This is a genomic window from Verrucomicrobiota bacterium (assembly GCA_016871535.1).
In the GTDB taxonomy this organism is placed as follows: domain Bacteria; phylum Verrucomicrobiota; class Verrucomicrobiia; order Limisphaerales; family SIBE01; genus VHCZ01.
In genome coordinates this window covers 1-57,671 of sequence record VHCZ01000007.1, presented here as the reverse complement: position 1 = coordinate 57,671, position 57,671 = coordinate 1, and the positions used below count along the sequence as shown (strand labels likewise).

Annotated in this window: 52 protein-coding genes (1 of these 52 running past the window's edge); 30 read left to right on the top strand and 22 right to left on the bottom strand. The window is 60.1% G+C overall.

The features are described from left to right. From FJ398_02190 to FJ398_02180, 3 genes are all read left to right on the top strand, one after another. Window positions 1-591: the final stretch of a hypothetical protein gene (locus tag FJ398_02190; protein MBM3836768.1), read on the top strand. The gene continues 603 nt to the left of window position 1, outside the view; the window shows 591 of its 1,194 coding nt (coding positions 604-1,194); the start codon falls outside the window, past its left edge; its stop codon occupies window positions 589-591. Between the two features lie 176 nt (window positions 592-767). Further along, complete coding sequence (locus tag FJ398_02185; protein MBM3836767.1) at window positions 768-1,079, top strand: hypothetical protein; 312 nt, start codon at window positions 768-770, stop codon at window positions 1,077-1,079. 30 nt (window positions 1,080-1,109) lie between these two features. Next, window positions 1,110-1,580 (top strand): dam-replacing family protein, encoded by a 471-nt coding sequence (locus FJ398_02180; GenBank protein MBM3836766.1) that lies wholly within the window; start codon window positions 1,110-1,112, stop codon window positions 1,578-1,580. Window positions 1,581-1,599: 19 nt separating this feature from the next. On the opposite strand, the gene FJ398_02175 is transcribed toward FJ398_02180, so the two are convergent. Next, a complete protein-coding gene (locus FJ398_02175; GenBank protein ID MBM3836765.1) occupies window positions 1,600-2,514 on the bottom strand; it encodes a hypothetical protein in 915 nt (304 codons plus the stop codon). A gap of 464 nt (window positions 2,515-2,978) precedes the next feature. On the opposite strand from FJ398_02175, the gene purD reads away from it, so the two are divergent. The 9 genes from purD (at window position 2,979) to FJ398_02130 (ending at window position 13,267) form a co-directional block, all read left to right on the top strand. Next, the gene (gene purD / locus FJ398_02170) at window positions 2,979-4,271 is read left to right on the top strand and encodes a phosphoribosylamine--glycine ligase (protein MBM3836764.1); all 1,293 of its coding nucleotides are present in this window, start codon (window positions 2,979-2,981) and stop codon (window positions 4,269-4,271) included. 6 nt (window positions 4,272-4,277) lie between these two features. Continuing rightward, window positions 4,278-5,507, top strand: coding sequence for a hypothetical protein (locus tag FJ398_02165; protein ID MBM3836763.1), 1,230 nt, complete (start codon window positions 4,278-4,280; stop codon window positions 5,505-5,507). A gap of 330 nt (window positions 5,508-5,837) precedes the next feature. After that, window positions 5,838-8,009, top strand: a complete 2,172-nt coding sequence (gene rpiB / locus FJ398_02160) for a ribose 5-phosphate isomerase B (GenBank protein ID MBM3836762.1) — start codon at window positions 5,838-5,840, stop codon at window positions 8,007-8,009. Between the two features lie 145 nt (window positions 8,010-8,154). Continuing rightward, window positions 8,155-9,681: a transcription termination factor Rho gene (rho, locus tag FJ398_02155; protein ID MBM3836761.1), complete on the top strand. Its 1,527-nt coding sequence runs from the start codon at window positions 8,155-8,157 to the stop codon at window positions 9,679-9,681. A gap of 135 nt (window positions 9,682-9,816) precedes the next feature. Continuing rightward, window positions 9,817-10,860 (top strand): anthranilate phosphoribosyltransferase, encoded by a 1,044-nt coding sequence (gene trpD, locus FJ398_02150; protein ID MBM3836760.1) that lies wholly within the window; start codon window positions 9,817-9,819, stop codon window positions 10,858-10,860. Window positions 10,861-11,085: 225 nt separating this feature from the next. Further along, window positions 11,086-11,616, top strand: a complete 531-nt coding sequence (locus FJ398_02145) for a DUF4190 domain-containing protein (protein ID MBM3836759.1) — start codon at window positions 11,086-11,088, stop codon at window positions 11,614-11,616. A gap of 24 nt (window positions 11,617-11,640) precedes the next feature. Continuing rightward, a complete protein-coding gene (locus FJ398_02140; protein MBM3836758.1) occupies window positions 11,641-12,507 on the top strand; it encodes a hypothetical protein in 867 nt (288 codons plus the stop codon). Continuing rightward, on the top strand, window positions 12,467-12,808 hold the full coding sequence (locus FJ398_02135) for a DUF4175 domain-containing protein (protein ID MBM3836757.1): 342 nt from the start codon (window positions 12,467-12,469) through the stop codon (window positions 12,806-12,808). Before FJ398_02140 ends, FJ398_02135 begins: the two co-directional genes overlap by 41 nt. A 3-nt stretch (window positions 12,809-12,811) precedes the next feature. Then, entirely contained in the window at window positions 12,812-13,267 is a 456-nt protein-coding gene (locus FJ398_02130; GenBank protein ID MBM3836756.1) for a DUF2752 domain-containing protein, read from the top strand. Between the two features lie 304 nt (window positions 13,268-13,571). Here FJ398_02130 and FJ398_02125 read toward each other — a convergent pair whose 3' ends face one another. Further along, on the bottom strand, window positions 13,572-13,907 hold the full coding sequence (locus FJ398_02125; protein MBM3836755.1) for a hypothetical protein: 336 nt from the start codon (window positions 13,905-13,907) through the stop codon (window positions 13,572-13,574). A gap of 188 nt (window positions 13,908-14,095) precedes the next feature. Here FJ398_02125 and FJ398_02120 point away from each other — a divergent pair, with 188 nt between their 5' ends. Beyond that, a complete protein-coding gene (locus FJ398_02120) occupies window positions 14,096-15,436 on the top strand; it encodes a Gfo/Idh/MocA family oxidoreductase (protein MBM3836754.1) in 1,341 nt (446 codons plus the stop codon). A gap of 207 nt (window positions 15,437-15,643) precedes the next feature. On the opposite strand, the gene FJ398_02115 is transcribed toward FJ398_02120, so the two are convergent. Together FJ398_02115 and FJ398_02110 are read right to left on the bottom strand one after the other, a co-directional pair. Beyond that, complete coding sequence (locus FJ398_02115) at window positions 15,644-17,980, bottom strand: hypothetical protein (GenBank protein MBM3836753.1); 2,337 nt, start codon at window positions 17,978-17,980, stop codon at window positions 15,644-15,646. 275 nt (window positions 17,981-18,255) lie between these two features. Next, on the bottom strand, window positions 18,256-18,735 hold the full coding sequence (locus FJ398_02110; GenBank protein MBM3836752.1) for a hypothetical protein: 480 nt from the start codon (window positions 18,733-18,735) through the stop codon (window positions 18,256-18,258). A gap of 128 nt (window positions 18,736-18,863) precedes the next feature. Between FJ398_02110 and FJ398_02105 the strand changes: the two genes are divergently transcribed. Continuing rightward, a complete protein-coding gene (locus FJ398_02105) occupies window positions 18,864-19,661 on the top strand; it encodes a TIGR00266 family protein (GenBank protein ID MBM3836751.1) in 798 nt (265 codons plus the stop codon). Window positions 19,662-19,812: 151 nt separating this feature from the next. Here the strand turns inward: FJ398_02105 and FJ398_02100 are convergent, their stop codons facing one another. Next, window positions 19,813-20,505: a type II secretion system protein gene (locus FJ398_02100; GenBank protein MBM3836750.1), complete on the bottom strand. Its 693-nt coding sequence runs from the start codon at window positions 20,503-20,505 to the stop codon at window positions 19,813-19,815. A gap of 305 nt (window positions 20,506-20,810) precedes the next feature. Here FJ398_02100 and FJ398_02095 point away from each other — a divergent pair, with 305 nt between their 5' ends. The 4 genes from FJ398_02095 to FJ398_02080 all read left to right on the top strand — a co-directional run bounded on the left by FJ398_02095 (window position 20,811) and on the right by FJ398_02080 (window position 24,764). Further along, complete coding sequence (locus FJ398_02095) at window positions 20,811-21,713, top strand: hypothetical protein (protein ID MBM3836749.1); 903 nt, start codon at window positions 20,811-20,813, stop codon at window positions 21,711-21,713. 90 nt (window positions 21,714-21,803) lie between these two features. After that, window positions 21,804-22,823, top strand: a complete 1,020-nt coding sequence (locus FJ398_02090) for an efflux RND transporter periplasmic adaptor subunit (protein MBM3836748.1) — start codon at window positions 21,804-21,806, stop codon at window positions 22,821-22,823. 3 nt (window positions 22,824-22,826) lie between these two features. Then, window positions 22,827-23,552 (top strand): ABC transporter ATP-binding protein, encoded by a 726-nt coding sequence (locus FJ398_02085; protein MBM3836747.1) that lies wholly within the window; start codon window positions 22,827-22,829, stop codon window positions 23,550-23,552. A 195-nt stretch (window positions 23,553-23,747) separates the two neighbouring features. After that, on the top strand, window positions 23,748-24,764 hold the full coding sequence (locus tag FJ398_02080) for an FtsX-like permease family protein (GenBank protein ID MBM3836746.1): 1,017 nt from the start codon (window positions 23,748-23,750) through the stop codon (window positions 24,762-24,764). Here FJ398_02080 and FJ398_02075 read toward each other — a convergent pair. The 3 genes from FJ398_02075 to FJ398_02065 form a co-directional block, all read right to left on the bottom strand. Next, on the bottom strand, window positions 24,705-25,175 hold the full coding sequence (locus FJ398_02075; protein MBM3836745.1) for a hypothetical protein: 471 nt from the start codon (window positions 25,173-25,175) through the stop codon (window positions 24,705-24,707). The genes FJ398_02080 and FJ398_02075 overlap by 60 nt on opposite strands. Window positions 25,176-25,269: 94 nt before the next feature. Beyond that, entirely contained in the window at window positions 25,270-26,889 is a 1,620-nt protein-coding gene (locus tag FJ398_02070) for a hypothetical protein (protein MBM3836744.1), read from the bottom strand. Between the two features lie 64 nt (window positions 26,890-26,953). Then, a complete protein-coding gene (locus tag FJ398_02065) occupies window positions 26,954-27,193 on the bottom strand; it encodes a ribbon-helix-helix protein, CopG family (GenBank protein ID MBM3836743.1) in 240 nt (79 codons plus the stop codon). Between the two features lie 354 nt (window positions 27,194-27,547). Between FJ398_02065 and FJ398_02060 the strand changes: the two genes are divergently transcribed. From FJ398_02060 to FJ398_02040, 5 genes are all read left to right on the top strand, one after another. Beyond that, window positions 27,548-28,822 carry a Pyrrolo-quinoline quinone gene (locus tag FJ398_02060; protein ID MBM3836742.1) on the top strand — a complete coding sequence of 425 codons (1,275 nt, stop codon included), beginning with the start codon at window positions 27,548-27,550 and terminating at the stop codon, window positions 28,820-28,822. Window positions 28,823-28,926: 104 nt separating this feature from the next. Continuing rightward, window positions 28,927-30,921: a hypothetical protein gene (locus FJ398_02055; protein MBM3836741.1), complete on the top strand. Its 1,995-nt coding sequence runs from the start codon at window positions 28,927-28,929 to the stop codon at window positions 30,919-30,921. Between the two features lie 10 nt (window positions 30,922-30,931). Then, complete coding sequence (locus FJ398_02050) at window positions 30,932-32,110, top strand: ABC transporter ATP-binding protein (GenBank protein MBM3836740.1); 1,179 nt, start codon at window positions 30,932-30,934, stop codon at window positions 32,108-32,110. Window positions 32,111-32,341: 231 nt separating this feature from the next. Beyond that, window positions 32,342-33,040 carry a hypothetical protein gene (locus FJ398_02045; GenBank protein ID MBM3836739.1) on the top strand — a complete coding sequence of 233 codons (699 nt, stop codon included), beginning with the start codon at window positions 32,342-32,344 and terminating at the stop codon, window positions 33,038-33,040. A gap of 73 nt (window positions 33,041-33,113) precedes the next feature. Continuing rightward, window positions 33,114-34,430, top strand: a complete 1,317-nt coding sequence (locus FJ398_02040; GenBank protein MBM3836738.1) for a glycosyltransferase family 2 protein — start codon at window positions 33,114-33,116, stop codon at window positions 34,428-34,430. 94 nt (window positions 34,431-34,524) lie between these two features. On the opposite strand, the gene FJ398_02035 is transcribed toward FJ398_02040, so the two are convergent. The 10 genes from FJ398_02035 to FJ398_01990 form a co-directional block, all read right to left on the bottom strand. Beyond that, entirely contained in the window at window positions 34,525-35,202 is a 678-nt protein-coding gene (locus FJ398_02035) for a c-type cytochrome (protein MBM3836737.1), read from the bottom strand. Next, window positions 35,199-35,912 carry a cytochrome-c oxidase gene (locus tag FJ398_02030; GenBank protein MBM3836736.1) on the bottom strand — a complete coding sequence of 238 codons (714 nt, stop codon included), beginning with the start codon at window positions 35,910-35,912 and terminating at the stop codon, window positions 35,199-35,201. Before FJ398_02030 ends, FJ398_02035 begins: the two co-directional genes overlap by 4 nt. Further along, on the bottom strand, window positions 35,909-37,450 hold the full coding sequence (locus FJ398_02025) for a hypothetical protein (GenBank protein MBM3836735.1): 1,542 nt from the start codon (window positions 37,448-37,450) through the stop codon (window positions 35,909-35,911). The genes FJ398_02030 and FJ398_02025 overlap by 4 nt, the downstream gene beginning before the upstream one ends. 10 nt (window positions 37,451-37,460) lie before the next feature. Beyond that, a complete protein-coding gene (locus FJ398_02020; GenBank protein ID MBM3836734.1) occupies window positions 37,461-37,856 on the bottom strand; it encodes a hypothetical protein in 396 nt (131 codons plus the stop codon). 41 nt (window positions 37,857-37,897) lie between these two features. After that, window positions 37,898-39,115 carry a hypothetical protein gene (locus tag FJ398_02015; protein ID MBM3836733.1) on the bottom strand — a complete coding sequence of 406 codons (1,218 nt, stop codon included), beginning with the start codon at window positions 39,113-39,115 and terminating at the stop codon, window positions 37,898-37,900. A 70-nt stretch (window positions 39,116-39,185) separates the two neighbouring features. After that, on the bottom strand, window positions 39,186-39,854 hold the full coding sequence (locus FJ398_02010; protein ID MBM3836732.1) for a cytochrome c: 669 nt from the start codon (window positions 39,852-39,854) through the stop codon (window positions 39,186-39,188). Continuing rightward, window positions 39,855-40,394 carry a DUF3341 domain-containing protein gene (locus FJ398_02005; protein ID MBM3836731.1) on the bottom strand — a complete coding sequence of 180 codons (540 nt, stop codon included), beginning with the start codon at window positions 40,392-40,394 and terminating at the stop codon, window positions 39,855-39,857. After that, window positions 40,394-41,824, bottom strand: coding sequence for a hydrogenase (locus tag FJ398_02000; GenBank protein MBM3836730.1), 1,431 nt, complete (start codon window positions 41,822-41,824; stop codon window positions 40,394-40,396). Before FJ398_02000 ends, FJ398_02005 begins: the two co-directional genes overlap by 1 nt. Beyond that, complete coding sequence (locus tag FJ398_01995; GenBank protein ID MBM3836729.1) at window positions 41,824-45,246, bottom strand: 4Fe-4S dicluster domain-containing protein; 3,423 nt, start codon at window positions 45,244-45,246, stop codon at window positions 41,824-41,826. The genes FJ398_02000 and FJ398_01995 overlap by 1 nt, the downstream gene beginning before the upstream one ends. Continuing rightward, complete coding sequence (locus FJ398_01990) at window positions 45,243-45,911, bottom strand: cytochrome c3 family protein (protein ID MBM3836728.1); 669 nt, start codon at window positions 45,909-45,911, stop codon at window positions 45,243-45,245. The genes FJ398_01995 and FJ398_01990 overlap by 4 nt, the downstream gene beginning before the upstream one ends. Window positions 45,912-46,463: 552 nt before the next feature. Here FJ398_01990 and FJ398_01985 point away from each other — a divergent pair. The 4 genes from FJ398_01985 to FJ398_01970 all read left to right on the top strand — a co-directional run bounded on the left by FJ398_01985 (window position 46,464) and on the right by FJ398_01970 (window position 49,893). Then, window positions 46,464-47,711 (top strand): sialidase, encoded by a 1,248-nt coding sequence (locus FJ398_01985; GenBank protein MBM3836727.1) that lies wholly within the window; start codon window positions 46,464-46,466, stop codon window positions 47,709-47,711. Window positions 47,712-47,757: 46 nt separating this feature from the next. Continuing rightward, window positions 47,758-47,943, top strand: a complete 186-nt coding sequence (locus FJ398_01980; GenBank protein MBM3836726.1) for a hypothetical protein — start codon at window positions 47,758-47,760, stop codon at window positions 47,941-47,943. Window positions 47,944-48,040: 97 nt separating this feature from the next. Then, entirely contained in the window at window positions 48,041-48,472 is a 432-nt protein-coding gene (locus FJ398_01975) for a hypothetical protein (protein MBM3836725.1), read from the top strand. A gap of 440 nt (window positions 48,473-48,912) precedes the next feature. Then, entirely contained in the window at window positions 48,913-49,893 is a 981-nt protein-coding gene (locus FJ398_01970) for a hypothetical protein (protein ID MBM3836724.1), read from the top strand. A 10-nt stretch (window positions 49,894-49,903) separates the two neighbouring features. Here FJ398_01970 and FJ398_01965 read toward each other — a convergent pair whose 3' ends face one another. The 4 genes from FJ398_01965 to FJ398_01950 form a co-directional block, all read right to left on the bottom strand. Further along, a complete protein-coding gene (locus FJ398_01965) occupies window positions 49,904-50,536 on the bottom strand; it encodes a CPBP family intramembrane metalloprotease (protein MBM3836723.1) in 633 nt (210 codons plus the stop codon). Continuing rightward, window positions 50,526-50,951 (bottom strand): type II toxin-antitoxin system VapC family toxin, encoded by a 426-nt coding sequence (locus FJ398_01960; protein MBM3836722.1) that lies wholly within the window; start codon window positions 50,949-50,951, stop codon window positions 50,526-50,528. The genes FJ398_01965 and FJ398_01960 overlap by 11 nt, the downstream gene beginning before the upstream one ends. Next, on the bottom strand, window positions 50,948-51,184 hold the full coding sequence (locus FJ398_01955; protein MBM3836721.1) for a DNA-binding protein: 237 nt from the start codon (window positions 51,182-51,184) through the stop codon (window positions 50,948-50,950). Before FJ398_01955 ends, FJ398_01960 begins: the two co-directional genes overlap by 4 nt. A 306-nt stretch (window positions 51,185-51,490) precedes the next feature. Then, the gene (locus FJ398_01950; protein MBM3836720.1) at window positions 51,491-54,520 is read right to left on the bottom strand and encodes a c-type cytochrome; all 3,030 of its coding nucleotides are present in this window, start codon (window positions 54,518-54,520) and stop codon (window positions 51,491-51,493) included. On the opposite strand from FJ398_01950, the gene FJ398_01945 reads away from it, so the two are divergent. The 3 genes from FJ398_01945 to hisA are packed head-to-tail and all read left to right on the top strand — an operon-like array spanning window position 54,452 to window position 57,492. After that, window positions 54,452-55,222, top strand: coding sequence for a sigma-70 family RNA polymerase sigma factor (locus FJ398_01945; GenBank protein ID MBM3836719.1), 771 nt, complete (start codon window positions 54,452-54,454; stop codon window positions 55,220-55,222). The two genes, FJ398_01950 and FJ398_01945, sit on opposite strands and share 69 nt — an antisense overlap. Window positions 55,223-55,233: 11 nt before the next feature. After that, complete coding sequence (locus FJ398_01940) at window positions 55,234-56,712, top strand: hypothetical protein (GenBank protein ID MBM3836718.1); 1,479 nt, start codon at window positions 55,234-55,236, stop codon at window positions 56,710-56,712. Between the two features lie 18 nt (window positions 56,713-56,730). Then, the gene (gene hisA / locus FJ398_01935) at window positions 56,731-57,492 is read left to right on the top strand and encodes a phosphoribosylformimino-5-aminoimidazole carboxamide ribotide isomerase (GenBank protein ID MBM3836717.1); all 762 of its coding nucleotides are present in this window, start codon (window positions 56,731-56,733) and stop codon (window positions 57,490-57,492) included. Window positions 57,493-57,671 lie beyond the last annotated feature (179 nt).

The following is a 57,671-nucleotide window of genomic DNA, read 5'->3' as shown; positions in this document are numbered from 1 at the left end:
GGGCACCTGGTGGAAATCGATTGCCAGCACTTGACCGTGGAGCACTTGCCGATGCCGCCGGGCGTCGCGGTGATCGTCTGTGATTCGGGAGTGAAACACGCCCTGAGCGACGGTGCTTACAACGCGTTGCGCCGCGAATGCGAATCGGCCGCGCGCGGTCTGGGCGCTGCCTCGCTTCGCGCGGTCAATGCCGCCCGACTGGAGGCCAACAAATCCAAATTAACGGAGCGCGAATACCAGTGCGCCTATCATATCGTGGGAGAGAACCGCCGCGTCGTTTGTGCCGGGCGCGCCCTTCGGGAAGGCGACCTGACTCAACTGGGGCAACTGTTGTTCGAGAGCCACGCCAGTTCGCGCGATTTTTTCAAAAACAGTTGTCCGGAATTGGATTTGTTGGTCGATCTCGCGCGGGTTCAACCGGGCTGTCTCGGCGCACGGCTGACCGGCGGAGGTTTCGGCGGCGCGACCATCAACTTTGTAAAGGAATCCGAAGCGCAAAGATTCTGCCGGGAGATCGCGAAAGAGTTCGAGGAGCGCACGGGAAGCCAGTTGTCGCCCCTGCGCTGCCGCAGCGTGGATGGCGCGAACTGAAATCGTCGCTGAAACTTGAACAGGATTACCCTTGCCCGAAAATCGCGAGTCGCTTTTCATAAGCCATGCGTTCACTGGCTCTCGCAACAGTAATCACTTCCAGATAGCAGGTGTGCATGCACGCACTGAAGACGCGGCGAACCCTGCGCAACCTCGAACCGTGACGAGCGGGCATCATGACTCAGCATAACATCGCGATGCTGGAGCGCGTTGGAGATTCCTTCAAGAGCCCAACCCAAAAAGTACGAGTGATCTCCGAACAATGGGCGCGGGAAAACCTCTATTACCCAAGCTGCCCTTCCGACAAACTAGTGGCTACTCCGACAAACACCAAGGCGATCGACTTTTACTGTCCAGGTTGCACTCTGTTGTTTCAACTGAAGAGCAAAGCTTCGCCAATTCGAGGGAGCATTCCGGACGCTGGCTATGCTGCTATGATCGACTCTATTAAATCAGGCCGAGTTCCGAACCTTTTTATACTTCACTAAGATTCAGAAACGTGGACTGCAAAGAACCTATTGCTTGTGCCGCACTATGCGTTCTCCGTTTCGGCAATCCTGAAACGGAAGCCGTTGGCCGCGACTGCAAGGCGGGCTGGATGGATTGGATGCAACATCCAGTTGGAGAACATTCCTCCGGCAGCCAGGATTCCAGTAATAATTGAGGGAGCGTTCCTGGAGAAGTCCATGGTCCGAGATAGCTACAGTCGGTTGAAATCACTGCAGACCTTGTCGACTACTCAGCGTGGATGGACTCTTGATGTGCTGCGTCTTATTCAAGTGCGTGAGTGGACAGGCTTCTCAACAAAGCAGGCATACTCACTGGAAAGCGAACTGAGAACTCTTTATCCGACGAACAGCCACATTAAGGAGAAGATACGTCAACAACTTCAAGTTTTGCGAAACCAAGGAGTTCTGGAACACGTCCAGCGAGGCGTATGGAGACTCGCCACACACTTCCAGGCAGGCTACGCACCAGTGGCGACTTGAGCGTCGCCCTGCGGATTAATCACGCCATCTTCCGCAATTCCATCCACATCGCGGCGCGGAAGGTTTTCTGCGGTTCCAGGAGAATCAGCTCGCGGTCTTTGGCCCGCGTGAACACATTCGGCAGCGAGGTCCACGGCTCGATGCAGTAGAACGGTTCCTCCGGCGTCTTGGCCCAGAGCGCGACGAAGCGGTGCTGCGGCGCGTCTTCGAAATTCAGAATGACTTCCAGTTCGCTGCCGGGATCCACCAGGACCAATTCGGATTTCTTCAATCCGGCCAGGAAAAGCGTGTCCGCCACGTCTTCCTGCACGCTCCAGTTCTGCGCCAGGAAGGGCTTCGCCGTAAAGGACGCGCCGCGGTCGTGCATCGTCATCCGTTTGGCTTCGGGAATTTCCACGAAACAATCCGCGCGCTCGCTTTTCGGCGTGAGCGGCACGGCGAAGTACGGATGAAAACCGGTCGCAAACGGCATCGCGTCCGGCGACCGATTCTCGACCACTTGCTCCCAGTGCAACCGTCCATTCGCCAGGCGGTAGGTGAGGCGATGACAGAAGGCGAAGGGATAATCTTTCCGCGTCGTTTCATTGGCGGTCAGTTCCAGGCTCACGGCAGCCGCGTCCTGGCGAACCACGGTCCACCTGGATCTCCGTCCGAACCCGTGCTGGGGCATGGGATACACCTGGCCGTTCCACTCGTAGTGATGGTCCTTGCCCGAGGCATGGTTGAAACTGACGAGCGGAAACAAGATCGGGTTGCCCGCGTACATCTCGCGCGGATAGCGGTCGATCACGGCTTGCGAGCAATGCAGTGCTTCGACCAGGCCGTGTCCTGGCATGGGGCGCGCATAACGCAGCAGCCAGCCGCCGAGTTGCGGAGCGATGGCGGCCAGGCTGCCATCGGTATCAGTCAACGTCACAAGAGTGTAATCAGGCATAAACTAAAGGCAGGCGAACGGAGGGCGAGGCTCGTGTCCCAAAGAGTGATATTTAACCATCAACGATCACGTCGCCAATCTAAGCAACTCCCTGCCGCCTGTCCATGCGATATCGGGGCCACAGCGTCAGTTGTCTCGGCGCCATCACTTGCAGAGCCAAAGCAACCGTGAAACGGCGACGGCGCTGCTGCATCCCTTTGGGCGAAACCATCACCGGCGGCCAATCGATCACGCCCCTGGACGGACAACCTCGAGGCCCGCCTCGGTTGCCGCAGTGGCTTGTCGCTCAATGAGGAGTTCATTCTCCGCCTGCAACCTCTTTTCCGTCTCCGGCCAGCGCTGGCGCAAGTCCCGGATCGTAATGGTTTTCATGGGCGAAGAGTAACATGGGTCACACAGGGGTCAATAATGGCGCGATGTGCGGCCACTTGATTACGTTCCGTTTCCTGATTCAATCGCGGCAGATGAAGATCCTGGTCATTGGGTCCGGAGGGCGCGAGCATGCGTTGGTTTGGAAACTGGCGCAGTCGCCGCGCGTCTCCGCGATGTGGTGCGCTCCGGGCAGCGCCGGCATCGCAGACGAACACCTGTCCAAAAATCAATCGCCGGTCGAGTGCGTGGCCGTTGGCGCGGAGGATTTGCCGAAACTGCTGGCGCTCGCGCAGGACAAAAAAGCGGACCTGACGGTCGTCGGGCCCGACAATCCGCTGGCGCTGGGGATCGTGGATTTGTTTCAGAACCACGGTTTGCGCATTTGGGGGCCGAACCAAAAGGCCGCGCGGTTCGAGTCGTCGAAGGTGTTCGCGCAACAATTCATGGAACGGCACGGCATTCCTTCGGCCAGAGCCGGAACCTTCGCGGAGCCGAAGACAGCCAGGGAATTCGCGGCGAAGCTGAGCGGCCGTTGCGCGGTCAAAGCGGACGGACTGGCGCTGGGGAAAGGCGTGCTCATTTGCCAAAGTGTTGCCGAAGCCGAACGGGCCATCGACGAAATCATGGTGAGCAAGGCGTTCGGCGCGGCCGGTTCGCAAGTCGTCATCCAGGAGTTTTTGGAAGGCACGGAGATTTCTCTCCACGTCCTTTGCGATGGGACCACGGCGAGAGTGTTCCCCACTTCGCAGGATCACAAGCGCGCGCTCGAGGGCGACCAGGGACTGAACACGGGCGGGATGGGCGCTTACTCCCCGGCGCCGTTCCTGAGTTCAACTCAGTGCGATGAGGCAGCGCGAAAAATCGTGGAGCCGTGGCTGCGGGGTTGCGCGGCGGAGGGAATCGATTTCCGCGGCATTCTTTATCCGGGCGTGATGCTGACCAAAGAAGGGCCAAAGGTTCTGGAATTCAACGCGCGTTTTGGCGATCCGGAGACGCAAGTTTATCTGACCCGATTGGAAAACGATTTGGTCGATTTGCTGGAAGCCAGCATTGACGGCACGCTCGCGAAGCACACCTTGCGCTGGAAGACGGACGCCGCCGTCTGCGTGGTCATGGCTTCCGGCGGTTATCCCGGCAGCTACGCCAAAGGCAAAGCGATCCGGGGATTGGCCGAGGCGGCCAGCCTGCCGAATACGAAAGTCTTTCATGCGGGCACAGTCCGGCAAGGCGACACGACCGTAACGAGCGGTGGGCGCGTGCTCGGTGTGACGGCCTGGGGGCCGAGTTTGGAAGTCGCGCAGAGGAATGCCTACGCGGCGGTGGAGAAAATACAGTTCGACGGCGCGCATTTCCGCCGCGATATTGCGGCCAAGGCGCTGCGATGAACGATTATGATTAGGATTACGAGCAGGAAAGTGCTGCCTCGGCCCGCGGCTCCAGGGCCAGTGCATGGCGGCTGTTGTGGGAGCTTCCGCCTGCTGTCCGTCCCCACGAACTCGGTAGGGACGGATTCCACTCCGTCCCTGATTTCGGCAAGGTGGAGGAGAATATCAGGGACGCGGTGGAACGCGTCCTTACCGGATTCACGGCGGCAAGGCGCGAATTCCAATTGGGGAATTCTCACTCTGATTCTTGGTTTGCTTCTCGCCCTGGCGGAGTCGGGAAATGCGGGCGAGCGGGCGGCGGGCGCCCAGGAGCTTCCTCAATTCCAGGAAGTTTACAGCCTGATCGGCTCCAATTTGAGCGGAGTCACCGAGACCGAACTGAATCGCGCGGCGGTGTTGGGCCTCGTGCATCAGCTTCGAACTCAAGTCATCTTGCTGACCAACGCGCCCGACGCGCGTCCGTCATCGGGAGACGATTCCCTGACCAAGACCGCAGTTTTCGATGGCGCTTACGCCTACGCGCGTCTCGGAGGAGTCCGCCAGGGAACGGCCCAGGCTTTTTTGAAGGCCTTCGGGCAACTGCAATCGAGCAACAAACTCAGCGGACTGGTTCTCGATCTTCGATTTGCCGCCGGAGACGATTACACGGAATCTGCAAAGCTGGCCGACCTCTTCATGAGCAATGAACAGCCTCTGCTCAAGTGGGGCGACACGGCTTTGCGTTCCACGGACAAAACGAACGCGATTTCCTTGCCGTTGATCCTGCTCGTGAATCCGGCCACGGCTGGCGCTGCGGAAGCGTTCGTCGCGGCGTTGCGGTCGGCGGGGACCGGACTGGTCGTGGGCGGTCCGACGGCGGGGCACACCCACGCCTTCAGACAGTTTCCCCTCAGCCAGGGTCACAAGATCGGCATTGCGGCGGGGCGGATCGAGGCTGGAAAGGGGAAACTCCTCTCCGAAGAGGGCATCGCGCCGGACATTCTCGTGAAAGTCCGTCTCGAATCGGAGAAATCATATTTGGACAATCCCTTCAACGCTTTGGCAACAGGAGGTGCCTCGCGGCCGAGGCGGGACGAATCGAGCCTCATTCGTGAAAGGCAAGGGGAGCCTGAAGGCGAGAATGCGCTCGCCTCCCCAAACGAGCCGCCCCCCGCATCGATCATCCAGGATCCGGCTTTGGCGCGCGCGCTGGACGTGTTGAAAGGCCTGGCGATGGCGAAGGCTCCGCGTCGCTGAGTGCCTGCTGGACTTTCTTCACCGCACCTTTGGCGTCCTGGCGTATCCCCTCAGTTAACGACGGTGGGGCGACGCTCCTGCAGAGCCGTTCTTCGATGGCATTGGCTCGGCGGGAGTCTCGCCCCACCCTCAACTGAGAAGCTGTGAAAAAATTGGAAATTGCCAAAACTCACTGATGTAACTGCTTGATAGCCAAAACGAGTTTTTTGTGTGCTGGAGAATTTTTCAATTTTTTCACAGCTCCTGAGGGCATACAGGGCATAGGTCCTGGCGGATTTCGCCGTTGACGATTTGGGCGGTGCGCCCCACTTTTGATGGGACGTTCGGAGCATGAAGACCATTCTGTTCGTTTGTACCGGCAACGTTTGCCGCAGCCCGATGGCCGAAGGCCTCTTCCGTCACGCCATGAAAGGCAGTGGTGACTATCGGGTTGTGTCGGCCGGGGTCGGCGCTGTCGATGGTCAACCGCCGAGTCCCAACGCCGTCCGGGCTTTGCGGGAACTGGGGATTGACATCTCCCGCCAACGCAGCCGGTCCCTGACTGCCGAGTTGGTGCAGGAAGCCGACTACATTTTCGGCATGACGCACGGCCACGTGGACGCGGTGATCATGCTCTATCCGCAAGCGGCCGAAAAAACGTTCGTGCTCCGGGAATTTGACGAGACCCTCGACGTGTTCGAGAAGGACATCTCGGACCCCATTGGCGGCTCCTACGAGGTGTATTTGAGCTGCCGGGACCAGATCGAACAAGGCATCGCCTCAATGCTTAAATTCATGGAACAAACTACCTCTCTTTCGCCCGCCAGCCATGAATCGAACCCGACGCTTAGACTGAGCATCGGTTCTGACCACGCGGGTTTCACGCTCAAGGAAACGCTCAAGGAACATCTCCTCAAGAAGGGAATCGAGGTCATCGACGTCGGCACGCACTCCGCCGAATCGACGGATTACCCGGACTACGCCCAGGCGGTCGCCCAGCGGGTGGCGGACGCGCAAAGCCACCTCGGCTTGCTCGTTTGCTCCACAGGTGTGGGGATGAGCATCACCGCGAACAAAGTGCCCGGAGTCCGGGCGGCTCTGGCGTTCAATGAGGAAATGGGCACGCTGGCCCGGCAACATAACAATGCGAACGTCTTGTGCCTGGGGCAGAAGGTGACGCCTCCGGAAGAAGCCAAGAAGACCCTCGATGCTTTCCTCAACGCTCACTTCGAAGGCGGGCGGCACGAGCGCCGCGTGCAAAAGATGGAAACGCTCTCCAAGGTCCGCAGCGCGAAATTGAAGCATGTCGATCCGGAAATCGCCGAGGCCATTTACCTGGAGAAGTTGCGCGAACAGGAGAACATCGAATTGATCGCGAGCGAAAACTTCACCAGCCCGGCAGTTCTGGAAGCCCAGGGTTCGGTCTTGACCAACAAATACGCCGAAGGTTACCCGCGCAAACGCTGGTACGGCGGTTGCGAGTACGTCGATGACGTCGAGCAACTCGCCATCGACCGCGCCAAATCGCTCTTCGGCGCCGAACACGCCAATGTGCAGCCGCATTCGGGCAGCAGCGCGAACATGGGGGTGTATTTCGCGTTCCTCAAGCCGGGCGACAAATTGCTCACCATGGACCTGAGCCACGGCGGACATCTCACCCACGGCAATCGGGCGAACTTTTCCGGGAAGTTCTTCGAGGTCATCCATTATGGCGTGCGCAAGGACGACGAACGAATTGATTACGACCAGCTCGCTCAACTCGCCCGCGAACATCGGCCTCGGATGATCACCGTGGGCGCCAGCGCTTACCCGCGCCAGATCGATTTTGCGCGCATGGGTGAAATCTCGCGCGAGATCGGCGCGTATCTTCTCGCGGATATCGCGCATATTGCCGGGCTGATCGCCGCCGGGCTGCACCCGAGTCCCGTTCCGCACGCCGACTTCGTGACCACGACGACCCACAAGACGCTCCGGGGCCCGCGAGGCGGTTTGATTCTCTGCAAGGAGAAGTACGCCCGCGAGATCGACTCGCAGGTTTTTCCGGGCATCCAGGGCGGACCGCTCATGCACGTGATCGCGGCTAAAGCGGTGTGCCTTCAGGAAGCGCTGATGCCGGGCTTCCGGCTTTATCAGGAACAAATCCTCAAGAACGCCCAGGCGCTGGCCGACGCGATGCAGCGAAACGGATTCCGTCTCGTGAGCGGAGGCACGGACAATCATCTGATGCTGGCCGACGTCGGCGCCCGGGGCCTCACCGGCAAAGAGTGCCAGATGGCTTTGGATGAGGCGGGAATCACGGTGAACAAGAACACCATCCCCTTCGAGACCCGCTCGCCGTTCCAGGCCAGCGGCGTTCGCCTTGGCTCTCCGGCCGTCACCACGCGAGGCATGCGCGAAGCGGAAATGGCCGCCATCGGCGACATGATCAGTGAAGTTCTCCTCGACATCAAAAGCCTTGACGTGGCCCGCAAGGTGCGCGAACGTGTCCGCGAATTGACCGCAAGATTCCCCTTGCCCTATTGATTAATCGTTGCGGCCGACCTCCGGAAGCAACCCCGGCCATAACTGCCCTAGATCAAAGAATCTTGCTTTGAGATCTTAAACCATCGTTCCAACGTCCGTTGTTATTCCAGTTCCCTTTGTTGGAACCCAATCAGAATTGAGTAATATGTCAAAGACTGCCACGAAGAAACCCGCCCGGCCCAGGGGCGGTGCCAAATCGAAGCTCAAAGCTCCCGAGACGCCCGGAAATGGCGAGGGTGCGGTCGATCTGGCTTCGCCGCAATTGGAAGAAGCTCCGCCACCTTACCCCGCAGAACCGGCGGTGGAATCGATAACGTCGGAACCCAAAGAGCCTGCCGCCGCCGCGCCCGTAGCCCAAGAGACACCCGCGCCGCCGAAGAAACGTCCCGCGCCCGAAAAGAAACCCACGGGCCCGACGATCAACATTGCGCAGCTCCAGGCGATGTCCATGGTGGACCTCAATAACATCGCCAAAGAAATGGGGATCGAGAACTTCGGCACGATGAAGAAGCACGAAGTGATCTTCCAGATTCTTCAGAAGAACGCCGAACGGAGCGGCATTCTCTTTGCCGAAGGCGTGCTGGAGATTTTGCCGGAAGGCTTCGGGTTCCTGCGCTCGCAAAGCTTCAACTACTTGCCTTGCCCGGAGGACATCTATGTTTCGCCGTCGCAGATCCGGCGTTTCGACCTGCAGACCGGAGATTTGGTTGCAGGACAAATCCGGCCTCCGAAAGAAAAGGAACGATTCTTCGCTTTGCTCAAAGTGGAAGCCGTGGCGAACGAAGAGCCGGACAAAGCCAAAGACAAAACTCATTTCGACAATCTCACGCCGCTTTTCCCGAACAAGCGTTTCCTGCTGGAGACGCGCTCGGATGAACTCTCCACGCGCGTGCTGGATTTGGTCTGCCCGATAGGCAAAGGCACGCGCGGTCTGATTGTCGCTCCGCCGCGCACCGGCAAGACCGTGCTGCTGCAAAACGTGGCCAACGCCATCATCAAGAACAACCCCGAAGTTTACCTGTTCATTCTGCTGATCGACGAGCGGCCCGAGGAAGTCACGGACATGGAACGGACTTGCCGGCCCGCCGAAGTGATCAGTTCGACTTTCGATGAACCGCCGGAACGCCACGTGCAGGTCGCGGAAATGGTCATCGAAAAAGCCCGGCGCATGGTCGAGCACAAGAAAGACGTCGTGATCCTCCTCGACTCGATCACGCGTCTGGCCCGCGCTTACAACACGATCCAGCCGCACTCCGGCAAAATCCTGTCGGGCGGCGTCGATGCAAACGCCCTGCACAAGCCCAAGCGTTTCTTTGGAGCCGCGCGAAATATCGAGGAAGACGGCTCGCTGACCATCATGGCCACGGCGCTCGTCGATACCGGGTCGCGCATGGATGAAGTCATCTTCGAAGAATTCAAAGGCACGGGGAACATGGAAGTCCACCTGGACCGCCATCTGGTGGACCGCCGCATCTTCCCGTCCATCAACATCGAGTTGTCCGGCACGCGCAAAGAAGAATTGCTCTACCACCCGGACGAATACACGCGGGTGGTCGTGCTGCGCCGCGCGCTGACCGGCGTGCCGCCAGTGGAAGCGATGGAGTTGCTGCTCAACAAGCTCAAGAAGACGCGCAGCAACATCGAGTTCTTGCTTTCGATCGGGGCGGCATAGTCTGGACTTAACCAATATGAGCCTGACGGTAGGGCGAGCCTGTCCCAGCGAGCCGAGTCGGACGTGTTCCAGGCACCGGCGAGCGGCTCACCGGGACCGACTCGGCCTACCGGGTTCACGGGGCGTGAGCATGGTGTGCTCGGCGAACTGACCACTCAATTGCTTCAAGGCCAGGCGCTCGCGGACGATCAAGTCCGCTTGGCCATCGCGCAGCTCATCGAGGAACAGATTCCCGCTGAAGCCAAAGCCGAATTCCTTGCGGCCCTGGCGCGCAAAGGGGAAACTACCAACGAAATTGCCGCTTTTGCGCGCGAACTCCGGGACCGCGCCATTCAGCCACCTCTCGATCCCGAAACTCGGCAGCGGGAAATCCTCGACGTTTGCGGAACGGGCGGCGATCGCCTCAACACGTTCAACATCTCCACGACCGTGGCTTTGGTTGTGTCGGCCGCCGGAGTTGCCGTCGCCAAACATGGCAACCGCGCGATCACGTCAAAATCCGGAAGCGCCGACGTGCTTGAGGAATTGGGGATTCCGATCGACCTGACGCCGGAGCAAGCCGCGACTTCGTTGCGCGAACACAACTTCGCGTTTTTCTTCGCGCCCAAATACCACCCGGCTTTCAAACACATCGGTCCCGCCCGGAAATTGTGCGCGGAACGCGGGCAGCGCACGATCTTCAACTTCCTGGGTCCGCTGCTGAATCCCGCGCGCCCTTCCGCGCAGCTCATCGGCGTTCCGCAGCCCGAGCTTTGCGAACCGATGGCGCGCGTGTTGCAATCCCTTGGCGTGCGCCGAGGCATGGTCGTGAGCGGCGCTGCGGGCGAAGGTTTTCTCGACGAACTCTCCACGCTCGGTGGAAACACGATTGCGGAGTTTTACCAGGATCGCGGCTTTTCCGTTTCTGCGCTGCCGGCGGAATCGTTTGCCTTAAGCCTGGCCCGTCTTTCGGACCTGGCGGGAGGCGATCGTGCGGCCAACGCACGGACCGTCCGGGAACTGCTCGCGGGCCGCGAGCGGGGCCCGAAGCGTGATGCCGTCCTGCTCAATGCCGGCGCGGCCCTGTTTGTCGCCGCCAAGACGCGATCGATGCACGAAGCAATCCAGTTGGCCTCGGAAGTGATCGACTCCGGGCAAGCGCTGGCGAAACTCGAAGAGCTTTCGAGCGCGAAGCCATAGGCGGCAGCCTTGCCATCGAGAGCGTGAAGATGCGTGGAGAGCGCATCGAATGAGGACGCTGAGTTTCTTGGAAACATGAGAAGCGAGCCAACGCACCTCCTCTCCCCAGCCCTCTCCTCCCTTCGGGAAGCGAGGGAGAAGACTCGTTGGCCGACAGTTTTAATCGCGCCCGAATCGCTGTGGCGCGCTTGACGGAGATAGGGGTTTTCCCGGAGACTCGCGCCCATGTACAAGATTGTCGGGGCAGACAGAAAGGAATACGGGCCCGTCACCGCCGAACAAATCATCCAATGGATCAAGGAGGGCCGCGCGAATGGACAAACGATTGCCCGCTTCGAGGAAGGACCCTGGAAACCCCTTTCGACATTTCCTGAATTCGCGGAAGTCCTGGGACCGGCAGCACCGGCAGCACCGGCCGGTCCGCCGCCGTTGTCCGCGAGCGCCCCTCCGCTTGCAGCTTCCCCGCCTCCGGCTTCGTCGAACTTCGGGGCAGGCCCCCGCAACAACGGCATGGCCATCGCCGGACTCACCTGCAGCCTCCTCGGCATTGTTTGCTGCGGCCCGATTTTTGCCACCCTGGGACTGATTTTTTCCTGCATCGGACTGGTGCAAGTCAACCGAAACCGGCAGCAGTATTCCGGGACCGGGCTGGCCTGGGCGGGGATCATTATCGCGCTGGTGGATTACATCTTGTTCGCGGTCTTGATTAAGACCACGGACATCTTCGAGAGAATCCTCAAAAACCTTCCTCACTGACGCCGCGTCCGCGTCACGGCGTTTATGTACAGAATCATCGGAGGCGATCAGCAAGAGTACGGTCCGGTCAGCCCGGACCAAGTCCGCCAATGGATTTTGGAAGGCCGGGCCAACCGCGATACCCGGGCGCAAATCGATGGGGCGAACGAGTGGAAAACGCTGGGGAGCTTCCCGGAGTTTGCCGACGCCCTGGCGGCGCAGATTCCCTCTAGCTCGAGTCCGCCAACTTCTCTATCGGCTGCGGATACGGCTTCGCTGGCTGACGAATACGCGCGGCGGGCGGAGTTGCTCGACATCGGTCTTTGCATCACGCGGAGCTGGACACTGCTGCGGCAGAACTTCTGGCTGCTGGCCGGCGCGTCGGCGGTCATGCTTCTAATTCACGTTGCGCTGGAGTTCGTGCCTCTGGTCGGCCAGGTCGCGGGCATCGTCCTCAACCTTGTCCTGTGGGCCGGGCTTTATTGGCTGTTCTTGAAGCGAATTCGCGGCCAGGAAGCCGATTTCGCCGACGCGTTTGCCGGCTTTCAAATCAACTTCGTGCAACTTTTGCTGGCCAGCATTGTGACCACGGTCCTGATCGTGGTTGGACTATTCCTGTGCGTGCTGCCGGGCATCTATCTGATCGTCGCGTGGCTGGGGTTTGGCCCCCTCCTGATCATCGACCGGCGGCTCGATTTCTGGCCGGCTCTGGAACTGAGCCGGAGGGTCGTCTCGCGCACATGGATGTCCTGGTGGTCGGTCCTGGCGCTTTTCGTTTTGACACTCGTTATTCTCCTGGCAGGTGTGCTGGCTTTGGGGATCGGCGTGTTCGTGACGTTGCCACTCGCCACCGGCGCGGTAGTGTACGCCTATGAAGATGTTTTTGGCCCGGGTTCCACCACGTCCGCTTGATCGTCCTACGGCCTGGGCCTGCGTCGCTGCGAACCTGCTCGTTCTGCCCGGTCTGGGTTCATGGATTGTGGGGCGTGTCGTGGGCCTGGTGCAAATGGCGCTCTCCCTCGCCGGGTTTGGTTTAACGCTCAGCTGGGCCTTTTGGCTGGTGAAAGTCTGGTGGGCGCTCAAGCACCTGCCTGTGGAGCCTGGTCCGCATCTGGCCAAGGCCGTCACAGGTGTTCTCTTGTTTGCCGCAGCGTGGCTCTGGGCGCTGGGGAGCAGTATTGCCATCCTGCGCGGGGCGACTGCGAAAAACTGATTCATGAGATGCGGCCTCTCCACCGTGGCGCACCGGCGGCCCCCTGAAATAGAACCGCCGCGACTCCAGACACCCTTACCCGGTTGGCGATTGGTTCCGCCATTGCTCCTGCTGGGCGCGCTAGGCTCCATTAACCTGGCGGCATTCCTTACTAACTTGGCTGTCGCCTGGCCTGCTTGCGGGATGCGCCTCTTGACGGGATTGCCTTGTCCTCTTTGTGGCGCGACTCGTTGTTTGGCCTCCGTCGCTCGCCTGGAGTTTGCCCCGGCGTTCGTTCTTAATCCCCTGGTCTTTCTGGCTGTCTGCGCAGCCTTCGTTTGGTTCTTGTTCTGGCTCGCGGTCCCGCGCTTTCGTGTTCCGACTCGGACTTCTCGGATTCTTGGGGTTTCGTTTTCGTTCCGCTTCTGGCTCATTCTACTGACTCTGAACTGGGTCTTCCTCTGTTTGTCTCTGCCTTGAATCCGGCCCCAACGCTGGGCTGCCCATGAACCTCGGAGCGCCGGTCTCCGATCCGGCGCGATTCTCAAGCCGGCACAAGCCGCGGCGCTTTGCAGATGATCGCCGCGCCGCCGCAGATAATCCCGCTACCCCGGAAGAGAATTTACGCCAACCAACCAACTAACCAGTTAGTGCGGTCTGAATCTGGGAAGCCCACGAACCGGAAGCCGCCGCACACCCGCTGGGTGGAGGCCACGATTTTCACAGCCCCCCTCTGCGTTCATCCGCGTTCTACAGTATCTGCGGTTCAACAGCGGATTTACGTTCAGACGTCGATCACATCGGAGGGTTTGGCGACAGGCGGCGGCGAAGCTCCCGGTTGTTGTTTGCGCCTCAGCGCCACAACCAGGGCGACGCACCCCGTCCAGGTCGGCAACATATCCACGATCGGGATGATCTCCACCAGGAACGTCGGAAGCAGCATCGGATGAAAACCGATCAGATAACTGATCCCCACCAGCGCGATCAAGTCGATGAATTCGTCGAGGAACGTCCAGCCGAACGGGCCAAGGAGCACCTGCAGCGCATCCGCTGCAAGAGCCAGCACAAACGCCAGACCGACTCGGCCCGGGGTGAGAACCGGTGTGCGAAAAAGGTTCATTGCGGCATCCACGCGCGCTCGCGCCCAATCGATCCGCAAGAACGACTTGGGCGAACGCTTGCTCAGAATAATTCAGGATCTCGTCCCTGGCAATGCACCTCGCAAACCGCCCGCATTCCTTTCGGTCAAAACTTTCTTCCTTTTTTCTGCTCGAACGGCGCGGGGAAATCTAGCAAGGTTGCGCACCTATGAAACCGTCTTCTCTTAAATCAGCCATTTCACGCCGCCATTTTCTCACCACGACGGGTGCCGCGCTCGCCGCGCCGATGATCATTCCTGCCAGCGCGCTGGGCCAGCAAGGCCGGCCCGCGCCATCGGAACGCATCGTTATTGGCATCGTCGGCTGGGGTATGCAAGGGCCCCACAACACAAAAATGTTGATGGCGGAAAAGGACTGTCAGGTCGTCGCCGCGTGCGATCTGGACACGCGTCCGCTCCAGCAGGCGCTCAATACCATCAACGGCCATTACAAAAACAACGACTGCAAATCCTACCGCGACTATCGCGAGATGTTTGCGCGAACGGACATCGATGCCGTGATGCTGGCGATTCCCGACCATTGGCACGCGCTCGCCTCCACCGAGGCGGCGAATCAGAAGAAGGACATTTTCGGCGAAAAACCTCTGGCGCGAACCATCGCCGAGCAGCAAGCCATCGTGAAAGCCGTGCAGAAGAATCAACGCATCTGGCAGACCGGTTCGTGGCAGCGTTCCGAGGCCCACTTTCACATGGCCGCCGAAATCGTGCGCAACGGGCTGATCGGCAAAGTCACGCGCGTTGAGGTCGGTCTGCCGGCGGGACATAACGATTTTAAGGGCACCGGGGACAAGCTGTTCGTTTCGGATCCCCCGCCGGAGTTGGATTACAACACGTGGCTTGGACCTTCGAGATGGATGCCTTACGTCGAAGGCCGCCTGCACATGAACTGGCGCTGGAATTACAACTTCGCCGGCGGCCAGTTGCTGGACTGGATCGGACATCACTGCGACATCGCGCATTGGGGCCTGGGCTTCGATAACGCCGGGCCAACCGAAGTCGAAGGCCAGGGCGAATTCCCGCCGTCTCACGCCGTGTGGAATACGGCCACGAAATACCGTTGTGAACTGAAGTATCCTGACGGGATCACTATGACCATCGCGGGCGGGCACAGCGATATCCGCGGCGGGACAAAATGGATCGGGACCGACGGCTGGGTTTGGGTGAACCGCGGCGGGTTCGGTCGCGGCTTCGAGGCCTCGAACGAGGAATGGCTCAAGTGGCGAGCCGTGCCGGAGGACCTGCGGAAGATCAAGCTCTACCAATCGCTCAATCACTGGCGCAATTTCGTGGATTGCATCAAGTCGCGAAAGCCGACCATCACGCCGGCCGAAACCGCGCATCACTCCGCCATTCCGGGTCACCTCGGCCTGATCGCGATGCTGACGGGCCGCAAGATCAAGTGGGATGCCGCGAAAGAACAGATCGTCGGCGATCCGGAAGCGAGCGAGCTGCTGACGCGGCCCTATCGCGCGCCGTGGAAGCTGGCGTGATCTGATTTGGGATTCTGGATTTCCGATCTCGGTAGGGACGGATTCCACTCCGTCCCCAATCAAACCTCGAGGCAGACGGTCGAGACGATGGACCGACGGAGGCCACCGGTTCTTCCTCTGTCCGTCTCTCTGTTCAAGGGACGCCTCAAAGATTAGTCAGGGACGGAGTGGAATCCGTCCTTACCACGCTAAACAAGGAGAGGGAGTTCAGCGCGCTAAGGGACTGCCCGCGCCGTCAGCATGAATGGTATTCTCGATCACTTGAGAGATTTCTGTGCCGTCGGCGGCGGTGATGGAGTATTTGATCCGCATTTGCATGGAGGGCTGCATGTCGGGGATGTGGAGCAGAACTGACTTTCTGTCCGCTGAAAGTGTGGCCGACGAAACTTCGACAGGATCGCGTCCCGCCACTCCCTTCTGGCTGATCTTGAAATCCTGCGAGCCGTAGCTGGCCGTCCGCTGGTAAGTCCAACGGCTTACGGCATAGTTCTCCGCATCCCCTGCGGTCCGAGGATCCAACGCCCCACTGAACGTGATGGCCATTCCCTCTTTCGTCCCGCGCAGCGCGACCGGCACATAGACCGGCTTGCCTGTGTATCGAATGCGGTAGAAACCGCCGTGTCGCGTCTTGTTGCTGGACCAACCGAACAAACCGCCGGCGTAAAGCTGGCCATCGCCCGAATGAAACCGCCCGCGCATGATTCCCGTCGGCGTCTCGGCGATGGGCAACGCAACCAATCCGCCTTGAAGCTGGTCCCCCACGCGTTGGTGAAGGATGTTGTAAATCCGGCCTGTGCCGTAGGACAAACTGAGCAGCGCGCCTTTGAGCGGCCCCCAGCGATCACTCGTCACCCATAATTGTTCGGCGGGCGAGCGATCGAACGTTTTGTGGATCCAAAGCACCGGCAGCTTGAAATCGTCCGGCCTCCGGCCTTCGTGGTAGCCCATCATGTTCCCGTAAAAGCCGCCGGGCGTGATCCAGTTGATCCGGTTTTGCGGTGTCCAGTGCCCTTCCTGATCGCTCATCACGAAGGTGCCGTTGTCGTTCACGCAAACTCCGTTCGGCGCGCGGAAGCCACTGGCCACAATTTCCGATTTCGATCCATCCTTGCTCACTTTGATCAATGTGCCGTGCTGCGGCACGAGCGCGTCCTTGGCGTGGCGCGCGGCTTTGGCGTAATAGAAATGGCCCTCACGGTCCGTCTGCAGGTCCATGGCAAACTCATGAAAGTGTTCGGTAACCTGCGCGTCGTTGTTGAAATTCTCGTAAAAATCCGTGGCGCCGTCGCCGTTCAAGTCACGGAGCACAGTGATCTGGTCGCGACAAGTCACGAAGATCTGTTCCTCCACGATTTTCAACCCGAGCGGCTGGAAGAGGCCGCTCGCGATGCGTTTCCACGTGAACGAATCGAACGAGCCTCCCAGTCCGTCCACGATCCACACATCCCCCTGCCACGTGCAAACCGCGGCGCGCCGGCCATCCTTGAAAAAATCGAACCCACCCACGCGCATCCAGGAGCGGTACCGGTTCGTCGTCGGCAGGGTGATGCTCTCGACAACGTAAGGGCCGCCGGTATCGCCGATGACTTCCACGCGGGTCGTCGTGGATTCTTTCCACAGTTCCGATTCGCCTCCGGTCAATCTGTGCAAGTCAAGCGGGGCTTCAGAGGCACGCACGAGGTCGGCGAAGGGTTGAACGGCGGTGTCGTCGGCCATCTGGGAAAAAAACAATTTCAGACGAACGGGATCTCGGCCAGAGGCAATCCTCAGCCGCAAATCACCCTCGGGCGTCGTCAGCCATTTCAAATCGCCGGGGCCTCCGACCACGGCGACTGCCGTTCTGCTGGCTTTGGGTGAGCGATCTCCGTTTTGGCTGTTTTGAGATCTGCCGACGGGCGGGCGAATGAGAGCGATTCCTTCGCTGCCAACCGGTGATCGATCCAGGTTACCAACAAATTTCGTTTGCCCCGGGATTCCGCGCGCCACCTGCAGAATCAGGTCCTTCGGCCGCGGTCCCAGATTGAACGTCCGCGTCAGCGTGCGGTTTGTCTCCGGTCCCTCCGAGCCGGGCGATTCGAGGACGGGCGTAGCGCCGATCGTGTAGGAGAGCACGACCTGATTGCCGTGAACATAGAGTCCCTTCCAATGTCCCCATTTTCGCGGCATAGGGCCGTAGAGGTTGCCGTCGCGTCCAATCAAACGCCGGTCATTGAAATCGCCTTCGGGGCTCGCCCAACCGGGCGCATCGGGATTGATGAAAACGTCGTGGCCCAGAATCGAGGCGTGAACCTCGTGCTGGCCGTTGAAGGCGATATTCTTCCAATCGATGAAATCCGGACCCGTCCAGCCCGCGGCGCAACGCAGCGTGTCTGTTTCGAATAGAACGAACTCGCGCCCGCGTGAAACTCCACCGGAACCTGGATCGACACGGATGGCGATGCCCTTGTTCGCAATGTTGCCGGGCGCCACTTCGAGTGTCGCGGAAAGGTACGGCCCATAGTCCATGTCGATGTATTCCTTGCCGGTTGGACCGCGTGAGGCCATGGGCTGAGCCAGGAGCGGGGAAGCCGCAAGCACGAGGCAGCAGAGGAGGAACCCAACGCAGCCCCAGTTCACGCGCCAGCGTCTTGGAGTGCGGCAGCCCACTTCCGCTATTGAACCATTCCGGCAGAAGAAGAACGCCAGAGGACTCTGGAAGGAGCAGAGAGGACTGGCGCACTCCAAAACCTGGCGGTGCGTGCCAGTCCTCGTGCTTGGAACACGTCTGGATTGGCTCGCTGGGGACAGGCTCGCCCTACCTGGCGTCATGAGAAAGCACTTCAAGGATTCACTCCGCTTCCTAAATCTTTGCGCAGGGGAGAGAAATTTCCTTCTTCGCAGCAGCGGACGAAACCTTCCGTCACCGCTTTCAGTTCTTCCCAGCGCGCCCGGATCGCTTTGGATTCCTGTTTCGTAATCGAATTATCCGCCGCGGCGGACGCAATCACCGCCAGGAGATCGGCGAATTCCTGGACGATCTGGTTCGTCGCGGGAATCAGGAAATGTGGATGCGGCCAGCTGGATTTCCGGTTCTTGATGAAAAACCCGCCGGTGCGCTCGCAAATCCATTGCACGATTCGGGCGTCGTTCGTGCAGCGCACCAGAGCTTCGATGCGGCCGAGCGGATTGGCGGTGCCGCTGCCGGCTTCGGCGGGTTCGGCCCATTTGTAAATGAGGGAAAGCGAGAGGCCCATGGCGGCTCCGATTTCCTTGGCGTTCCCATCTCGCAGCACTTCGTGCAGGATTTCGTGGGATTGCATGGTGCGAACATTGATAAGGAAATCTCCGCTTGGCAAGGGGAAGGTGGACGCCATGCTTTGCCGATTGACTTTCAGTCGGCTTTTTTCAATCTCATCCGGTCACGAGAATAACCGAGAAAGGAACACCTATGGCCTCGATGCACGAAGTGGATTACAAGATTTACGGCGACGACATGCAGTTTGTGGAAGTGGAACTGGATCCCCAGGAGGCCGCCGTCGCGGAAGCAGGCGGAATGATGTACATGGAAGATGGCATCGAGATGGAGACCATCTTCGGGGATGGCTCGCAACAACGGAGCGGTTTCCTGGGCGCGCTGGTCGGCGCGGGCAAGCGGTTGCTCACGGGCGAATCCCTGTTCATGACCATCTTTCAAAACCGATGCGCCGGAAAAAAGAAAGTTGCCTTTGGCGCGCCCTATCCAGGGAAAATCATCGCCGTTCACCTGAGCGAGATTGGCGGGGAATTGATCGCTCAGAAAGACTCGTTCCTCTGCGCGGCGAAAGGAGTCACGGTCGGAATTGCGTTTCAGAGAAAGATCGGCGCGGGCTTATTTGGCGGGGAAGGATTCATCATGCAGCGATTGCAGGGCGACGGCTGGGCGTTCATCCACGCGGGCGGCACGCTTCTGCAACGCGACCTGGGGCCGGGCGAATTCCTCCGCGTGGACACGGGCTGCATCGTCGCGTTTCAACCGTCGGTTGATTACGACATCCAGATGGTGCGCGGGATCAAGTCGATGTTTTTTGGCGGAGAAGGTCTGTTCTTCGCGACGCTGCGCGGGCCGGGCCGTGTTTGGCTGCAATCGCTGCCCTTGAGCCGTCTGGCGGACCGCATTTACGCGGCAGCTCCGCGCGCAGGTGGAAGCGGCCGCGAAGAAGGGTCACTCTTGGGCGGCCTGGGACGGATGCTGGATGGGGACAGATAGATGGCGGATAGTTCGGTCTATTGCGGTTGAATTGCCGCTTCCAAGTTTCATTTCAGTCCGGGTCGTTTAGTGGGCGGCTGATAGTCGCGGTGCCAATAGAGCTGCCACAGACGCTCCAGCGGCACAGTTTCCGCATGGAAATCGAAGAAGCTCACGTTGACGAGCCGGGAAGCAATTTCTCCGGCGAATGATCCCTCGGGACAGGGTTCACTCCTGACCCATGACGTGGAATAGTCATCCCTGCCATCCCTTGGGTGGTTCCCAAGAAAAGATCTCTTGCCGGCAGATCCGTAGCTTTGGGATAAACGCCCTCGCAGACAGCATCTGCCAACACGGGAGTCTGTGACGGCTGGTCAATCTGCCCTTCATTCCGAAAATCCGCCGGCGGGCCGCCTGGGCTGGGCGATCCGACGAGCCAAAGGTTGCGCGCGTAACTACTCACGAACCACCGCTGCGGAAGGGGAGGGTTCCCCGCACCGCGTAATGCCCAGGCCGAATTGAGCGAACCGCGAATGATCGCAGGCGGGTTGCCAGAGTTCAGCGCCAGGTTCGCTGAGGGTCGCGGAGCAGACGGACAAACCGAAGCTTCATTGGTCAATCCCCAATGCTCCAGATACCAGTCGCTGAACTCTGCTCCCACTGACCGCCTGCCATCGTCAGCAAAAAGATGTGCGGTACAGTCCATGTTCAGTTGCCTGAGATTGTTCAGGCACTTGACGCCATGGTCGCGCCTTTTGGCCTGACTCAGCACGGGAAGAAGCAGACCGGCTAGGATCGCAATGACCGCGATGACGACCAGCAATTCGATCAGCGTGAATCCTCCGTTGTTTCTCTGACTCGGCATTCGTTTCAAGGACTCTCGACTTCCTTTCAGCTCGATCCTCTCGACAGTCGCGAGGCTATCGCGTGGGCGTTGCTGTGTAAAGCGTTGTCAAAATAGGGCCTGAACACAGCAATTTTGGTGAAGTTTTCCCGCCCGGAACCGTCGAAGATGAGTTGTTCGGCAATCTGAGGACGATGAATCCGGTTTTGTTACGCAAGAGCGCATCCCAGAATGTAGGGCAGACTTCCAGCCTGCCAGTTCGAGCGGCATCTTGCCGCGCGAACGACGGCGGAAAAACGCGTCCTTGTACAAACAGGCCGTCCGTCTTGAACCTGGTAGAACGAGTCCGTCCCGGCGAACCGCTCGACGCGATTCGAACTTGTCCTGATCGGCTCGCTGGGGACAGGCTCGCCCTACCTCGACGACACGCGCGAACGCGCGAACGCTCCAACACTCCCACGCCCCCAGGCTTCTCGCTCACGCTGCTTCTCCTCGCTGTCCTCACGCTCTCCGGTTGCTCAACCGCCCATTACCGAAAGTCCGCCGACCGCGAAGCGGCCAAGGTGATCGCGGAGAAAACTCCCGCGGTCCCCAACATGGATCCCGCCTTCACCATCGAGCAGGACAAGAAGATTTTGCTCGAAGGTTATCCAACGTCCACGAACGAAGAAGCCGCGTTCGGCGCAGACAAAGCCGTGGAAGTTGGCGCATCTATCCTGACGCTGGACGACGCCCTAAGCCTCGGCGTCAAACACAGCCGCACCTACCAGAGCCAGAAGGAACAGGTTTTTCTCGAAGCCTTGAACCTCACGCTGGCGCGCCACCGGTTCACGCCGATCTTCTCGGCGGGCGCCAGCGAAACCTACCAGACGCGCGTCCTGGCCGTGGATTCGTCGGAAATCAAAGAGCGCATCGTCACGCACGACACCCAGTTTCAATCCACGGTCGCGGTTGATTTCAGCAAGTACGCCAAAGCCGAGTTGCTCGGCGACGGATCGGCGCGGCAGAACCTCCGCAAACTCGAAGACGACCTGTTGGTCGCGCAAAGCGAGCTCAAGATGGCCGAGACCAAACTGGCGGGCAGCGAGCGGCTCCGCGCCAAAGATTTTCTCACCAAGACGGAGTACGAAAACGACAAGCTCACCGTCGAAAAAGCCACGCTCAAGGGCAAGACCGCCAAAACGGCGTTGGATTTGTTCATCAAGTACGAATTCACCAAGTCGGCCTAAGAATTCCTGTCGAAGTACGACGAAGCGTTGCAGGCCTTGGAACGCGCGTGAAAGGAGGCGGTTTCCAAACTCGCTCAGGCCCACGCCCGTCTGCGCAGCGCCGAGGGGCGGTATCGGATCGAGGAAGCGCGCCAGAAGGAGCTTTACGATCAATTGGGCAAGTGTGTCATCCGCGCGCAGAAATCGGGGCTGGTCGTCTATGGCGGCGGCGGCGACCGGCGCTTTTACTACGGTGAAGAGCAAATCCGCGAAGGCGCGACCGTGCGCGAGCGGCAGCCCATCATCACCATTCCAGACATCACCCAGATGGCCGTGCGCGTGAAGATTCACGAGGCGCAGATTAAGAAAATCCAGAAGACCATGCCGGCGCGCATCCAGATCGACGCGTTCGCGGACAAGCACCTGACCGGTGAGGTTTCCAAAGTCGCGGTGCTCCCCGATTCCCAGGACCGCTGGATGAACCCGGACATGAAGGTTTATCTCACCACGATTGAGATCGACGGTGCGCACGACTGGCTTAAGCCGGGCATGAGCGCCAAAGTCGAAATTCTCGTGGATCAACTGGAGGCCGTGGTTTATGTCCCGATCCAGGCGGTCATCCCCAGCGGGGGCAAACACGTTTGTTACGTTGTGGACCGGGGTGATCCGGAAGTGCGCGAGGTGGAGATCGGACAATTCAACGACGAGTTTATCGAGATCAAGAAGGGCCTGAAGGAAGGCGAGCGCGTGATGTTGCGCGCACCGGAAGGAACCGAACCCGAGGGAGAGACGAATGGGAATAACTCGGAAACGCCCCCGCCGGATGAACCCATCTTGAAGCGAGACCGGAAAGACCAGAAGCCATCCGGAACGAAGCCTCCGAAAGAGAGCCCACGCAACCCCGCGCCTCCTGTCGGCAAACCGCCGGCCAAGCTGACCTCCGGCACCATCCCGACAGCACTGCGGAGTGAGCCTTGGCGCGTAGCGCAGAGTTGCACTCTGCCGTATCGCCGATTTGCAATCGGCAAGGCGTCGATCAATTCGCTCGATTTGGCCGAAGCGCCGCAGAATGAAATCCTGCGAAACGGCAGATTGAAAATCTGCGCTACCGGGGCTTCCCGCCAAACGTGAGCGATGGTGGCCTGCCTCAAAACCCAAGAACCTCGGGTGCTGGATCGGAGTCCGCTCGTCCGCCTGGAAGAAGTTCGAAAGACCTACCAGATGGGCCTGGTCACAGTGGAGGCACTCCGCGGGGTGTCGCTCATGATCCAGGCCGGCGATTACATCAGCATCATGGGACCGTCCGGCTGCGGCAAGTCCACCTTGATGAATTTACTCGGATGCCTGGACCGCCCGTCCACCGGGTGTTATTGGCTCGGCAATGAGGACGTTTCGCAGATGGACGACGACGCGCTCTCCGAGATCCGCGGCGCGCGCCTGGGTTTTGTTTTTCAATCCTACAATCTGATTCCCAAACTGACGGTCGAGGAGAACATCGAGATACCGCTTTACTACCAGGGCTGGTCGGAGGGCGAAAGCCGGGCGCGGACCGTCGAACTGGCGAATCGCGTCGGGCTCGGAAATCGGCTCGACCATCGGCCTTTCGAGTTGTCCGGCGGCCAGCAGCAGCGCGTGGCCATTGCGCGCGCGCTCGTCAACGATCCACTCCTTATTCTCGCGGATGAAGCCACGGGCAATCTCGACTCCAAATCCGGCGCGGAAATCCTGAACCTCCTCGACGAACTCAACGAGCAGGGCAAAACCTTGATCATGGTGACGCACGACGAATCGGTGGCGCGGCGGGCGCGGCGGGCGATCCGCCTACGCGACGGCCTGGTGGAAAGCGATGTGGAACAGTAATGCGGGCCTTGAACGACAGCTTGCGAATGGGGAGCGCACGCGCCCTCGCGTGCGGTGGTCGGCGCCCACGCCGGCCACACGCTTCCGTCCAGAACTGCCATTGCTGGATGATACTGTTTCAAAGACGATCCGACCGGCGAGGCGCCGGCCGGGACACGCGAGGGCGCGTGTGCTCCTCATTCGAACTTCTGTCACATGGCTAAGTTCGATTTCACCGATCGCTCCGAGGACGTGAGCAAGTTTGCCCTGAAGGCGCGCCTGACGGGACAAGCCTTCTCCTGGGCTCGCTTGAAGCGCACCGTTCGGCTGGGGCTGAAAAGCTTGTGGCTCCACAAGCTGCGCTCGCTGCTCACCGTGCTGGGCATCGTGTTTGGCGTCTGTTCCGTGATCGCGATGCTTGCCATTGGGGAAGGCGCCAGCTTCGAAGCGCAGGAACAAATCAAGAATCTCGGCAGCCAGAACATCATTCTCCGCAGCATCAAGCCTCCAGAAGAACAGAAAGTCTCGCAAGCCAACCAAAGTTTCACTTTGGAATACGGGCTGAATTATCTGGACCTGAAAGCCATTCAATCGACCATCCCCGGCGTGACCGTCATCGTTCCGGGGCGGGTCATTCGGGATTACGTTTGGAACATTGCCCGGCGCGTGGATTGCGAAATTCTGGGCACGGTCCCCTGGTATCCGACCATGCGCAACCACCGCGTTGCTCAGGGACGCTTCTTTTCCGACTACGACATGGAAGAGAAGGCCAGCGTCTGCGTTCTGGGCGCGGAAATGGCCGACCGCTTGTTCCCGCTTTCTTCTCCGCTCGGTGAAACCGTGCGCGTCGGGGAAAGGTACTACCGCGTGATCGGCGTGATGGAGCCGGCGGCGAAGAGCGCCAAGAATGGAGACGCCAACCTCAGCGCCGCGGCCACGCCCAGCGCCCTGCACCGCATGTACATTCCGCTGGGCGCCAAGCGGCGCGACATCATCATTCAGTTCCTCGTCGAAACGGTCATGCTCTCCGGCGCGGGCGGCGTGATGGGAGTCATTCTCGGCGTCAGCATTCCTTACATCGTGACCTGGTTCTCGCAAATGGTGACCATCGTGACTTTGTGGGCGCCGATGATCGCCTTTTCTATCTCGGCGTTGGTTGGAGTGGTCTTCGGATTATACCCTGCCTTCCGTGCGGCCAGCATGGACCCGGTGGAAGCCCTCCGGCACGAGTAGTTGAACCTGGAAACGGCGGTTTGAGCCCACGAAACACACGAAAAGACACCAAAGGATGAGCTGGCGGTTAGTGCCTAGCGAAGTCCAGTTTGCGAGATCGGTCGAAGTCTCGATGCGATAGATGCCGTCCGCCGAAACGCTGAGCGATAATTCAAATCCGGCTTCAGACCGGAATTCCGTTCGGCCTTCGGGTCCGCGCGGACGTATCGCGACGTTCAGCGGCAAGGAGGTTGTGACTCCCCCCAAATTATCAGTGGCGCGCGCGTAGAGGCGATAGTTCCCCGCAGGCGCATTGGTCCAGGTCCACCGATAGGGCGCGGTGTCCACACGGCCTAAGAGCCGGCTGCCCTCGAAAAACTCGACCTGGCTGACGCTCCCGTCGCGATCCGTCGCCGTGGCCTCGATCAACACAGGCGCCAGCGCCGCGAACGCTGTGCCCGGCCCCGGCTGCAGAATTCAGAGAAACGGAGGACTGTTCAATCCGATGTATCGACGGCGTTCCCGACTACAAACTCCTGGCGCCGGCGACCTGACTGTCGATCCACGCGATGCGGCGCTCGATCCACTTCTTCATCCAGCGCACTTCGTCCTCGTAGGAGTCGCCGACGTAGTGATTGCAGGTGACGTGCTGGCCGAGCACGGGCCAACGTTTGAAATTCCGTTCCTGCGCTTCATCCAGCAGAGCCGCGATTTCGTCGATGCGCGCCTGGACTTTCTTGGGATCGAAAATGTCTTTGCGGAGGTAAACCCAGCGCGCGGCGCAGCGTTGGGCAAATGCGGGATCTTCGCGCAATCGGTGGTACCATGAGATTTCAGTGGGGCGGAGGTTGGACGAATACCAGCCGTGCGTTTCGTCCCCGCCGTAATAATTCGCATTGCCGAAGGAACGATTCCAATCCCAGGGCGGCTCCGGTCTGAGTTTGCCGCCTCGATCTTTGGTCAGAAAAGCGCTGTAACGGAAGCCGTCCACGTTCTTCGTCGCTTCGATTAGCCAGTGCATGTCGATGAACGACGCCACATCGAGATACGCGGCGTAGCCCGTTCGCGGGTCCTGGAGATTTTCGCCGTAGAGCGCTTCTTCGAACGCATTGAAGTAACGCGTCAACCACGATCTCTGTTCGGCGGTGATGTCTTCCGCTTTCGGATAGACGTAGAAGTAGGGGCCGCCGTGCGCGGTATTGAATCTTCTCCCGTCGCGATCACCGTGGTCGCGCTTGAGGATGTAGCCGCCCGTGATCTCGGGTTCCGACAGATGTTCCGGCTCCAGCTTCGCGATGTCCACCCGGTCCTTGCCGCGTTTGATTTTTTCCACCAGCACATAAATGCCGGCGTAATGGCTCATGGAGACCGGGCCGTCCGAGGAGGTCAGGAACAGTTCAATGAAACGAGTGCGCGGCGCGTAACGCCCCATCTTGCGGACGAGCTCAAACGCGAGCACATCGCGCATCAACGTCTTGTCTTCGTAAGGCGCGTAGAGCACCCAATCTTCTTCTTTGGGCAGACCGAGCAGCGGCACTTTGATCTGGTTGGTCTGGCTGTTCACCATGTGGAAGGTGAACGATCGCTTCGGCAAGTGCAGCGAAGTGTTCCCGCGCAAATTGATCGTTCCCAGCCCATCGTAATCCGGCGGGGCGTCGAGGGAAGCGCGCCCGTTTCCCGTGTCGAAGCATCGCGCCCGCACCAGCGTTTCCGCATGACGCGAAATGGATTGGCCGAAGGCCTGCAGGACGACGATGGGCAGATTGGAGGTGAAATTCGCCGCGGGCTTCGCTGCCAAAGCGGGGGCCGGGGCCGGTATTTCGACGGTCGGCGCGGGCTGGTTCCAGGCCTGTTGCTGGCGTTGGGCTCGATGGAATTCCTTTCGAATGAACGCCAGGATTCCGAGGATGCCGAGCATCGCGGCGAGAACGCCGAACGTTGCGCCCAGACCTGCCAGACGCCGGCCGCGCCTCAATCCAGCCGCCCGCCGAATCGACCAACTCGCCAATCCGGCCATCAAGGCCGCCATGAAACCGAGCGGAACCGAAATCAACTTGGGAAAGGGCGCAGGCGCCAGCGCGAGCAAGAATCCGGCAAGTCCCGCGAGCAGGCTGAGGATGGCCAGTTTGGAATAGCGGCTTTTCATTTGTCAGTTTCAGGGCAGCAGGCACGGGATGACCTGGCGGCTGTGACGCCGATAGATGCGGAAATTAACCTGAAACTTTCAAATATTTCTTCTTTCGCGCGCTCAAGTCCGGCGGGAGCCCTTCGACCGAGCCGATCAGGTCCGAAATAAGGTCCAACGTACTCGACGTCTTGCGATTGACCCCCGTTGGCCCGTTTTGCAGGCGATCTCGAATCACGCCGGACTTCGAGACGCGGCGCAATTGTGATTCGGCTTCGATCTCGGCCACAAGCTTCTCTGGCAGGCGCACGGTGAGTGTTTTCATGCAATCATCGTATGACAAGCACTGCACCAATGCAATGCGATTGCCCCGTCCCCTCAGTTATCGACGGTGGGGCGACGCTGCTGCGGGGCCTTTCTTCGATGGCATTGGAGCCTCGCCCCACCCTCAACTGATGGCATACCGCTTCTCGGGCCTGCAATTCTCGTTTGCCCGAATCGTCGAAGCTTGGTATGCGCCTCAAAGGTAGGGCGAGCCTGTCCCCAGCGAGCCGATCTGGACGTATTCCAAGCACGTCGCCCGGCTCGCCGGGACGGACTCGCCCTACCCGCGAACGAATCTTCTGCTTGTCTTTCCCTCCGAGTTGACGAGTAATCTTGCCGCAAAACATTCCCGATCATGCGCGCATCATTGACCAGCCTGCTTCTGTCCCTCTTGACCTTTGCCGCCACGAATTTGCCCGCTGCTGAAGGCGCATCCAACTGGCCGCGCTGGAGAGGGCCGCACGACAACGGCAGTACTGAACACGGAAGTTATCCTGCCAAATGGGATGCCAGCTCGAACCTTCTCTGGAAAACGCCGCTGCCCGGCAAGGGTTGCTCGACGCCTATTGTCTGGGACCAACGCATCGTGCTCACGGCGCCGGCCAACGGCCAGGATGCCGTGCTGGCGTTCGATTGGTCGGGGAAACTTCTCTGGCAAACGTCCCTGGGACCTGAGAATCCGGGCAAACATCAAAACGGTTCAGGAAGCAATCCTTCGCCCGTCACGGATGGCCAGGGGATTTTTGTCTATTTCAAGAGCGGCAATCTCGCAGCGATCGAATTCGACGGCAAAGTCCGCTGGAAAACCAATCTGGTCGAGCGCTTCGGCAAAGACACGCTCTTCTGGGATCACGGCACGTCGCCCGTGTTGACCGAGCGAGACGTCGTCGTGGCCCGAATGCACCATGGAGATTCGTGGCTGGCGGCATTCGACAAGCGCACGGGCCAGATTCATTGGAAGGTGGCCCGGAATTATGAGACCCCGGTGGAAGGCGATCACAGTTACGCTTCGCCGACGGTGATTCGCCATCAGGAGAAGGAAGCGGTGCTGGTTTTGGGCGGAGAACATCTGACCGCGCACGACGCCACCGACGGAAAAGTGATTTGGTCGTGCGGGGAGTTCAATCCGAAGGCGCGGAGTTATCTGCCGGTCGTGGCGTCGGCGCTCGTGGCGGGCGAGATCGCTGTGGTTCCTTATGGGCGGGACAAGGATTCCACGGTCCACGGCATTAAGCTGGGTGGGAGCGGTGACGTGACCCACTCCCACCGCGTCTGGAAGCGCGAAGACACCGGAGCGTTCGTGCCGACGCCGGCAGCGTATAAAGGACGGGTCTATTTCGTGCGGGATCGCGGGGAGGTCGAATGTCTCGATCCGGCCATCGGAAAATCTCTCTGGAAGGGCGAGCTGCCGAAACATCGGTCCAGTTATTACGCCTCGCCGTCGGTCGCGGACGGAAAACTCTACGCCACGCGCGAGGACGGCGTCGTGTTTGTCGCGAGCGTGGACGGGAAATTCGAGATCCTTTCTGAAAACAACATGGGTGAACGCGTGATCGCCTCGCCCGTGCCGGTCGCAAACCGGTTGCTGATCCGGGGCGAGAAGCACTTGTTCTGCATCGCGGCGAAGTGAGCACAATCGAGACGGGCGGGCCGGAACGCCAGCAAGAGGACAGGGGCGAACTTCGAACGTCCAACTTTGAACTTTGAACATCGAACTTTGAACTTGGAATAAACATGACACCGACCTTCGCTTTGCTGCTGGTCCTGGCGCTGGATGCTCCGGTTGACCTTTCGCGTTTCGATCCTGCTTCCGGCATCCGCATCGAACGCCAGGGATCATCTCTCCGTGCGGAATGGGCTGCGGACGGGGAGAAACGCCACGCGGCTGTCTTCTCACTCGATCCAACGAAGCCTCTCTTCGGGTCCTTTGAAGTCGCAGGAGTCGCCGTGATGCGAGACGTCCGCCCGGTGCTCACTATCACCACGGGCTCGCGCACGGAACGCGCGAACGAACGTTACATCTTTTTCGACAAGCCCGCTTCTCGCCCGACCCAAACCCACGAGGCCAACTTCGATCTCAAGACGGTGCGCGTCGAAAGCGCAGGCACCCGCGCCGCGATGCACTTCTCCAATCTCACCGCCGGACCGTTCACGGGCGAGCTAGTGGTGCGGCTCTATTCGGGAAGCCCCTTTGTCCACGTCGAGGCCGCACTGAAGAACGACGGCAAACTTCTCGCTTACATCTACGACTTCCAACTTGAAGGAGCGTGGAAACGCGTCGCGTGGAAAAGCAACGAGACCGATCAATGGGTCCGCGCTTCGCTGGAAGGCGAACCGAAACCCGTCAGCGTTCGAAACCGCGCCATCTTTGGCGAGACGCAAACCGGCTCCGTGGCGGTCTTCCCGCCGCCCCACGCGTTTTTCTTTCCACGGGATCACACGGTGAATTTCAAGTTCGCGCAGATTGGGAAGAACCGACTCGGGCTGCGGCAAGATCCTGCGGGCGGTCCCGGCCATCAGGGCGCGTTCATTCCCTGGTTCGACGCGCCCGCGGGCAAGATCCAGCGCATGAGCGCATTCGTGCTCGCCTCCCCGGAAAAACCCGAAGCCGCGCTCGAACGCGTGAAACGCTACACGAACGGCGATGTGTTCAAAACCATGGAAGGCCGGTTCACGTTCACCAGCCACTGGCACGTGCGCCTCGCAATGAACGAACTCAACGGAAACCCCGCCGGCCCTGAAGTCGCCAAGGTGTTCAAAGCGATGAACGTGAATCTCGTTCACCTGGCTGAATTCCACGGCGACGGCAATCCCGCCGACCCCGGCCCCAAACGGTTGCCTCAACTCAAAGCGATGTTCGATGTCTGCCGGAAGTATTCGGACGAGCGGATTCTTTTCATCCCAGGCGAAGAAGCCAACGCCCAGCTCAATATTCCTGCGCCCAAGGGCACGCATCCGGGCCATTGGCTCTACCTGTTTCCCAGGCCGGTCTATCTGACCCTCGTTCGCAGCAATGGCGTGCCGTTCGTCGAAGACATCCCACCTTACGGCAAGGTCTATCACGCGGGCAGCGAGGCGGACATGGTGGAGATTCTGCGGCGTGAGAAGGCGCTGGCCTGGACGGCGCATCCGCGCATCAAAGCCTCCTTCGCCTGTCCCGACGCTTACAAAGAGAAGGATTGGTACCAGGACGATCTCTGGCTCGGCGGCGCCTGGAAAGCAATGCCAGCGGACCTTTCCGAGCCGCGCCTGGGTGTGCGCGTGCTCGACTTGCTGGACGACATGAATACCTGGGGCCAGCGCAAACAAGTGCCCGGCGAGGTGGACACGTTCGAGCTGGACGCCACGCACGAACTCTACGGCCACATGAACATCAATTATCTCAAGCTCGAGAAGAAGCCAACCTTCGACGATTGGTCGCCGGTGCTGGGCGCGTTGCGGCGCGGCGATTTTTTCACGACCACGGGCGAAGTGCTCATTCATTCCTTCGACGCGAGGAACGCGAAAGTGACCGCCGAACTCGAATGGACCTTCCCGCTTTCGCAAGTCCTCATCGCGTCCTGGGACGGCCACGAAGTAAAGCGGCAGACGATTCAGGTGCCGGATGCCCGTGAGTTTGGGCGCCGCAAATTCGAGTGGCCGCTGGAAAGCTCTCCCAAGTGGGTGCGTCTCGAAGCCTGGGATGTCGCCGTCAACGGCGCCTTCACGCAACCTCTGTGGTTGCAGTAGCAGGTGTTCCATGGCGCGGGTCGTTATCGAACATCTGGACAAGACCTTCCTCGGCCCGAAAAAGGAGGAAATTCCGGCGCTCAAGGATCTGAGCCTCTACGTCGAGGACAAGGAACTCCTGGTGCTGGTGGGACCGTCGGGGTGTGGCAAGACCACTTTGCTCCGCACGATCGCGGGCCTGGAGGAGCCGACCCGAGGCGGCATCTCTATCGACGGCCAAATGATCAACCGCGTCCCCGCGAAAGACCGGGACGTCGCAATGGTCTTCCAGAACTACGCATTGTATCCGCACATGACGGTCTTCGAGAACATGGCGTTCGGTCTCAAGTTGCGGAAGTATGCGAAGCCCGAGATTGAGGCGCGGGTGGCAGAAACGGCCGCGCTGTTGGGTTTGCAGCGTTGCCTGGATCGACGGCCCGGCGCGTTGTCGGGCGGCGAACGCCAGCGCGTCGCTCTGGGCCGGGCGATAGTGCATAAACCGAAGGTCTTTCTTCTCGACGAGCCGCTATCCAATCTGGACGCCGCGTTGCGCGCCCAAATGCGCGTGGAGTTGGCGCGCCTCCACACTCGCCTGGGAGTCACCATGATTTACGTCACGCACGATCAGGTCGAGGCGATGACCCTCGGCCACCGGATCGCAGTCCTAAACGAAGGAAGGATTCAGCAAGTCGCCGAACCGTTGGAGTTGTATCGCCGTCCGGGCAATTTGTTTGTGGCGGGCTTCATCGGCTCGCCGCCGATGAACTTCATCCGGGGTGAACTGTTGACCAAGAGCGGCGGTTGTGTTTTCGCAACCCGCACGGACAACTTTGCCGCTGGCCTGGATGCGTTGCTGATTCAATTGCCGCCGCGTTTCAAGACTGCCCTGGGACAGGTCGAGAGACGGGCGGTTGTGCTCGGAGTTCGACCCGAAGATATCGGCCTGCAACCGGTGACGAGTGCCACAGCGGGTCGTTCGGATGGCGTCGCGGCAATCCAGGCGGCGGTTGAGGTGGTTGAGCCGCGCGGACCGGAGACGTATCTTTTCCTCTCGGCCGGCGCTCAAACATTGACCGCGCGCGTGGCGCCGGATTTTCCGTGCCGGCCCGGCCAGACTGTCGCGGTTTCTTTTGCCCCGGAGAAGGCTCACCTATTCGACGCGAACACTGAAGAGGTCCTCGACCCCAGCCATTATGGTCTGCTTCCATGATGACGAACGTTTCCCCGGTAAGGGCGAGCCCGTCCCGGCGAGCCGTGGCGGACGTATTGGGAACACGTTGGTGGCGGCTCGCTGGGGACAAGCTCGCCCTACCGGGTAACCGGGGATCGGGCGGGTGCGTCTTCTGGCTTGTGCGAGGTGTCTTGGCAGGCTCAAATTCTGCCGAAGGCTCTCAGGCGCACTGAAACTTATTCAAATCCATCAAACCAATTAAGGAACTCTATGAAAAGAAACATGCTCATCGGCGCATTGACCGTGCTGGCTGTTTCTCTCAATGCCGCGGACTCCAGCCCCAAAGACGCCGTCATCGCCGCGGCCAAGAAGCTCGGCGAAGCTGCCAATTACAGTTGGAAGCAAACGGTTGCCGTTCCGGAAGGCTCTCAGTTCCGCCCGGGCCCGTCGGACGGCAAAACGGAAAAGGACGGCTTTACCCTGGTCTCTTCGAGCTTTGGAGATAACACCATGCAAACCGTGGTCAAAGGAGGCAAAGGCGCGGTGACGAATCAAGACGGCGCGTGGCAGGGCCTGGCCGAGGTGGAACAGGAAGAAGGCTTCGGACGCTTCCGCGCCCTCATGGCCCGCAATCTCAAGACACCAGCCGTCCAGGCCGCGGAACTCGCCGCCGCCGCCAAAGATCTCAAGAAAGACGGCGACGCCTATTCCAGCGCTTTGACCGAAGAGGGCGCGAAGGAATTGCTGCGCTTCCGCAGGGGCGGCGATGCCACGACCAGCAACGCCAAAGGTTCCGTGAAGTTCTGGCTGAAGGACGGAGCGCTCGTGAAATATGAATTCAAAGTCAGCGGCACCGTCAGCTTTGGCGGCAATGACCGCGATGTGGACCGAACGACCACAGTTGAGATCAAGGACGTCGGCGCCACAAAAGTCAACGTGCCCGAGGAAGCGAAGAAAAAGCTTTCTTGATCAATAGGAGCGAGCGGCGGTGCTGCGGAGCCGCCGCCGCCCGTCCTCTTCTTATGAACCGTCTGTTCGGACCGTGGCCTTTAGGCCGCTTCAACGCCAAATTCCAGAGTGGGACCGGAAGCAGCCTAAAGGCTGCGGTCCGTGCAGTTTTCGGTTCATGGGCTATTGGCACGGCTTCTTGGCCGTGGAAACTTCCCATGAACCAACCCACACCTCCTTCCCAGGAGGGGAACTGAACGCTGCGACGTCGAACGAAGCCCCGCCTCCTGGGAGGGAGCAGGAGCCGGGGGCGGTGCAGAGGTTCAATGCACGAAGCTCCTTCGGAGAATTCCTGCCTCAAACCACGGATAATTTGCCTCAATACCAGGTCAGCGTCATCATTCTGAACTATCAAGGCGCGCCATGGATCGAGCGTTGCCTCGATTCCCTGCGGCGGCAGACGCTTTTTGCTGCGGCTGAAATCATCGTGGCGGACAATGCCTCGACGGACGGATCGGACAAACTCGCGGAGAAACTGACTCAATCCTGGCCGAACGCGCGTGTCATGCAGCACGGGAAGAACCTGGGCTATTGCGAAGGGAACAATCGCGCGGCGCAGGCGGCGCGTGGCCAGTATCTGTTCTTCCTGAACAACGACGCCTGGCTGGAGCCCGATTGTCTGGCTACCTTGCTGGCGGAAGTGCGAAGTCAGCGCGCGAACGCCGCCACGCCACTCGTGCTGAATTACGATGACAACACGGTCCAGCCGATCTGGGGCGCCGGGTTCGACGTTTTTGGATTGCCCAGCTTTGCCACGCGCTACGACCAAAGCCGCGATCTCTTCATGCCGCCCGGATGCTGTTTCCTCGTCGAGCGGGAATGGTTTGAGCGCATCGGTGGATTCGACAAGGCTTTGTTCATGTATGCGGACGAGTTGGATTTGTCCTGGCGGCTTTGGATCGCCGGGGGGCGCGCCATCGCGGTTGCGCGCGCGCGCTTGCACCATCATCTGGCGGCGAACGTGAATCCGGAAGGCGGGCGCATGAGCGAAGTGCGAACCAGCGCCACCAAGCGTTTCTACACGAATCGCAACGTGCTGCTCGTGCTGCTCAAGAACTGCCGGAATGTGCTGCTCCTTCTCGTCCCGCTGCAACTCGCGCTGTGGATTGCGGAGGCCTTCGCGAGTTTGCTGCTGATCCGGCGCGGGTCATTCGTTCGGAGGGCTTACGTGGACGCTTTGGCCGAATGCTGGCGCTTGAGGCCGCACGTGCTTTCCGAGCGCCGCCGCATTGGCCAGTTCCGCCGCCGCGGCGATTTCTGGATGCTGCGCTTTCTGCGCTGGCGTTTGAATCGCTGGGAGGAACTGCGGCGCGTGCTCCGTCATGGTCCGCCGAAGGTTGCCGGGGACTGATCTTCTCTCGTGGATCGAAACCTCGCATTCGAGATCGAATGCCCCAGAACTCCAACGCCCCACTCCTCCACTACTCCGATTCCTTCGTCTGAGGCTACTGCGTCTCCGGAATCTTCAGCAGTTCGTCCATGGTCCACGGCGCGGCGCGATCTTTGGTTTCCTCGCGGACGCGTTTCACATCTTCCAGTTTGATGGGCGGCGCCTTATTCCCCCAGGACTGGCGGATGAAGGTTAGAATGGCGGCGATGTTGGCATCGACTTGGTCCGGAGGGAACGCGGAGCCAAAAGGCACCATGGCTGTTGCAGGATTCCAATCCACGCCTTTCACTTTGAAAGGGCCGGTCGGTCCATGAAGCACGATTCGGATAAGCCGGTCCGGGCTCCCGATGACCCACTCAGACCCCGCCAAAGGAGGGAATTGACCGGGACTCCCCATCCCGTTCCCTTGATGGCAAGCGACACAGAGTTGGGTATAGAGAACTTCTCCCTTGGCAATCAGTTCTCCTGCCTCATCCTTGGGATTCGCCTGCTCGACCTGAGCGTAAGTTCGGTAAGGCTCGTACACCTGAGGATTGAATCCGCCAGCATAGTTTTCGATGTACAACTGCGCCCAGAAAAGCAAAACGCCCAGCAGCACCACCAGCCAGACGGGAGACTCCGCGTGCCCAGCGGTTGGTTCGGTTTCGACCAGCGGCTGGTTCAAGCCGCTGCCGGATGAAGCTCCGCCCTTCGATGGGGCATTCGGCGAACTGTGTTTCCGATCTGAATTCATTTCGCTTGAGGCTGGCCCGCCGGAGCTGGATTTGCGTTCGTGGCTCCCGCTGGAGGCTGGTTCGTGCTGGAAGCGCCAGGCTTCTTCCCAGGCAACGGCAAAGGAGCTTCAAAAAGTGGAACGTCGGCGCGCAGGCTTTGCAGGTAAGCTACGAGCGCGAGGGCTTCGGGTTTCGGCACGACTTCGAATCCAGGCTCCGGGGCAAATTCGCCGGAGAGTTTCAAGGCTTCTGGTGACGGCGAGCCGCTGATTTTCCGTTTCTCGAACAGGAATTTGTAGGGCGGCATCGTCGAACCTTTGGCCGTGATCTGCGGGTTGTAAAGGTGCAGCAAATGCGTTGCGGCATCCGGCTGGCGGACGCCGATGTTGGCCAGGTCCGGCCCCACGCGCAGGTTCCCTAGCATCACAGGGCGATCATACAAGTAGTCCGGCGCCACGCTGTGGCGCGCGCCCCAGCCGCGCTCAAAATCCGCGCCGAAGCCCCGCGCGCGGACTTGTTGTGTGTGGCAATAGTAGCACCCGTTTGCGCGATAGACGTCACGGCCTTCCTGAGCCAGGCCGTTTCGCGGCGCAGGATAGCGCGCACCCGCGGGAGGAACGGTCGTCTCCTGCATGCGCCCAAGCTGCATTTCCGGGACAAACACCATTCCCAGCCAGGACAGCGCCATCGCCAGATAAACGCCGAGAAAAATGATCGGGCCTTGATTCATGCGCGCCCTCCGGGACTCGTGATTGGGGACGGGCAGCACTCGGAACACCGGCAGTTCATGAGGAGCCGCGCGAAGTTGATTGCCAGGGCGCAGTTCCCCACCAGGAGCAGGAGCATTCCCAGAGTGCCCATGCCGAGGAACGGCACGGTGCCGCGCACTGTATCCAGGAACGCAAGGTTTGGATTATTCATGGCCGCGCCTTGCCGGATGCCGCCAATGATCAACGAAGCGCCCAGAAACGCCGCCCCGGCGGCGCCGCAACGAAAATGAAATTTCATAAGCGCCGGAGCCGGCCATTCGCATTGGGTAAGCCTGGGAACGACGTAATAAATGCCGCCCACCGCAACCATCACGAAAAAGCCGAACAGGAACAGTGAGCTCACGCCATTTCCGTAATGCGTGAATCGGGCAACTTCCGCGATCTGTCCCAGCAAGCCGAATACGACAGCGAAGGTCGATTGAATCGTTTCGGAGAGGTCCTGGTGGTGGGCGGACACGCTGGACGGCGCGCGAAGCAGGCTGATGATCTGCAGCAGGCTGGCGACGATGAAACAAAAGGCGCCGAACTTGAAGAAAGGCAGAATTGGATTTGGCCCCAGCTTTTGATCCGTTCCCTTCATCGTCAGGTGCCAGTTTGTGGCAACGGCTAAAAGGGGCACGAGCATCATGATACCCGCCGCGCCGCTCACACTGGCCAGCCAGCTTGGCACGGGTGTGCCTCCCTGAACTCCGCCCCAACCGCCGAAACATGCCAGCGACCAAAATCCGAACATCGCCAGACCGCGGCTGTGCAAGGGCCGGCCCGCCAGCTTGGGCAAAAAGTAGAAGATCGCGGCCAGCCCGAATGAGGCCAGCCAAATCCAATACAGGTTGTGCGTGAACCAGCCCGCGATCACAGCCTGCGCCACGCCCCGAGACGGAAAGTAAACCAGCAGCATCTCCGCCGTTGAAAAAATCCACGGAAACCAGAACAACGCCATCAGCAAATACCACTGCGAAACATACATCTCGCGCTCCGAGCGGAAATGAAACGTGAGCGTCGCGCAGAGTGCGATCGCCAGATACGCAGCCAGGAGAATCGGCGACGCGAACCCCGGCACTTCCAGGCCTTCATAGCCGCTTCCCGCGCCCGCGAGGATTCCCAGGGTGCCGACAAGAACGCCAAGATTCCAGAACAGACCAGCGATCGTGGTTGCGACCGGGCCGAAAACCGCAGCGCGGCTCAGTCGGGCGAGTATCCAGAGTCCAAGGCCCAGGCCCGCCAGCGCGGCAAATCCATAAATCAGCACGAATGAATAAGCTGGATAGACGCGGCCGTAGGTCAGCCAGGATGCGCCGGAAAGAAAACCCGGGAAACCCGGCGCGTGCAGTTTGATGGCGCTGACGAGTCCGAGGACGCTGGCGACAACCAGCCAGCCGACGCTGGACGCCAGGAGCATCGTGACCGGGAGGCAACTCGATCGGTTAATCTCCATCGGCGGGACGGCAGCCTGAGTCCTGGAAACGCTCTCCGTGGCTGGCGCTTGAACGCTCATCATTGACTTTGGATTACTCGAAGCTTGGCGGCGGTTTCGGAGGCGGATTGAACTTGTTCCAGCGCGCAATCAGGTTGGACCGCCCGGCGGCCGGGTCTTTCCACTCCTGGAGGGTCAATTGCGCAGCCCGCCCCAACTTGAGCTTCTGGCCATCATTTTCCACAACCGGCAAACGCACTTGTCCCTTGGTCGCGTCGATGTAGCCGTAGGTTTCAAGCTCTTTCACAGCCAGATTTGCCTCAGCCGCGGCCTTGCGCCGTTCTTCGATGCGCTTGCCATCCACGGGCGGCGGTTGCGTGTACTGGCGCATTAGCCAGACAATGCCCGCCATGACCAGGAACGAGCCGAGGATGCCGACGCAATACGCGCCGATTCTGGCCTTATCCCCGCAACACGATTCGCTATTCATTAGAATTCCACTCTGTGAGACTTCAGATTTGAAATTTGAGATTACCTTGCGCCGCGGCTTTGGGCCGCCGGAGGCACATAAACTTCCATGGTCTCGGCGAAGCGCGGATCACGCTGCGGATAGGGCGGATGCGCGTTGAAACTCCGGATGAACAACTTGGCCAGGGCGCCGCCGATGAACGCGAAACACGCGGCATCGAGCCAGATCCATTGTCCCGGGAAGCCACCGGGGTGTATCACCGGCATGATGTTGTAGGACAGATCACAGTAGTGCATCAGCCAGGCCCACACGCAAAGCGGGAGCATCACGGCCAGGTTCAGTTTCGCGTCGATGCGCAGGAGCGTCAGAAACGGCAGAAGAAAATGGCCGAAGATGATGACCATACCAATGTCCCACCACGATCCTTGCTCGCGCTGAATGTACCAGAAGGTCTCTTCCGGAAGAGCCGCGTTCCAAATCAGAAAATACTGGGAAAAAGTGACGTAAGCATAGAAGACGGTGAACGCAAACCAAAGCACGCCTGTGTCGTGAAACTGGCGTTCGCGCACGACATGACGCAACGGCCCGGCTCGTTTCAACACCACCAGGAGGACGTACACGGTCGCCAGCGTCGTCCAGACACTGGCCGCGAAGTAATACACGCCGTACATCGTGGAGAACCATTGGTGCTGCAAGGATTTCATCCAATCGATCGCCGCCAGCGTTAGAGTGACCGCGAAGAGGAAGATTCCGGCCGCCGCGTAGCGCCGCATCCGGAAGGTGCACTCGGCCGCGCCGGTTTCATCCTGCTTCAACGACCATTTGCGCAAACCGCGGGTCAGGAAGATCCAGATGCCGAACAAGACTGCCACACGGGCATACCACATCGGCACGTTGAGATAAGCGTGCTTGGCGTGAAGCGCGTGATCTGCATTGGCCGGGTCCATCCAGGGATAGATTCTTGGCGCCAGAATCAACACGGGGATGAAGAGGGCGAGCATCCAGGGCGCGAGACAGGCGAGGTGTTCGACGAAACGCCTTAACGGCACCGTCCACATGGCATCGAACAGGTGATGCAAGATCACCAGGAACAGCGACCCCAGACAGATGCTGAGGAAAAACATGAACGCCAGCAGCCAGGAATAGCCCAGTTGTTTCGGGTCGATCGCCAGGCCAATCAGGGCCAGCCCGCCCCCGGCCGCCATCAGGATTGTCGGCAGTTTTCGCCATCGGGACAAATCCAGCGAACCGGGAGCGGCAGACTCAGTGTGCGAACTCATAGAGCTTTGCTTAAAGTTGACCGCCGCCAAGTCGCAAGGCGCAAAACGGAAAACGGAAAACGTTCATTCGCTATTTGGCTAAGGTTGACCGGAGCGATTCGGGCACGTCTTCGAGGCTGCCTAATCGGCTCCTTTGCAGCGCCCGCGCGTAAGCCACAATCGCCCATCGTTCCTCGACGGAGACCTGCGCGGCGTAAGGTCCCATCAACTGGCTCGGACTTCCATTCTTGATCGCGTAATAAATCTGGCCGTCCGGCATCTGGATGATCCGTGCGTCATGAAGGTTCGCCACGGTCGGCATGGCGATCTTCTTGATCACGCCGTTGCCGTCGCCGGTCGCCCCGTGGCATGGCGAGCAGTAGATCTGGTAGAGGTCACGGCCACGATCCAAGAGCCGTTCCGTGATTTGGAAGGGGATGGACTCGACAAAATTGGTCGTGCCCGCGATCAGTCCGGAATTCACCGGCGCATCCTCGTGGAACGGGTAAACGGGATTGTTGGCGTCGGCGTTGATCAAGCCTTGAAAGGGCGCGGCGCGGGCAATCGTCCCCTGGACCGGCAAGCGGGAGCTTCGGCCGTCAGCAAAAAAGCTGTTGCGGTCCTGTGGACGAAGCTTGGGCTGGCGGTCCATGTCCGGGAACACCTCGATCGGAGGTTTTCGCGAGGTGCTGCCGCGAAAACCGGCGACTCCGACCACGAGCACGCCTGCGAGCACGAACATGAGCAGAAAGTAACGCATCTATTCCTCCGCGACCTCGAGGTGCTTGCTGCCGGCCGATTCCAGCAACTTGCGGGTTTCAGTGTCGGAGTACTTCGGGTCGTCGCACTCGATCACAACGAAGAATTTGTCGTGCGTGACGAAGACAAAGCGCCGGGTCTTCAGGAGCGGATGGTACAGCTTCGGCAGCCGATTGAGGAACAGCATCCCGAAAAGCGAGCCAAACGCGCCGAACAGGATCGTCAGTTCGTAAGCGGGCGGGAAGGAATAAATCGGGCTGAACATGGGCTTGCCGCCGACCGTGATGTTGTAGTCGTGAGCGTTCATGTACCAGATCATCAACATGCCCGTAATGTAACCGGTCACTCCCCCAATGAAGGTGAACCAGCCGACTCGCGAATTGCGCAACCCCATCGCCTTGTCCATGCCATGCACCGGATAAGGCGTGAAGACGTCCCAGCGGGTGAATCCGTGGTCGCGCACTTTTTCCGCCGCGTGCATCGCCGCGGCCGGCGTGTCGAACTCGGCGATGATGCCGTAGGCTCTGGCTGGGCTGCTCATCAGTGGTGCCCTCCAATTCTTGCGCCGCCCATCGGATGGTGCGGGTCTGCTTGCGGGGTGACGCCCTTGACTTCGGAAATCGCCAGCACCGGCAAGAAACGCACGAACAGCAAGAAGAAAGTCAGAAACAGGCCGAAAGTCCCGACGAACGTGAAAATGTCCACCCACGTTGGAATGAAGTAACCCCAGTTGGAAGGCATAAACTCGCGCGCGAGGGTCGTGGCAATGATCACGAAACGCTCGAACCACATTCCGATGTTCACCGTGATGGAAAGGATGAACACGGCAATCACGTTGGTCCGGATCTTCTTGAACCAGAAAAGCTGAGGCAAAACGACATTGCAGGTGACCATGATCCAGTAGGCCCACCAATACGGCCCGGTCGCGCGATTAATGAAAGCCGCCAGTTCGTAAGGATTGCCTCCGTAGTACGCGATGAAAAACTCCGTCGAATAGGCATAGCCAACAATTGAACCGGTCGCCAGCGTGACTTTGCACATCAGATCAATGTGCCGAACCGTGATCACTTCCTCCAGATGACACAGCGAACGCAAAGGAATCATCAGCGTGAGCACCATCCCGAATCCAGAAAAGACAGCCCCGGCCACGAAGTAAGGCGGGAAGATCGTCGTGTGCCATCCGGGCAACTGCGCGACTGCGAAGTCAAAGGACACAATGCTGTGGACGGACAAAACCAGCGGGGTGGAAAGACCGGCGAGCAGCAGGTACGCCTTCTCGTAATTGCTCCAGTGGCGATTCGATCCGGTCCAGCCCAGCGCGAACAGACCGTAGAGAAACTTCCGGACTTTGCTCCGGGCTCGATCCCGCATAATGGCCAGGTCTGGGATCAGCCCCATGTACCAGAAGAGCGCTGAAACCGTGAAATAGGTGGAAACCGCGAATACATCCCATGTCAACGGCGAACGGAACTGCGGCCAGATCGGGCCGTTGGAGTTCGGGAACGGCAGCATCCACCAGTCAAGCCAGGCGCGCCCGACGTGAATCAACGGAAACAGGCCCGCGCACATGACCGCGAAAATCGTCATGGCTTCCGCCGCGCGGTTGATCGAAGTCCGCCAGCGTTGCCGGAGCAGGAAAAGGATCGCCGAAATGAGCGTCCCGGCGTGGCCGATGCCGATCCAGAACACGAAATTGGTGATATCCCACGCCCACATGACCGGATGGTGCAAGCCCCAGACGCCCACACCTGTGGAAATCTGGTAAGTCACGCAGATCACTCCGATCAGGAGCATCAGACTGCTCGGAACGAAAGCGATCCACCACCAGAGGGGTGTTTTTCCCTCCGCGACCGAAGCGACTTTGTCGGAAATCCACCCCAGGTTTCGCTGATTGAGAACCAGCGGCGGACGCTCCAGTTCTGGCGGCGGAGCGTGAACTTTGATTGAAGTGGGAATCGCGCCGTCAGCCATTAGTGCGCTCCTTTTTCGTGCGAAGCCGCGGCGGGCGTATGCGTGCCTTCACCGGCGCCATGAGCTTTGCCGTGGGCTTCCATGGGGTTCGAACCGCTGCGGTCCATGTACTCTTTCAGAATGCCGGGCGCCTCGCTGTATTTGTGAGGATCGGGCATGTTCGGGTTCGGATTGCGAATCCGCGCCAGGTACGTCGTGCGCGGGCGCGTATCCAGGAAGCCGAGCACTGCATAATCGCGATCCTGCTTTTTGAGCTGGGAGACCCGGCTGTTCGGGTCGGCCAGATTGCCAAAAACGATTGCTTCGGCCGGACACGCTTGTTCGCAGGCCGTTTTGATGGTTCGGTCCGGCACCTGCACGTTTCCGGAATCTCCTGCCTTGACCTTTTGTTCGACCTTGGCGTGTTCGATACGCTGGACGCAGAAGGTGCATTTCTCCATGACGCCGCGCATCCGCACTGAGACTTCCGGATTCTTGGCGAGTTTCATCAAGTCCCATTGATCGTCCGGAACGCTGCCCCGGGAAGGATCCTTGAACCAGCGCTTTAGTTCCCACTCGCCCTCATTGAAGCTGGTGAAAGGGTCTCGGTAAAGTTTGTCGAGAGGCCGGCGGTTGTAGTCAAAATAATTGAAGCGGCGAACTTTGTACGGGCAGTTGTTCGAGCAAAACCGCGTGCCCACGCAACGGTTATAGACCATCACGTTCAGGCCTTCTTCGTCGTGAACGGTGGCGTTGACCGGGCAAACGCTCTCGCACGGCGCGTTCTCGCAATGCTGGCAAAGAATCGGCTGATAAGCGATCTGCGGATCGTCGATGTTCCCCGCGAAATACCGGTCCAATCTCAGCCACGCCATTTCGCGGCCTTTGATGACCTGGTCTTTGCCCACAATGGGGATGTTGTTTTCGCTCTGGCAGGCCACAGCGCAAGCGGTGCAGCCGACGCACTTGCTCAGGTCGATCGACATGCCCCATTGATGCGTGTCGCTTTTCACGGCCGGTCCACGGAGGCGGCCCCCGGCCTTTTGCTTTTCTTCCTCGTACACCCGGTAAGGGTGTTTATAGATCATGAGCGGCTCGCCGGTCTTGGGATCCTTGGCGATATGCTGCATGTGCTCCGGCGCTTCGAGATCCATGTTCTTGGCGAACTTCGGATGCTCGTCGAATTGCTTTTTCGTTGCCTCGCGAATGAGCGGGCGGCCTTCCATCGCGCCGTGCTCCTGCGTGCCGGCCAAGTCGTAAATCTCCGGCGTCGCCGTAATCTTGCCGCCCGCCGCGAAATGCTCGCCGGCAGCCGGGCGCAATCTGTAAGCGTTGTAGCCCGCGGGCTGGCCTGAATGAAGTCGTCCAATGCGGCCGGTCTTTTCCCGGCCATAACCGAGCGTCAACCCCACGGTGTAATCCGCGAGTCCGGGGAGAATCCAGATCGGGCCTCGGATTTTTCTCCCGCTCAGATCGACTTCGACAAGCTGGTTCTTGAAGAGACCTTTGCGAACCACGGGCCCGCGAGACTTTTCATCGAACTCGCCGACGCCCAGTTCGCTGGCCGTTTTGGGGCTCACCAGGATGGCATTGTCCCAGGTGAGTTTCGTAATGGGGTCCGGGGTCTCCTGGAGCCAGCCGTTGTTGTTGAATCGACCGTCGTCCAGGCTGTAGCTGCGATGGAACACAACCTCCAGTCTGTCCCGGCCCGGCGCGGCCGGAACTGAAACAGCCTGCAAAGTGCGCGTCACGGCCGATGAATCGAGTTGACCGCTCACCGGTTTCGCAGCGCTCCCCGCCAGATATCCGTCGTGCAAGAACTTCCGCCAAACGTTTTCGCCTTCACCTGCGGTCCCTCGGAAGGTTTCGCGAACGATTTCGTAAGGGTTGGTCTTCTCCAGACGGCCGATTCGCGCCAGAACTTCGAGTTCGCCTATGCCGCCAAACAGCGGCTCGATCAACGGCTGAATTGGAACCAGCGCTCCGTCTGCGGTGCGGGCGTCACCCCATGACTCCAGGAAATGGGCCATTGGAAAGTGCCAGCCTTTGGTCGGAAAGCTTTCATCCTCGTAATAGCCCAGCCGGACAATCGTGCCCGCTTTGGCCTGTGCTTGCGCCCAATTCAAATCGACTGGCGCGTTGTAGGCCGGATTGCCACCGAGGATCACGAGCGTGGTAACTTGGCTGGCATTAAGCGCTTGAGCCAAATCGGAGATGGATCCGCCCACCGGCGGGGGCGCATCGTGCAGAAGAACCGTCGTGCCGACGTTCCCCAAAGCCGAGTTGATGGCATGAGCGATCAGATGGGTTGCCAGCGGCTGGCGATGCCCTGCCAGCACGACCGTATGGCCGGCGTTTCCAGCGGCCAGCAAATCTTTGGCGCACTCAACGATCCATGAGTCATTCCCCGCAAAACCGGCGGCAAGCTTCGTCAGACCGGCCTGCAATTCGTTAGAGGCGCCTCCCTTTTGCTTGAAGATCTCCAGCGCCAGGCGCGCTGCGAAACTTTGCACGGCACTCGTCGGAACGCGGAGCCGATGGTCCGCATTGGCCCCGGTGAGCGTGAACAGGCCTTCGACCGCGTATAGCCGGTTCATTGGCTTGGCCGATTTTTCCGGGTTTCGGCGGCTGGCGAAGCGCCGGACGTTCACATAGGTGTCTTCCTCCGCGCCCAGGAAATCGCAGTCCAGCGAGACAATCACGTTCGCTTCGTCCAGTTTGAAGTAAGGCGCCACGGGCTTTCCAAACGCCAGTGAGGCCGCCTGGCGGTGGACGTCGAAATCGACCGGTTCGTAAGTGTGCCAGCGGGCGTTCGGATACTTTGCGGAAATCAATTGCTGGAGCCGCGCGCGTGACGGCGAGCTGCTTCGTTCCAGAAGAAACGCCAGACCCTGGCCCCCATTGGCCCTGGCCTGATCCGCAATTCGCCCTAATTCCTCCAACGCTTTCTCGCGCGTTTCGGCGTTTCCATCGCGGGTAAAGCGCGTGGCGCGGTCCGGGTCGTAAAGATTCAGAATCGAAGCCTGAGCGAATTGATCCGTGCCGCCGTTGCTGTCGGGATGATCCGGGTTTCCTTCGATCTTCGTGGGGCGGCCTTCGTGGGATTTGACCAGCAGCGGGACCGCGCTGGATCGGGTTGGGAACGCGGTTGCATAGTACTGAGCCACGCCGTGAATGTAACCCTCCGGCATTTTGGAGAAGGGCACGATGTTCTCCACGGGTCGTCGGCAGCCCGTCAAACCGAGTCCGCCGAACAAGAACGACGCGGACATGATCTTGACGAAATAACGGCGGGAAACGGGGTCCGTGAATTCGCTGGCTCCGGCGGGAAACTCCCGTTCCAGCCACTGCCGGAATTCGGGCGTGTCCGCCAACTGGTCCAGGCTGCGCCAGTATTTTGGGCCCACGTCCGGCTCGGGACAAGGTGGAGGGATCGTTTTCATCGGTGGCACGCGGAACAACTCTGCGAAGTTTGGATGGCCCAATCGTGCATGAATTGATCGCCTTTGGTTTTCTGCATCTGCGCGGCGGTTTTCGGGTCGTCACTCCACTTCCAATCCAGGTCCGTGATCTTATCCAGAGGACGCAATTTTTCGGCGGGGTTGCGATGACATTCCAGGCAAAAAGCCATGCTGAGCGGCTTGGCGTGGTACACCTCATCCATTTTGTTGATCTGGCCGTGACATTCCACGCAACTGACCCCGCGCCGGACGTGAACGGAATGATTGAAATACACGTAATCCGGCACCTTATGAACCTGCACCCAGGGGATCGACTTCCCGGTCTGAGCGCTTTCCCGGACCATGGCCAGCCGGGGATCATTGGCCAGCACCTGGTTGTGGCAGTTCATGCACGTTGAGGAGCTGGGAACATTCGAATACCACGATTTTTCCACGGCATGGTGGCAGTACCGGCAGTCCAGTTTCAATTGATCAACATGAACCGCGTGGGAGAAGGTCACAGGCTGGATGGGCTGATAGCCCACGCGAGTGTATTTTGGAGTGAAATAGTACCAGACCCCGACAATAGTAGCGGCTCCGATCAGCGCCCCGCCGAATAAAACCTTGGCCGGCAGTTGATTTGTCCACTTTGGAAAAATATCGGACATCGATGGTTTGGTTACTGGCCGCTCAGTCTCTTACGCCGGTGCCGGTATCTATTAGAGAATTACGGACTGTTGTTCAACTGTAAAAACGCCTGATCACTCTATGGTGGAGCTGCAGGCTCGAAAACAGGGCCGTTTGCCCTAAATCTCGGCGACAGGGGGAGGCTTTTAGCGCACTCTTGGGCCGGAGTGCAAGTCCGTTCGCGCCGCAGGACATTTTATCTGCCGAAGTAATGCTGCGGATAAGCGCGCTTTTCAGCCAGCTTGACCGTTGAAAGTTGATCTGAGGGCGAGGGTTCCTGCCGAGACTTCGGGTGCAAAAGAAGTCAGCGTTAGAACACAACGATGTTCCGCAGATTACGAAATCAATGCGCGTGGCCGCCGATGATCTCAAGGTGAAGCGAGTTTTTGAGATTTACCCAGGTCCGGATACATTTGCTCTCGATGAATCCGGGCGGTTTGTGGCTGTGGCTTGGCGTGATTTGGCGAGTTTGATGACACGGCTGAGTTGACCAACGGCGGAACAATGCTCCCCTTTGTTGCCCTAATTGTGCTATGAATGTTCAGATTTCGTTTGTGCTCCCAACGACCTTCAAGTTGATCGTCGCAGCGACAGTCACAGCGCCGGCGCTTCCGGGAGCAAATGGAGCCGCTCCCGTTGAAGGACACAGTCCACACCGCACACCACCTACTGAACTCGCACCGTTTTTCACTCCTCCGGGCGCCTACCGCTCCGACTTCGGCAGCTTCCGGTCGCCGCTGATCTTTGCCGATGGAACGCGGGTCAACACGCCGGCTGATTGGCCGCGCCGCCGCGCAGAAATCCTCTCCGCGTGGCACAAGATCATGGGGCCCTGGCCGCCGCTCATCGAAAAGCCACACGTCGAGATCGTGCAGACCACTCGCCGCGAGACGATCACCCAGCAGCAACTCCGGCTGGAAATCGCGCTGGGCGGCGAAAGGGTGGATGCGCTGCTCCTGATCCCGGAAGGGAAGGGACCGTTCCCCGCGGTCGTCGTGGTCTATTACGATGCGGAGACGGGTGTAGGCCTTGGCGCGCCTTTGCGCGACTACGGCTGGCAATTGGCCAAACGCGGCTTCGTCGCGCTCTCGGTGGGAAAGCCGAACGCGCGTGTCGAGCTCGCGAACACAACCACCAATCGCCCGCGATCCGAAGCGTACCTGGGGCCGGTCGGCCAACCCGTGCGCGTGCAAGCGATCTCAGCGCTGGCTTATGCCGCGGCCAATGCCCACACCGTCCTGGCGCAGCGGCTCGACGTTCGACCGGACCGCATCGGGATCGTGGGCCATTCCTTCGGTGGCAAATGGGCGATGTTCGTTGCGTGCCTTTACGACAAGTTCGCCTGCGCGGTCTGGTCCGACCCCGGGATCGTTTTTGACGAGCGCGACCGCCGCAAACAGAATCCGGGCGGCAGCGTGAATTATTTCGACGTCTGGTATCTCGGCTTCGAACTCGGCGGCGTGGCTGATCCGAAAAACGCCGGCCCTTTCCGCAAGCTGCCAAGCGAAGGCCAGGCCAGGACCGGCGCTTACAAAGCGTTGGTCGAAGGCGGACACGATTTGGTGGAACTCCACGCCCTCATGGCTCCGCGCCCGTTCTTGGTTTCAGGCGGCACGGCCGACCTGCCCGAACGCTGGCCGGCGCTGAACCACTCCATCGCGGTCAACAAGCTGCTCGGCTTCGAGAATCGTGTCGCCATGACCAATCGTGACACGCACAATCCGACCCCGGAAGCCAACGAGCAAATCTATCGATTCTTCCAGTGGTGGCTGGCTGATTAAGTTCCGAGTTCAAAGTTTAAGGCTCAAAGAGTTTAGTTCAGTTTGGTTGTCTAACTCGTGTAATCACTCTTCCGATGAACCTGACGGTAGGGCGAGCCTGTCCCCAGCGAGCCGAGACGGACGTGTTCCAAGAACGTCGAGCAGCTCGCCGGGACGGACTCGCCCTACCGTCAGGTTCATGGGCCGGGAGCATGGTAATCAGACCAACGAAGCTTCCCAGGATCGACGATGAATACGACCAAAGCGCAAGAGACCCGAGTCATGTTTGAGGGAGTTCAGCCGATCCTTCGCGTTGGCGACCTTAATAAGGCGAGTGTGGATTACTACGAATGACCATGAGACGACTGCGATACAGCGTGGCGGTGAGTGTGGACGGATTCATCGCGGGACCGAACGGCGAATACGATTGGATAATCATGGATCCCTCGATCGACTTCGATGGCTTCTTCAAGGAATTCGACACGCTGGTTATGGGCCGGCGCACGTTTGAGGTCGCCGGAGGCGGAAGCACGCCGGAGATGCGCACGATTATCTGTTCGAAAACATTGCGCGCGTCTGATCATCCGAATGTCACAGTAACCAATGATGCGGTCGCTACCATCGCCGGGCTGAAGGCGACGGCCGGGAAGGACATCTGGCTCTCTGGAGGCGGAGAGCTCTTTCGCAGCCTTCTCGATGCGAAGCTCGTATTGAAGAGAATGATCGCGGTGGACGGGCGTGGCTGTGTTTACGTCAACGGCGGCGGAATGGCATGGCTTTGAGAAAATGATGGATGGTCTCGGAACCGGCCAGGTGCTCGCCGTCAAAGCGCCTAAACCAGGCGTGGGGTGGCCTTGATTGGGGAAGCGAACTGATCGCTCGCCTCACTCCCATGATTGCATCCCTGCGGGACGTCTGGCTGACTGGGCGCGTTGAGAGTGGCCGACGCGCCGCCGATTGCAAATCGGCGATACGGAAGAGTGCAACTCTGCGCTACGAGGACAGAATCATGTCGGTGGCCTTTTGGACTGCGGCAAGCGAAGCGCGACACCGCTTTGGCCGCGCCGACCGTCTCCCCAAAGCAGTGTCTCCACTGGGCTCTGCCATGCAGTCCAAAATTGTCGCGACCTGCGACATTTTCGGGCTACACTTCGGCATGTTCGCCTCGGCCTTCACTCCGCGTCTCCGCTCCATCACCGGCCTCATTGGGACACGACCTGCCATGCTTATTCTCAACGCGTTTCTCGGACTGACCGCACAGGCACCGGTCGGTCTGGCCGCCGACGCCCCGCTTACGCCTTCAACCCTCGTCAAATTTGCCGATGCCGGCGAAGCGGCGATGGAACTCGGCCGGAAAGACGCTTTCGTGGACTCGCTCAGCCCATTCGACCGCGCTGCCCGGAAGAAGACGGATCAGCCCGTTTCGCAAGAGGAGTTTCTTCAGTTCGTCTCGCAACAGGCGCTCGGATGGCAAGGCCCGGAAATCGGCCGCCTCACGCGAGTTCTCGGCCGTATCAGCAACAAGATCGAACGTCTCCAGCTCCCGTTGCCCTCGGTCATTCGGCTCCTGAAAACGACCGGCAAGGAGGAAGGCGGCGCGGCCTACTGTCGCGGCAACAATATCCTCATCTCGGCGAAGCACGCCGCCGCTCCCGATCCGGTGTTGGAGCGGCTCCTGACGCACGAACTCTTTCACATCTTGAGCCGGAACAACCGCAAACTGCGCGACTCGCTTTACAGCATCGTCGGCTTCAGATTCTGCGGCGAAGTGGCGTACCCGAAGGAGCTGGCGGCGCGAAAGCTCACGAACCCGGACGCGCCGGTCATCGAGCATTTCATCACCGTAACCGCGCAGGGAAAGCCAACGCCGGTCGTGCCGATTTTGTTCTCGAAAGAAGACAATTACGATTTGAGGAAAGGCGGCGAGTTCTTCGCTTATCTGACGTTCAACCTTCTGGTGGTCGAGCAGCGTGGCGAAGCATGGTTTCCCGCCTATCAGGAGTCCGGCCCGCGACTTCTCGATGCGGACGAGGCCGAAGGCTTTCGCGAGCAAATTGGCCGGAACACGGAGTACGTCATCCACCCGGAGGAAATTCTCGCGGACAATTTCGTGCTACTCGTTCAGAACGCCCGGGACGTCAAAACGCCTCGAATCCTGGAAGAGATGCGGCGCATCCTCACGACCGTGCGACCGGTCGAATAGCAGAGCCTCCTCACTGTCGGCGAATTCTCAAGAAATAGACCAGCGCCAGGAAATCATACGCCGCGTGGGTCACAATCGGACACAGGAGGTTGCCCGTCGCCATCATCAAGCCGCCCAGATAAACGCCGATCAGTGCCGTCACCCACGCGTAATTCCACGTGATGGGATGCACGCACCCGAACAGAAGGCTGGATACCACCAAAGCCGAAAACGGGCCGAGCACCGCGCTCAACCTTTCCTGAATCAATCCCCGGAACAGCAACTCTTCGCCGACACCCGCCAATGCGGAAATCACCGCCAACTGAAAAATCGACCACGTCGCGAAGAGCGGCTGCACGGTTTGCTCCAAAACCAGCCGAATGTCCCGCAGCAGAACGGGCTCGAATTTCCACAGGCTGACAAACCACAGCAGCGGGGGGACGCTTGCCGCCAGTCCGAGAGCAGCGTCCGCGAAACGCCAGTGCAGCCGCGCCGTGGGCGGCTGGTGCAGCGCGTAACCGAGCGCGACCGCGAGCAGTCCGAGCGATGCCTCGCCCGCGCAGGCGAACAGGAACCAGTCAAGTTTGGGCCGTGTCATCAGCAGTCCAGTTGGGCAGGAATTAGCGAGGAACCACACTCTGGCGTGCCGAATTTCACTCCTCATTTTTCGAGAATGGATTGATGACCGGCACGCCCGTGTTCTTGTATCCGTCCTCGTCGCGGCTCACGACGGTAAGATCGTGAACAAGCGCTGTTGCCGCCAGCAATGAGTCGAGGACCGGTGCGGGCTGTTGCAACCCCAACCGTCCCCATTTGTCAGCCACGCGTTCGTCAACCGGCAGGATGCGGTCAGCGAAATCGCGCGTGAGTCCCTGTAGCCACCTTTCCAAGTTCCGAGCCTGAACCTGATCGCGGAGCCGAATGCGTTCAAGCCCTTGTCGGATTTCTCCCAACACCAACACGCTGACGAAAAGTTCTTCCGGCTCGACTCCGCCAACCCAGGCGCGCACGCCGGCATCACCGCGAGTTCCCTTGCGAAGCTCGCTTACGATGTTCGTGTCGAGCAGGAAGCCACTCACAGTTTGACAGGACGCCCAACTTGGAGACCGCGTTCGAAGTCCCGGTCATTGCCAACGTCTGGCATTGAGAGCAAGAATTCCTTGAACGACGGTCGTTCCTTAGAGGCCCCAAGCAGCGCCGCACGAAGGACACGACGATGTTCTTCTTCCACAGACACGCCATGCTTACCGGCTTGTTCCTTAAGTTTCTTTACGATTTTGTCTTCGACATTTCTAACCAGAAGTTGCGGCATAACAATGTTGTCTTCGTTTTTGATAGCATTGATAGCAAGGCTTGACGCGGAGGTGAAGTGCAAAGTCGCAATGGACATCGCACCCGTTGCATTCCCAAGTTTATCAGTGGCACAGGCAACTTGCCTGTGCCGTCCGGCTACCAGCCGGACGGCACGGTCGCGGATCAGTCCCGGACGGATCGCAAGGAATTACCCGCCACCTTTCACGCGGCAGGTTGCCGCGCGAGGCGGGCTGGTAGCCCGCCCAGGGCCTTCATGGAACGACTGCACGCCGGCAGCGCGCTCCAAAGAACTGGGCGCCGCCCGTCACTGCGCCCCCTCATCCGCGACCATAAACTCCAGCAGGTCCGCCAGGTTCTGTGGCGCCAAGGACGCTTCCAGCCCTTCCGGCATGATCGATTGGTTCTGGCTCTGGATGCGGCGGATGTTAGATCGAAGCACGCTGGTCTCCACGCCGAAGGCTTGGCGCAACGTGACGCTCGTGGCGTTTTCGGTCGCGATCAGGCCCAGGTAACTTTCGCCATCCTTGGTCTCGACCAGGTAGTTCAAGTAACTCGGCGCCACTTCGCGGTTCGGATCGAGAATACTCACGAGCAATTTCTCCTTCCCGTTGGAGCGGACGCTCGCCAAATCCGGTCCCACTGCGTAGCCTTCCTTGCCCGCGCGATGGCAGGATAAACAACGTTCCTGGTAAACCTTCCGGCCGCGAGCCGAATGGCCCGCCAGATCCAGCGACGACCGGAATTGTTCGATCGTTTTCTCGCGATCCTTGGAGTGCGTCGCCGGCAGAAGCTGCGCCGCGCGCTGGCGAATCTTCGCGTCGGCATGCCCGCGCAAGAAGGCCGTCTGAGTCGCGGAAAGGTCGGCGCGTTGAATCATGTTGGATTCGAGGCCGTCCAGCAAAGCGCCGATCTGCTGGGGCCGCGAGGTCAGCGCGTTCAAAACTTCGCTGCGGGAGCGGGGCGTAAGCTGCGGCCAGCTTCGCACCATCGCGTGCCCGGCTTCCGCTTCACGGAAACGCGCCAGCGCGCTGATCGCCGACGCCTGGACCGGTCCGGCTGGATTCGACGACAAGATTGAAGAAAGCGTCGCGCCCGCGTCGGTCCAATTTAGAGCCCCGAGCAATTGAATGGCCGGGATGCGTTGGGCTTCGGGCTCGTGGCCATCACGAGCGGCTTCGGTAGCATCCTGCTGCATGGCCTTGAGCCGCTTTTGCGTCTCCGAATCCAGATCGCGCAACTCCAGGCCGGCGGATCGGAGCCCATCCAACAACGGCCTGGCCAGCGTGTAGGTGTCGTTGCGGCTTGGCAGGCTTCGGAGGTGCGCGACAATCGCCGCAATGTCTTTCAGGTTTTTCCGCGCCGCAATCAGACGGAGAAGCTGGTTGAAAAACTGGCGGCCCGCGAGCGAATCTCTCTTGGCCAGGAATTCAGTTCGCGCATTCGTTCCCGCAACCAGGGAGAAAAAGAACGAAGCATCCGCTGCGTCCCCCAACGAATTCAACACCGCCGCGCCAATCCAGGCGTCGGCGCAATCTCGTGCCGCAATGGCGGACGAAGCCTGGGTGCGTTCGGGACGATCCACCGCGCCGAGCAGGAAGGCCAGTTGATACCGCACGCGAGCATCCGGGTCGGACGAACGCGACACCAGCTTCAGCCACAGGCCTTGGGGAAACGGCTTCTGTTTGGCGAGCAGATTTCTGGAAAGCCTGACTGCGTGCTCGCGCACGACCGCGTCGGGGTCCGACAATCTGTCGAGCAAATGCTTCTCGTTCACGGCGCCCAGTCCGCTCAGGGCATACAGCGCGGGGACTCGGCCCGAGGCCGTGCCGGTCCCATCCAGCATCTTCTCCAGCATCGGAATCGCTGACGTGTCCTGCCGCTGATAAAGCAAACGCGCCGCCGTGTCGCGATGCCAGCCGTTCTCGTGCCCGAGCGTTTGGACCAGTTCCGCCGTCGAAGCGCGGCCCAGCTTGGGCAACGCCGGTTGCTTGAATCCGTCGGGCACGATGCGGTAAATCCGGCCGCGATCATTGCCGCGATTCAGGTCGAGGTGTTGCTTGATGTTGGGGGGCAGCGACCACGGATGTTCGATGATTTCGCGATACATGTCCGCGACATAGAGCGTCCCGTCCGGCGCGTTGGCAAATTGCACCGGGCGAAACCAGTTGTCCTTCGACGCGATGAATTCGGTTTTCAATTCGTCCGCCGGCCGCCGCCCGACCAGGCTTGCTCCTTCCGGGAAGAGTTGCTTGCGATGGATCAAGTTGCTCCCGCAATCCGCGACGATGACGTTGCCGCGATATTCCTTGGGCCACGCGTTGCCGCGATAAATCGTCACGCCGGTGGCGGCGGTAAAATACCCGGACGGATGGCCGCCGCCTTCGATGGGTCCCGGCACCAACCCGGCCACGCGCCAGCGCGTCCGGATGACGCGCCAGGGTTCGTCCGGGCTGATGCGATAGACCGCGGCGGCCGGACCGTCTTCGGCGATGTTCACGAGCGGGTTCGGCATTGAGAACCGCGGGTTGGCCTTCACGTCTGCGTCGTCGTACATCAGCATCTGAAGGTGGGCGCTGTTGCTGCAAACGAACTTCCGCCCCGCGTCATCGAAACTCAGGCCGTGCTGCCCGCCTCCGCTCTCCGCGCGCAAATCCAGCGTGCGCGGATCAAACGAAAAATCGCGCCCGCGCAATTCGACGAGCTGCATTTGCGGGTTCTTTGGCGAAGCCACGCGTCCGCCGTTGCCGCTCGTGGCCCCGTGAATGCGGTTGTCCAGCCCCCAGGTGAAGCTGTTCAAAAGCGCCTGCACATTCAATCGCTCGACGCCCGCGGCAAAACCCGTGAAAATCACTTCCCGCGTGTCGGCCACGCCGTCGCCGTTGGTGTCCTTCAAGAAAAGCACGTCGGGGCTGGCGCCGACAAAGACTCCGCCGTCATAGCAGATGACGGCGGTGGGCCAGGGAAGGTCTTTCGCGTAAACGGTCGATTGGTCGAAACGGCCATCGCCGTCGGTGTCCTCCAGCAGCCGGACTCGGCCGAGGTGCTCGTCTCTTCGCTCGGAGTAATCGATCATCTCGACGACGAACAATCGGCCGTTCTCGTCGAACGACATCGCAATGGGGTCCACGACGAGCGGTTCCGCCGCGACCAGTTCCATCTTGAATCCCGGTTTGACCTGAAAGGTGCCCAGCGCCCGGGCCGGCTCGGTTGGCGGAATGCGCGGGAGGTCTTTGGAATCGACAGAAGGTTCCGCGGCCAGAGCGCCATGGACCGCAGCCAGGAGCATCGCGAACCCGGCGAGCGCGTGCAGACGTTTGAAAGTCATGGCGCGCATCCTAAAAGGTCGCGGCAAAATTGCGAGTCGCAGTTCTGCAAGGTGGAAAATCTTTCCCGGCTAGAGTATAACTGCGTTGAAATGAGTTCCGACGCTGAAGCCAGGTTGCTCGCGCGCTGCCGCCAGGGCGAGCCGGACGCCTGGAACGAACTGTTCGACGCCCATTACTCCGCCACGGCGCGGTTTGTGTTTCAGCTTGGGGCCGACTTCTCCCGCGAGGACGTCGAAGAGATTTGCCAGGAAGCGTTCCTTTCCGTGATTCGGAACCTCGCGTCCTTTCAGGGCGCGAGCCAGTTCCAGACCTGGCTCTTTCGGATCGCCGCCAACAAAGCGCGCGATTTTTGCGAACGCCAGCGCGCCGCCAAGCGCGGAGGCGGCCAGGCGCCGCTTTCGCTGCAAGCGGAAGATCCGGAAAACGGCCTCACGCTGGACCCGCCCAGCAGCGCGCCGGGTCCCGATGCGCAGTTGATGAACGCGGAACGCATGGCCGGGGTCCGCCACGCCCTCGACCAACTCGGAGAGCCGTGCCGCGAGATTATCGAACTCCGCTACTTCGCCGACCTGAGCTATGACGAGATCGCGGCCACGTTGCAGTTGAACCCGAAGACGGTCAGTTCCCGGCTCAGCAAATGCCTGGACCGCCTGGAGGCCCTCGCCCGGCCGATCCTCGCGCGGGAGAAATCCACGCCGTTCTCCGTCTAATGAGGTGTCGTATGGCTGACACGCCCGAAAACAACACGGATCAGCTTCTGAAAGCTTGCGCCCGGCAACGCCGTGAGGAAGCCGGTCCCCCGCTCGAAATGCCCGAGGCCACCCGCCGCGTGTTGCAAGCGGAAGTGACGCGAACGTTTCCAAAATCAGCCGCCGCCAAACCGCCCGCGTGGCTGCGGTGGTTCGCCGGATTCTGGCCGCGGCTCGCTTTCGCGTCGGGGCTGGCCGTCCTTGTCGTCGTCCTCGCGCTGGTCACGCCCAGGACCGGGCAAGAGAAATTGCCGCCCAGCTTCGAACTGGCGAAGAACGCGGGGCAAGAACCGTTGACCGCGCCCCCACAAACTGCGCCCGCGGCGCCTCCACAGGCGAGCGAGCCAATGCCGGTGCTTTCGCAAAACTCCGTCGCCACGCCGCCCGCGGCGCCTTCCCAAACGATTGAGCGCGAATTGATGCAAGAACCCGCCGTCGCGCAGGAGAGCCTGGCCCGACTCAGCGAAAACACCGCGCCGCTGACTTTGAAACCGGCGCCTCCGGCGGATTCCCTGTCTTTATCGCGAGCTCGGCAGCCTGGCGGATTTACAGGAGAAAATCTACAAGCCGCCGAGGGACTCGCCAGAAAAGGCGCCCCAGCCTTGAAAGCCGCTGCCAGCCAGATTGCGGACGCCACACCGTCCCCGGCGCCGACTTTACCGCTCGCGGCCACCGCGGGTGCCGCGCAGTCGTTGGACGGCGCCGGAGACAAAGCCATTCCGGGCCGCAAGGTGGAAGAACGCTCCGCGCTGCTCGCCGACAACAAGACCGCCGCCGATCGCGCTGCGAAAGGCGCGACCGCTGAGCCGTCTCGCTCGGAAGCAGTCCTCGTGGCCAGGGCGCCTGAAGCCCCGGCAGCAATCGTTTCGAACGCCGCGCAGCCGTCTTATTTTCAGACTGATCCGGCGCGCGGGTTGACCGAGCAGGAAGCCGGCTGGCCCCGTCTGCAATTCAGCCAAATCGATACGCGCGCCCGGCTGCGTTCCAATCGCAATTCGCCGCCGCCAATCACGAATGTCCTGAACTCGTTTCAAGTCCAGCGGCAAGGCAGCAACATTCTGGTCTTCGACGCCGATGGCTCGGTTTACGAAGGGACCGTTCAAGTCTGGATGCAGGGAGTGGCAGCGACTTCGGCGGTGGCGTCGCGAGAAGCGCCGGCGCGAGGGGTGCCAGTTCAAAGCAGATTTCAGAACAATGCGGACTTATTTCAGAAGCAAACTGCGCCAACCCCCAACGCGGTTGGGATTCCCGAGGGAGCAAACTTTTCGTTCTCGGCCACAGGGACCAATCGCAGTCTGAATCGGAAGGTCGTGTTCACCGGCCAGTATCTGAATTTCAACAACACGAACCAGCAGCTTCGGCTTCTCCAGAATGAGCGCATCGAAGGCAAAGCCATGATCGGCAAAACCGAGTTTCCCATCGAGGCGCTCCGGGTAGCGCCCCAGCCGTGATGATGCAGAGCGTGAATCATGTTTCGTCCCTGCATTGACCTTCACGAAGGCAAAGTGAAGCAGATTGTCGGCGGCACGCTGGGCGGCGACCCGTCGAACCTGCGCACGAACTTCGTCGCCGACCGCCCCAGCGCGTGGTTCGCCCAGCTCTACAAAAAAGACGGACTCCAAGGCGGCCACGTCATCATGCTCGGCCCGGGCAACGACGCGGCCGCACGCGAAGCGCTCGCCGCGTACCCCGGCGGACTTCAAATCGGCGGTGGCATCACGATCGACAACGCCCGGCAGTACCTCGACGCCGGCGCGTCCCACGCCATCGTCACCTCCTGGGTGTTTCGCGGAGGAAAACTCGATCAAGAACGCCTGAACGCTCTCGTTGCTGCCGTTGGGAAAAGCCGCCTCGTCCTGGACCTGAGCTGCCGGCGCCGGGGCGAAGACTACTTCGTCGTCACCGACCGCTGGCAGAAATTCACCGAACTGACGATCTCGAAACAAACCCTGGAGCGCCTGGCTGGCGCCTGCGCCGAATTCCTGATTCACGCGGTCGATGTCGAAGGCCTGTGCCAGGGCATCGACGCGTCCTTGGTGGAGCGGCTCGGCCAATGGTCGCCGATTCCCACGACCTACGCGGGCGGCGCGCGGTCGCTGGCGGATCTGGAGCAAGTGACTCGCCTTGGCCGGGACCGGATCGATCTCACGATCGGTTCCGCGCTCGATATCTTCGGCGGCACGGGCATCCGATACGCCGACGCCGTCGCCTTCAATCATCGGCAAAAGTAGGGCAGGCATCCTGCCTGCCCCTTTCTCTCCGATAGCGCCATAAAGAGGGCTTAGTGGTCCATTTCATAAATACGCTCACGTTCGCGGCAAGGGATTTTTCGGCCAGACGAGGCGCGAGCGACGAGCATATCCCGAAGTGGATCTGTAAGGAGCAAGCAACGAAGTCTGGCGAAAAAGAA

Coding starts and splice junctions, on each gene's coding strand:
- FJ398_02185 (MBM3836767.1), top strand. CDS start 768: ATGACTCAGCATAACATCGCGATGCTGGAGCGCGTTGGAGATTCCTTC.
- FJ398_02175 (MBM3836765.1), bottom strand. CDS start 2,514: ATGCCTGATTACACTCTTGTGACGTTGACTGATACCGATGGCAGCCTG.
- purD (MBM3836764.1), top strand. CDS start 2,979: ATGAAGATCCTGGTCATTGGGTCCGGAGGGCGCGAGCATGCGTTGGTT.
- FJ398_02165 (MBM3836763.1), top strand. CDS start 4,278: ATGATTAGGATTACGAGCAGGAAAGTGCTGCCTCGGCCCGCGGCTCCA.
- rpiB (MBM3836762.1), top strand. CDS start 5,838: ATGAAGACCATTCTGTTCGTTTGTACCGGCAACGTTTGCCGCAGCCCG.
- rho (MBM3836761.1), top strand. CDS start 8,155: ATGTCAAAGACTGCCACGAAGAAACCCGCCCGGCCCAGGGGCGGTGCC.
- FJ398_02145 (MBM3836759.1), top strand. CDS start 11,086: ATGTACAAGATTGTCGGGGCAGACAGAAAGGAATACGGGCCCGTCACC.
- FJ398_02140 (MBM3836758.1), top strand. CDS start 11,641: ATGTACAGAATCATCGGAGGCGATCAGCAAGAGTACGGTCCGGTCAGC.
- FJ398_02135 (MBM3836757.1), top strand. CDS start 12,467: ATGAAGATGTTTTTGGCCCGGGTTCCACCACGTCCGCTTGATCGTCCT.
- FJ398_02130 (MBM3836756.1), top strand. CDS start 12,812: ATGAGATGCGGCCTCTCCACCGTGGCGCACCGGCGGCCCCCTGAAATA.
- FJ398_02125 (MBM3836755.1), bottom strand. CDS start 13,907: ATGAACCTTTTTCGCACACCGGTTCTCACCCCGGGCCGAGTCGGTCTG.
- FJ398_02120 (MBM3836754.1), top strand. CDS start 14,096: ATGAAACCGTCTTCTCTTAAATCAGCCATTTCACGCCGCCATTTTCTC.
- FJ398_02115 (MBM3836753.1), bottom strand. CDS start 17,980: ATGGCCTCACGCGGTCCAACCGGCAAGGAATACATCGACATGGACTAT.
- FJ398_02110 (MBM3836752.1), bottom strand. CDS start 18,735: ATGCAATCCCACGAAATCCTGCACGAAGTGCTGCGAGATGGGAACGCC.
- FJ398_02105 (MBM3836751.1), top strand. CDS start 18,864: ATGGCCTCGATGCACGAAGTGGATTACAAGATTTACGGCGACGACATG.
- FJ398_02100 (MBM3836750.1), bottom strand. CDS start 20,505: ATGCCGAGTCAGAGAAACAACGGAGGATTCACGCTGATCGAATTGCTG.
- FJ398_02085 (MBM3836747.1), top strand. CDS start 22,827: ATGGTGGCCTGCCTCAAAACCCAAGAACCTCGGGTGCTGGATCGGAGT.
- FJ398_02080 (MBM3836746.1), top strand. CDS start 23,748: ATGGCTAAGTTCGATTTCACCGATCGCTCCGAGGACGTGAGCAAGTTT.
- FJ398_02070 (MBM3836744.1), bottom strand. CDS start 26,889: ATGAAAAGCCGCTATTCCAAACTGGCCATCCTCAGCCTGCTCGCGGGA.
- FJ398_02065 (MBM3836743.1), bottom strand. CDS start 27,193: ATGAAAACACTCACCGTGCGCCTGCCAGAGAAGCTTGTGGCCGAGATC.
- FJ398_02060 (MBM3836742.1), top strand. CDS start 27,548: ATGCGCGCATCATTGACCAGCCTGCTTCTGTCCCTCTTGACCTTTGCC.
- FJ398_02055 (MBM3836741.1), top strand. CDS start 28,927: ATGACACCGACCTTCGCTTTGCTGCTGGTCCTGGCGCTGGATGCTCCG.
- FJ398_02050 (MBM3836740.1), top strand. CDS start 30,932: ATGGCGCGGGTCGTTATCGAACATCTGGACAAGACCTTCCTCGGCCCG.
- FJ398_02045 (MBM3836739.1), top strand. CDS start 32,342: ATGAAAAGAAACATGCTCATCGGCGCATTGACCGTGCTGGCTGTTTCT.
- FJ398_02035 (MBM3836737.1), bottom strand. CDS start 35,202: ATGAATTCAGATCGGAAACACAGTTCGCCGAATGCCCCATCGAAGGGC.
- FJ398_02030 (MBM3836736.1), bottom strand. CDS start 35,912: ATGAATCAAGGCCCGATCATTTTTCTCGGCGTTTATCTGGCGATGGCG.
- FJ398_02025 (MBM3836735.1), bottom strand. CDS start 37,450: ATGATGAGCGTTCAAGCGCCAGCCACGGAGAGCGTTTCCAGGACTCAG.
- FJ398_02020 (MBM3836734.1), bottom strand. CDS start 37,856: ATGAATAGCGAATCGTGTTGCGGGGATAAGGCCAGAATCGGCGCGTAT.
- FJ398_02015 (MBM3836733.1), bottom strand. CDS start 39,115: ATGAGTTCGCACACTGAGTCTGCCGCTCCCGGTTCGCTGGATTTGTCC.
- FJ398_02010 (MBM3836732.1), bottom strand. CDS start 39,854: ATGCGTTACTTTCTGCTCATGTTCGTGCTCGCAGGCGTGCTCGTGGTC.
- FJ398_02005 (MBM3836731.1), bottom strand. CDS start 40,394: ATGAGCAGCCCAGCCAGAGCCTACGGCATCATCGCCGAGTTCGACACG.
- FJ398_02000 (MBM3836730.1), bottom strand. CDS start 41,824: ATGGCTGACGGCGCGATTCCCACTTCAATCAAAGTTCACGCTCCGCCG.
- FJ398_01995 (MBM3836729.1), bottom strand. CDS start 45,246: ATGAAAACGATCCCTCCACCTTGTCCCGAGCCGGACGTGGGCCCAAAA.
- FJ398_01990 (MBM3836728.1), bottom strand. CDS start 45,911: ATGTCCGATATTTTTCCAAAGTGGACAAATCAACTGCCGGCCAAGGTT.
- FJ398_01985 (MBM3836727.1), top strand. CDS start 46,464: ATGAATGTTCAGATTTCGTTTGTGCTCCCAACGACCTTCAAGTTGATC.
- FJ398_01975 (MBM3836725.1), top strand. CDS start 48,041: ATGACCATGAGACGACTGCGATACAGCGTGGCGGTGAGTGTGGACGGA.
- FJ398_01970 (MBM3836724.1), top strand. CDS start 48,913: ATGCTTATTCTCAACGCGTTTCTCGGACTGACCGCACAGGCACCGGTC.
- FJ398_01965 (MBM3836723.1), bottom strand. CDS start 50,536: ATGAGGAGTGAAATTCGGCACGCCAGAGTGTGGTTCCTCGCTAATTCC.
- FJ398_01955 (MBM3836721.1), bottom strand. CDS start 51,184: ATGCCGCAACTTCTGGTTAGAAATGTCGAAGACAAAATCGTAAAGAAA.
- FJ398_01945 (MBM3836719.1), top strand. CDS start 54,452: ATGGACCGCAGCCAGGAGCATCGCGAACCCGGCGAGCGCGTGCAGACG.
- FJ398_01950 (MBM3836720.1), bottom strand. CDS start 54,520: ATGCGCGCCATGACTTTCAAACGTCTGCACGCGCTCGCCGGGTTCGCG.
- FJ398_01940 (MBM3836718.1), top strand. CDS start 55,234: ATGGCTGACACGCCCGAAAACAACACGGATCAGCTTCTGAAAGCTTGC.
- hisA (MBM3836717.1), top strand. CDS start 56,731: ATGTTTCGTCCCTGCATTGACCTTCACGAAGGCAAAGTGAAGCAGATT.